Annotated in this window: 56 protein-coding genes and 1 pseudogene (2 of these 57 cut by a window edge); 12 read left to right on the forward strand and 45 right to left on the reverse strand. The window is 73.0% G+C overall.

The features are described from left to right. The 13 genes in view from FBY23_RS18725 to FBY23_RS18785 are tightly spaced (at most 29 nt apart) and all read right to left on the reverse strand, a layout consistent with a single transcriptional unit that may run on beyond the window. Nucleotides 1-1,521, reverse strand: partial view of a class I adenylate-forming enzyme family protein gene (locus FBY23_RS18725; RefSeq protein WP_141799522.1) — the 5' portion only. Its footprint begins 108 nt before the window's first position; only the first 1,521 of its 1,629 coding nucleotides appear in the window; the start codon lies at nt 1,519-1,521; the stop codon falls past the left edge of the window. 29 nt (nt 1,522-1,550) lie between these two features. After that, nucleotides 1,551-2,375 (reverse strand): SDR family NAD(P)-dependent oxidoreductase, encoded by an 825-nt coding sequence (locus FBY23_RS18730; RefSeq protein ID WP_141799523.1) that lies wholly within the window; start codon nt 2,373-2,375, stop codon nt 1,551-1,553. Continuing rightward, nucleotides 2,360-2,980, reverse strand: coding sequence for a PaaI family thioesterase (locus FBY23_RS18735; protein ID WP_141799524.1), 621 nt, complete (start codon nt 2,978-2,980; stop codon nt 2,360-2,362). The genes FBY23_RS18730 and FBY23_RS18735 overlap by 16 nt, the downstream gene beginning before the upstream one ends. A gap of 1 nt (nt 2,981) precedes the next feature. Beyond that, nucleotides 2,982-4,118 carry a steroid 3-ketoacyl-CoA thiolase gene (locus FBY23_RS18740; RefSeq protein WP_141799525.1) on the reverse strand — a complete coding sequence of 379 codons (1,137 nt, stop codon included), beginning with the start codon at nt 4,116-4,118 and terminating at the stop codon, nt 2,982-2,984. Nucleotides 4,119-4,132: 14 nt separating this feature from the next. Beyond that, a complete protein-coding gene (locus FBY23_RS18745) occupies nt 4,133-5,263 on the reverse strand; it encodes an acyl-CoA dehydrogenase family protein (RefSeq protein WP_141799526.1) in 1,131 nt (376 codons plus the stop codon). A 1-nt stretch (nt 5,264) separates the two neighbouring features. Beyond that, entirely contained in the window at nt 5,265-6,485 is a 1,221-nt protein-coding gene (locus tag FBY23_RS18750) for an acyl-CoA dehydrogenase family protein (protein WP_141799527.1), read from the reverse strand. Nucleotides 6,486-6,511: 26 nt separating this feature from the next. Then, nucleotides 6,512-8,755, reverse strand: a complete 2,244-nt coding sequence (locus tag FBY23_RS18755; protein WP_141799528.1) for an acyl-CoA dehydrogenase — start codon at nt 8,753-8,755, stop codon at nt 6,512-6,514. A 1-nt stretch (nt 8,756) separates the two neighbouring features. Further along, nucleotides 8,757-9,884 (reverse strand): steroid 3-ketoacyl-CoA thiolase, encoded by a 1,128-nt coding sequence (locus tag FBY23_RS18760; protein WP_141799529.1) that lies wholly within the window; start codon nt 9,882-9,884, stop codon nt 8,757-8,759. Next, nucleotides 9,881-10,702: an SDR family NAD(P)-dependent oxidoreductase gene (locus FBY23_RS18765; RefSeq protein WP_141799530.1), complete on the reverse strand. Its 822-nt coding sequence runs from the start codon at nt 10,700-10,702 to the stop codon at nt 9,881-9,883. The genes FBY23_RS18760 and FBY23_RS18765 overlap by 4 nt, the downstream gene beginning before the upstream one ends. Continuing rightward, nucleotides 10,699-11,880, reverse strand: coding sequence for a lipid-transfer protein (locus FBY23_RS18770; RefSeq protein WP_141799531.1), 1,182 nt, complete (start codon nt 11,878-11,880; stop codon nt 10,699-10,701). The genes FBY23_RS18765 and FBY23_RS18770 overlap by 4 nt, the downstream gene beginning before the upstream one ends. After that, on the reverse strand, nt 11,877-12,281 hold the full coding sequence (locus FBY23_RS18775; RefSeq protein ID WP_141799532.1) for a MaoC/PaaZ C-terminal domain-containing protein: 405 nt from the start codon (nt 12,279-12,281) through the stop codon (nt 11,877-11,879). Before FBY23_RS18775 ends, FBY23_RS18770 begins: the two co-directional genes overlap by 4 nt. Then, entirely contained in the window at nt 12,278-12,718 is a 441-nt protein-coding gene (locus tag FBY23_RS18780) for a Zn-ribbon domain-containing OB-fold protein (protein WP_141799533.1), read from the reverse strand. Before FBY23_RS18780 ends, FBY23_RS18775 begins: the two co-directional genes overlap by 4 nt. Continuing rightward, nucleotides 12,715-13,281, reverse strand: a complete 567-nt coding sequence (locus FBY23_RS18785; protein WP_141799534.1) for a MaoC family dehydratase N-terminal domain-containing protein — start codon at nt 13,279-13,281, stop codon at nt 12,715-12,717. Before FBY23_RS18785 ends, FBY23_RS18780 begins: the two co-directional genes overlap by 4 nt. Before the next feature lie 192 nt (nt 13,282-13,473). On the opposite strand from FBY23_RS18785, the gene FBY23_RS18790 reads away from it, so the two are divergent. Further along, nucleotides 13,474-14,058 carry a TetR/AcrR family transcriptional regulator gene (locus tag FBY23_RS18790; protein ID WP_141799535.1) on the forward strand — a complete coding sequence of 195 codons (585 nt, stop codon included), beginning with the start codon at nt 13,474-13,476 and terminating at the stop codon, nt 14,056-14,058. Here the strand turns inward: FBY23_RS18790 and FBY23_RS18795 are convergent. Together FBY23_RS18795 and FBY23_RS18800 are read right to left on the reverse strand one after the other, a co-directional pair. Further along, a complete protein-coding gene (locus tag FBY23_RS18795) occupies nt 14,055-14,861 on the reverse strand; it encodes an SDR family NAD(P)-dependent oxidoreductase (protein WP_141799536.1) in 807 nt (268 codons plus the stop codon). The genes FBY23_RS18790 and FBY23_RS18795 overlap by 4 nt on opposite strands. After that, nucleotides 14,858-15,358, reverse strand: coding sequence for a nuclear transport factor 2 family protein (locus tag FBY23_RS18800; protein ID WP_141799537.1), 501 nt, complete (start codon nt 15,356-15,358; stop codon nt 14,858-14,860). Before FBY23_RS18800 ends, FBY23_RS18795 begins: the two co-directional genes overlap by 4 nt. A gap of 100 nt (nt 15,359-15,458) precedes the next feature. Between FBY23_RS18800 and hsaA the strand changes: the two genes are divergently transcribed. Beyond that, nucleotides 15,459-16,625 carry a 3-hydroxy-9,10-secoandrosta-1,3,5(10)-triene-9,17-dione monooxygenase oxygenase subunit gene (gene hsaA / locus FBY23_RS18805; RefSeq protein ID WP_141799538.1) on the forward strand — a complete coding sequence of 389 codons (1,167 nt, stop codon included), beginning with the start codon at nt 15,459-15,461 and terminating at the stop codon, nt 16,623-16,625. Nucleotides 16,626-16,635: 10 nt separating this feature from the next. Here the strand turns inward: hsaA and FBY23_RS18810 are convergent, their stop codons facing one another. Together FBY23_RS18810 and FBY23_RS18815 are read right to left on the reverse strand one after the other, a co-directional pair. Further along, on the reverse strand, nt 16,636-18,162 hold the full coding sequence (locus FBY23_RS18810) for an FAD-dependent oxidoreductase (protein WP_141799539.1): 1,527 nt from the start codon (nt 18,160-18,162) through the stop codon (nt 16,636-16,638). 73 nt (nt 18,163-18,235) lie between these two features. Further along, nucleotides 18,236-19,024 (reverse strand): IclR family transcriptional regulator, encoded by a 789-nt coding sequence (locus FBY23_RS18815; RefSeq protein WP_141799540.1) that lies wholly within the window; start codon nt 19,022-19,024, stop codon nt 18,236-18,238. 153 nt (nt 19,025-19,177) lie between these two features. On the opposite strand from FBY23_RS18815, the gene FBY23_RS18820 reads away from it, so the two are divergent. Continuing rightward, a complete protein-coding gene (locus FBY23_RS18820) occupies nt 19,178-21,295 on the forward strand; it encodes an FAD-dependent oxidoreductase (protein ID WP_141799541.1) in 2,118 nt (705 codons plus the stop codon). A gap of 140 nt (nt 21,296-21,435) precedes the next feature. Here FBY23_RS18820 and FBY23_RS18825 read toward each other — a convergent pair whose 3' ends face one another. Beyond that, entirely contained in the window at nt 21,436-22,197 is a 762-nt protein-coding gene (locus tag FBY23_RS18825; protein ID WP_141799542.1) for an SDR family NAD(P)-dependent oxidoreductase, read from the reverse strand. Between the two features lie 95 nt (nt 22,198-22,292). Beyond that, a complete protein-coding gene (locus tag FBY23_RS18830) occupies nt 22,293-23,102 on the reverse strand; it encodes a MaoC/PaaZ C-terminal domain-containing protein (RefSeq protein ID WP_141799543.1) in 810 nt (269 codons plus the stop codon). A 134-nt stretch (nt 23,103-23,236) separates the two neighbouring features. Between FBY23_RS18830 and FBY23_RS18835 the strand changes: the two genes are divergently transcribed. Then, on the forward strand, nt 23,237-24,160 hold the full coding sequence (locus FBY23_RS18835) for a 3-oxoacyl-ACP reductase (protein WP_141799544.1): 924 nt from the start codon (nt 23,237-23,239) through the stop codon (nt 24,158-24,160). A gap of 21 nt (nt 24,161-24,181) precedes the next feature. On the opposite strand, the gene FBY23_RS18840 is transcribed toward FBY23_RS18835, so the two are convergent. From FBY23_RS18840 to FBY23_RS18890, 12 genes and pseudogenes are all read right to left on the reverse strand, one after another. Further along, nucleotides 24,182-24,898, reverse strand: a complete 717-nt coding sequence (locus FBY23_RS18840) for a sulfite exporter TauE/SafE family protein (RefSeq protein WP_141799545.1) — start codon at nt 24,896-24,898, stop codon at nt 24,182-24,184. Between the two features lie 23 nt (nt 24,899-24,921). Next, the gene (locus FBY23_RS18845) at nt 24,922-26,337 is read right to left on the reverse strand and encodes an amidase (protein WP_141799546.1); all 1,416 of its coding nucleotides are present in this window, start codon (nt 26,335-26,337) and stop codon (nt 24,922-24,924) included. Nucleotides 26,338-26,341: 4 nt separating this feature from the next. Then, nucleotides 26,342-27,337 carry an ABC transporter ATP-binding protein gene (locus tag FBY23_RS18850; protein WP_141799547.1) on the reverse strand — a complete coding sequence of 332 codons (996 nt, stop codon included), beginning with the start codon at nt 27,335-27,337 and terminating at the stop codon, nt 26,342-26,344. Then, complete coding sequence (locus FBY23_RS18855; RefSeq protein ID WP_141799548.1) at nt 27,337-28,383, reverse strand: ABC transporter ATP-binding protein; 1,047 nt, start codon at nt 28,381-28,383, stop codon at nt 27,337-27,339. The genes FBY23_RS18850 and FBY23_RS18855 overlap by 1 nt, the downstream gene beginning before the upstream one ends. Then, on the reverse strand, nt 28,380-29,414 hold the full coding sequence (locus FBY23_RS18860) for an ABC transporter permease (protein WP_260806592.1): 1,035 nt from the start codon (nt 29,412-29,414) through the stop codon (nt 28,380-28,382). Before FBY23_RS18860 ends, FBY23_RS18855 begins: the two co-directional genes overlap by 4 nt. Continuing rightward, nucleotides 29,407-30,360 carry an ABC transporter permease gene (locus FBY23_RS18865; RefSeq protein ID WP_222117872.1) on the reverse strand — a complete coding sequence of 318 codons (954 nt, stop codon included), beginning with the start codon at nt 30,358-30,360 and terminating at the stop codon, nt 29,407-29,409. The genes FBY23_RS18860 and FBY23_RS18865 overlap by 8 nt, the downstream gene beginning before the upstream one ends. 148 nt (nt 30,361-30,508) lie before the next feature. Next, entirely contained in the window at nt 30,509-31,147 is a 639-nt protein-coding gene (locus tag FBY23_RS18870) for a PaaI family thioesterase (protein WP_141799551.1), read from the reverse strand. After that, on the reverse strand, nt 31,144-32,031 hold the full coding sequence (locus FBY23_RS18875) for a MaoC/PaaZ C-terminal domain-containing protein (protein ID WP_141799552.1): 888 nt from the start codon (nt 32,029-32,031) through the stop codon (nt 31,144-31,146). The genes FBY23_RS18870 and FBY23_RS18875 overlap by 4 nt, the downstream gene beginning before the upstream one ends. A gap of 11 nt (nt 32,032-32,042) precedes the next feature. Continuing rightward, a complete protein-coding gene (locus FBY23_RS18880) occupies nt 32,043-32,819 on the reverse strand; it encodes an SDR family oxidoreductase (protein WP_141799553.1) in 777 nt (258 codons plus the stop codon). A gap of 49 nt (nt 32,820-32,868) precedes the next feature. Further along, nucleotides 32,869-33,384, reverse strand: coding sequence for an SDR family NAD(P)-dependent oxidoreductase (locus FBY23_RS18885; RefSeq protein ID WP_222117873.1), 516 nt, complete (start codon nt 33,382-33,384; stop codon nt 32,869-32,871). Between the two features lie 13 nt (nt 33,385-33,397). After that, nucleotides 33,398-33,616: pseudogene (locus tag FBY23_RS26950) on the reverse strand (SDR family NAD(P)-dependent oxidoreductase); the annotation flags it as partial. A gap of 69 nt (nt 33,617-33,685) precedes the next feature. After that, the gene (locus FBY23_RS18890; RefSeq protein WP_160158289.1) at nt 33,686-34,288 is read right to left on the reverse strand and encodes a TetR family transcriptional regulator; all 603 of its coding nucleotides are present in this window, start codon (nt 34,286-34,288) and stop codon (nt 33,686-33,688) included. A 251-nt stretch (nt 34,289-34,539) separates the two neighbouring features. Between FBY23_RS18890 and FBY23_RS18895 the strand changes: the two genes are divergently transcribed. The 4 genes from FBY23_RS18895 to FBY23_RS18910 all read left to right on the forward strand — a co-directional run bounded on the left by FBY23_RS18895 (nt 34,540) and on the right by FBY23_RS18910 (nt 38,046). Then, complete coding sequence (locus FBY23_RS18895; RefSeq protein ID WP_141799555.1) at nt 34,540-35,697, forward strand: Rieske 2Fe-2S domain-containing protein; 1,158 nt, start codon at nt 34,540-34,542, stop codon at nt 35,695-35,697. Continuing rightward, the gene (locus tag FBY23_RS18900; RefSeq protein WP_222117874.1) at nt 35,697-36,041 is read left to right on the forward strand and encodes a hypothetical protein; all 345 of its coding nucleotides are present in this window, start codon (nt 35,697-35,699) and stop codon (nt 36,039-36,041) included. Before FBY23_RS18895 ends, FBY23_RS18900 begins: the two co-directional genes overlap by 1 nt. Next, nucleotides 36,041-36,841 carry an SDR family oxidoreductase gene (locus FBY23_RS18905; protein WP_141799556.1) on the forward strand — a complete coding sequence of 267 codons (801 nt, stop codon included), beginning with the start codon at nt 36,041-36,043 and terminating at the stop codon, nt 36,839-36,841. Before FBY23_RS18900 ends, FBY23_RS18905 begins: the two co-directional genes overlap by 1 nt. Nucleotides 36,842-37,077: 236 nt before the next feature. Next, nucleotides 37,078-38,046 carry a hypothetical protein gene (locus FBY23_RS18910; RefSeq protein WP_141799557.1) on the forward strand — a complete coding sequence of 323 codons (969 nt, stop codon included), beginning with the start codon at nt 37,078-37,080 and terminating at the stop codon, nt 38,044-38,046. A gap of 86 nt (nt 38,047-38,132) precedes the next feature. On the opposite strand, the gene FBY23_RS18915 is transcribed toward FBY23_RS18910, so the two are convergent. The 5 genes from FBY23_RS18915 to FBY23_RS18935 are packed head-to-tail and all read right to left on the reverse strand — an operon-like array spanning nt 38,133 to nt 44,325. Next, complete coding sequence (locus FBY23_RS18915) at nt 38,133-39,587, reverse strand: FAD-dependent oxidoreductase (protein WP_141799558.1); 1,455 nt, start codon at nt 39,585-39,587, stop codon at nt 38,133-38,135. Next, the gene (locus FBY23_RS18920) at nt 39,584-40,495 is read right to left on the reverse strand and encodes a VOC family protein (protein WP_141799559.1); all 912 of its coding nucleotides are present in this window, start codon (nt 40,493-40,495) and stop codon (nt 39,584-39,586) included. The genes FBY23_RS18915 and FBY23_RS18920 overlap by 4 nt, the downstream gene beginning before the upstream one ends. 37 nt (nt 40,496-40,532) lie before the next feature. Further along, on the reverse strand, nt 40,533-41,714 hold the full coding sequence (locus FBY23_RS18925) for an acyl-CoA dehydrogenase family protein (RefSeq protein WP_141799560.1): 1,182 nt from the start codon (nt 41,712-41,714) through the stop codon (nt 40,533-40,535). After that, nucleotides 41,714-43,450 carry an FAD-binding protein gene (locus FBY23_RS18930; protein WP_141799561.1) on the reverse strand — a complete coding sequence of 579 codons (1,737 nt, stop codon included), beginning with the start codon at nt 43,448-43,450 and terminating at the stop codon, nt 41,714-41,716. Before FBY23_RS18930 ends, FBY23_RS18925 begins: the two co-directional genes overlap by 1 nt. Next, complete coding sequence (locus FBY23_RS18935; RefSeq protein WP_141799562.1) at nt 43,447-44,325, reverse strand: alpha/beta fold hydrolase; 879 nt, start codon at nt 44,323-44,325, stop codon at nt 43,447-43,449. Before FBY23_RS18935 ends, FBY23_RS18930 begins: the two co-directional genes overlap by 4 nt. 150 nt (nt 44,326-44,475) lie before the next feature. On the opposite strand from FBY23_RS18935, the gene FBY23_RS18940 reads away from it, so the two are divergent. Next, nucleotides 44,476-45,012 (forward strand): flavin reductase family protein, encoded by a 537-nt coding sequence (locus tag FBY23_RS18940; RefSeq protein ID WP_222117875.1) that lies wholly within the window; start codon nt 44,476-44,478, stop codon nt 45,010-45,012. 111 nt (nt 45,013-45,123) lie between these two features. On the opposite strand, the gene FBY23_RS18945 is transcribed toward FBY23_RS18940, so the two are convergent. Next, a complete protein-coding gene (locus tag FBY23_RS18945; protein ID WP_222117876.1) occupies nt 45,124-46,038 on the reverse strand; it encodes an IclR family transcriptional regulator in 915 nt (304 codons plus the stop codon). A 193-nt stretch (nt 46,039-46,231) separates the two neighbouring features. Between FBY23_RS18945 and FBY23_RS18950 the strand changes: the two genes are divergently transcribed. After that, nucleotides 46,232-47,089, forward strand: a complete 858-nt coding sequence (locus FBY23_RS18950) for an LLM class F420-dependent oxidoreductase (RefSeq protein WP_141799563.1) — start codon at nt 46,232-46,234, stop codon at nt 47,087-47,089. After that, nucleotides 47,086-47,580 carry a nuclear transport factor 2 family protein gene (locus tag FBY23_RS18955; protein WP_141799564.1) on the forward strand — a complete coding sequence of 165 codons (495 nt, stop codon included), beginning with the start codon at nt 47,086-47,088 and terminating at the stop codon, nt 47,578-47,580. The genes FBY23_RS18950 and FBY23_RS18955 overlap by 4 nt, the downstream gene beginning before the upstream one ends. On the opposite strand, the gene FBY23_RS18960 is transcribed toward FBY23_RS18955, so the two are convergent. From FBY23_RS18960 to FBY23_RS18980, 6 genes are all read right to left on the reverse strand, one after another. Continuing rightward, nucleotides 47,559-48,299 carry an EI24 domain-containing protein gene (locus tag FBY23_RS18960; RefSeq protein WP_141799565.1) on the reverse strand — a complete coding sequence of 247 codons (741 nt, stop codon included), beginning with the start codon at nt 48,297-48,299 and terminating at the stop codon, nt 47,559-47,561. The genes FBY23_RS18955 and FBY23_RS18960 overlap by 22 nt on opposite strands. 13 nt (nt 48,300-48,312) lie before the next feature. After that, nucleotides 48,313-49,281, reverse strand: coding sequence for a co-chaperone YbbN (locus FBY23_RS18965; RefSeq protein WP_141799566.1), 969 nt, complete (start codon nt 49,279-49,281; stop codon nt 48,313-48,315). A gap of 133 nt (nt 49,282-49,414) precedes the next feature. Continuing rightward, entirely contained in the window at nt 49,415-49,957 is a 543-nt protein-coding gene (locus FBY23_RS18970) for a PH domain-containing protein (protein ID WP_141799567.1), read from the reverse strand. Between the two features lie 15 nt (nt 49,958-49,972). Next, a complete protein-coding gene (locus FBY23_RS26030) occupies nt 49,973-50,143 on the reverse strand; it encodes a hypothetical protein (protein WP_160158290.1) in 171 nt (56 codons plus the stop codon). A 99-nt stretch (nt 50,144-50,242) separates the two neighbouring features. Continuing rightward, complete coding sequence (locus FBY23_RS18975) at nt 50,243-51,703, reverse strand: M1 family metallopeptidase (protein ID WP_141799568.1); 1,461 nt, start codon at nt 51,701-51,703, stop codon at nt 50,243-50,245. Nucleotides 51,704-51,712: 9 nt separating this feature from the next. Next, entirely contained in the window at nt 51,713-52,591 is an 879-nt protein-coding gene (locus tag FBY23_RS18980; RefSeq protein WP_141799569.1) for an SDR family oxidoreductase, read from the reverse strand. A 217-nt stretch (nt 52,592-52,808) separates the two neighbouring features. Here FBY23_RS18980 and FBY23_RS18985 point away from each other — a divergent pair, with 217 nt between their 5' ends. Next, nucleotides 52,809-53,678 (forward strand): serine protein kinase RIO, encoded by an 870-nt coding sequence (locus FBY23_RS18985; protein WP_141799570.1) that lies wholly within the window; start codon nt 52,809-52,811, stop codon nt 53,676-53,678. A gap of 158 nt (nt 53,679-53,836) precedes the next feature. Here the strand turns inward: FBY23_RS18985 and FBY23_RS18990 are convergent, their stop codons facing one another. Further along, the gene (locus FBY23_RS18990; RefSeq protein WP_222117877.1) at nt 53,837-54,883 is read right to left on the reverse strand and encodes a maleylacetate reductase; all 1,047 of its coding nucleotides are present in this window, start codon (nt 54,881-54,883) and stop codon (nt 53,837-53,839) included. Then, nucleotides 54,880-55,497 carry the 3' portion of a dioxygenase gene (locus FBY23_RS26480; RefSeq protein WP_222117878.1) on the reverse strand. The gene runs 1,302 nt beyond the window's last position, so the window shows 618 of its 1,920 coding nt (coding positions 1,303-1,920); the start codon falls outside the window, past its right edge; it ends in the stop codon at nt 54,880-54,882. The genes FBY23_RS18990 and FBY23_RS26480 overlap by 4 nt, the downstream gene beginning before the upstream one ends.

Genomic DNA, 55,497 nt, shown 5'->3' on the forward strand with positions numbered 1-55,497 from the left:
CGCGGTGTGGGCGCACAGCTCCTCCTGGGAGACCTGCGCCCCCGGGTGCAGCACGACGACGGCGGCGACGCCCTGGCCGTAGTCGGGGTCGGGGACGCCCATGACGATGCACTCGCGCACGGCGGGGTGGGCGACGATCCGGTCCTCCACCTCGGCCGGGTAGATGTTCTCTCCCCCGCGCAGGATCAGGTCGGAGCGCCGGCTCGAGATGTGCAGCTGGCCGTCGGTGAGATGACCGAGGTCGCCGGTGCGGAACCAGCCGTGGGGCGCGGTGGAGGCCGCTGTCGCCTCGGGGTTGTCCCAGTAGCCGAGCATCAGCTGGGCGCCCCGCAGGTGGATCTCCCCCTCGACCCCGTCGGGCACGGGAAGGCCCGCGGTGTCGCGGACCTCGACCTGCACGGTCGGCACGGGGCGTCCCACCGTCGTCGGGTCGGCGGCGAGCTCGGCGGCCAGCGCGAGAGTCGCGGCGGTGCTCGACTCGGTGAGGCCGTACGTCGTGCCGAGGGAGCGCCCGGCGGCGGGCAGGGCCTGCCGCAGCGCCTCCTTGAGCTCGGGCGAGGAGGGCGCGCTGCCGACCGAGATGCTGCGCAGCGACGACAGGTCGAATTCGGCGAGCCGGTCGCCGAGCTCGACGATCCGGCTGAGCATGGTCGGCATCGCGCCCCAGTTGGTGACCCGCTCGGACTCGATCAGCCGCAGCACCTGCTCGATGTCGAACTTCCCGAGGTGCAGCACGGCGGTGTCGCCGACGACCAGCCGGACCACCGCGAGGTTGTGCAGCGCGGCGATGTGGAACAGCGGCGTGACGAGCAGGAACCGGCGATCCACCTGCGGGAAGCCCATCTCCGCGGCGATCGCGTCGTTGAGCAGGTGGAACCACACGGCGGCGATCACGTTGCGGTGCGAGTGGGTGGCGCCCTTGGCGCGACCGGTGGTACCGCTCGTGAACAGGATGACGGCCGGGTCGTCCTCTGCGATCTCCCCGTCCGGCTGCGGGAGCGCGACACCGCGGTGCGCGGCGGTGATCCGCGGCAGGTCCTCCTCGACGGTGAGCACGCGGACGCCCATCCCATCGGCCATCCGGGCCCGCGGCGCGTCGGCGATGAGCACCTTCGGGGTGGTCAGCTCCAGGCCGTGGACGAGCTCGGGCTGCGCCCACATCGAGTTCATGCCGACGGCGACGGCGCCGATCGAGACCGCCGCCCAGAAGCCGACGATCCACTCGGGGCAGTTGGCCGCGCACAGCGCGACCCGGTCGCCCCTGCCGACGCCGTGCTCGGTGCGCAGCACGTGGGCCAGCGCGGCCACCTCGTCGTAGTGGTCGGCGAAGCTGATCCGCCGGTCGCGGGTCACCAGGTACTCCGCGTCCCCGAAGTCCCGCGAGGCCTCGAGCAGCTCACGCAGCGAGTGCTGCCGGTGGGCGTAGACCTCGAGGTCCTCGCCGCGCACGTCCTCCACCCGGATCTCGTACGGCGCGCCGGGCGCGGTCAGTCGCGCGACGGCCTCCTCACGCGTGGTCATCCTCTTGCTCTCCTCGTCCACTACTGCGCTCACCGGATGGTCAGCTGCCCGCCGTCGATGTTCCACGCCTGCCCCGTGACCCAGGCGGCCTGGTCGCTGGCGAGGAACACCGCGGCCGCGGCGACCTCGGCCGGCTCGCCGGTCCTGCCGAGCGGGAGGTTGGCGCGCACGTAGGCCTGCCACGACTCGGGGTCCCGGTCACCGATCCGGCCGGTCTCGGTCACCCCGGGACACAGCGCGTTGACCCGGATGGCGTGCCTGCCGAGCTCCTTGGCGGCCGACGAGGTCAGCGACTGCACGCCCGCCTTGGAGGCGGAGTAGGCGCCGGTGCCCGCGCCGCTGAGCTTCCCGCCGATCGAGGAGATGTTGACGATGCTGCCGCCCTCGCCCTGCGCGACCAGCTGCCGGCCGAAGACCTGGGTCATCAGGAAGGTGCCGCGCAGGTTGACCGCGATCACCCGGTCGAACGCCTCGACGGACAGCTCGGTCAGCGGGACCCGGTCCTCGCCCCGCGACGCGGCGGCGTTGTTGACCACGACGTCCACGCGTCCGAGCTCGGCGAGCGTGACCTCAAGCAGCCGTCGTACGGCGTCGGGGTCGGCGACGTCGCACACGACCGGGAGCGCCCGGCGGCCCAGCGCGCGCACCTCCTCGGCCACCGACTCGATGTCGTTCCAGCCGGCGGCGATCTCGTCGGCGGGCCGGTCCTCGGGACGCCGGCCGGAGCCGGTGACCACGACGTCACAGCCGGCCCGGGCGAGCTCGACGGCCAGCGACCGGCCGATGGAGCGCATCCGCCCGGCGCCGGTGACGACGGCGACCTTGCCGGCCAGGCCGGTCAGCTCGTAGCCCATGGGACCTCCTGCAGCTCGATGAACAGTCCGCGTGCCTCGACCGTGCGCGCACCGTCGACCTCGACCCACGCCTCGGCGGTGGTCTTGCGACCGGTGGTCGCCACGATCCGGGCACCCAGCTCGAGGGGGACGTCCAGTGGGGTGCGTGCGTGGTAGCGCAGGTCGAGGGTGCCGGTGACCGAGCGGCGCCCGGTCGCCTGGACCAGCGTGCCGAGCATGCAGTCCATCAGGTGCGCGAGGTAGCCACCGTGCACCGACTCGGGCGGCCCCTCGTAGAGCGCGTTCGGCACCGTGGTGGCGTACGCCGCGTCGCCGTCGAACCGGATCGCGAGCGGCAGCGCCTGCGGGTTGAACCGGAACACCGGCCAGGCCAGGTCCGGACCGACCTCGCGGGCCCGGGCGGGGTCGGCGAAGGAGGCACGCAGCGCCCGCGGGCGGGTACGCCGCCCGAGCGTCTCGGCGAGCTCGTCCATCCGGGTGCGGGCGGCGCGCAGCTCCTCGAGGTCGACGTCCGTGGTCGCCGCGGCCAGCATGAGCCGCCGAGTGGCGGCCGCCAGCGCGGCGACCTCCTCGGCGACCGGCTCCGCGACCTTGTCCGCCAGCACGTCAGACCCGCTCGACGATCGCGCCGGTGACCTGGGCACCGCCGGCGCAGATCGCGACCATCGCGAGCTGCTGGTCGCGGCGCTCGAGCTCGTCGAGCACGGAGGCGATCAGGCGGACGCCGGTCGAGCCGACCGGGTGGCCCAGCGCGATCGCGCCGCCGTTGACGTTGAGCCGGTCCTCGTCGACGTCGTGGACCCGGGCGAAGGACATCGGCACCGAGGCGAAGGCCTCGTTGACCTCGAACAGGTCGATGTCGCCGATCGTCATGCCGGTGCGCTCCAGGAGCCGCTCCCCCGCCCGGACCGGTCCGTCGAGCAGGTACTGCGGCTCGGCGCCCAGCAGGGTCTGGGCGACGATCCGCCCGCGTGGGCGCAGGCCCTCGGCGCGCGCCCGGTCCTCCGACATGACCAGCGCCGCGGTGGCGCCGTCGGAGATCTGCGAGGCGGTACCCGCGGTGTGCAGCCCGCCCTCCCGGATCGGCTTGAGCCCGGCGAGCGCCTCCAGGCTGGTGTCCCGCAGGCCCTCGTCGCGGGCGACGACGGTGCCGTCGGGCAGCTTCACCTCGATCACCTGACGGTCGAACCGTCCTTCGTCCCACGCGGTGCGGGCCCGCTGCTGCGACCGGAGGCCGAAGGCGTCGAGGTCGGCACGGGTCAGGCCGCGGCGCTCGGCGATGCGGTCGGCGGCCTCGTACTGTGCCGGCAGGTCGACGCTCCAGTCGTCCGGGCGCGGCCGGCCGACGGTGCCGTCGCCGAGGTTCGCCAGCAGGGGCACCCGCGACATGGCCTCGACACCGCAGGCGATGCCGGCGTCGACGTACCCGGCCGCGACCTGGGCGGCGACCAGGTGGACGGCCTGCTGGGCCGAGCCGCACTGGGCGTCGATGGTGGTCGAGCCGATGTCGTCGGGGAAGCCCTGGTGCAGCCAGGCGAAGCGCACGACGTTGCCGGACTGCTCGCCGGCCTGGGTGACGCAGCCGCCGACGACCTCGCCGATGCTGGCGGGGTCGACGCCGGTGCGCTCGAGGATCCCGCGCTGGGCGCGGCCGAGCAGGTCGACGGCGTGCAGGCCGGAGAGCGCGCCGCCGCGGCGGCCGTAGGGCGTGCGGATCGCGTCGACGATGACGGGTCGGGCCATGGTTCTTCTCCTCGTCAGGCCGGCGCGCCGATGCGCGGGGCGGTGGGCAGGGCGTCGCCGAGCTCGGCGGCGACGGCGTCACCGCTGCCGAGCGAGAAGGCGACCTGGCGGCCCCACAGGAAGTAGCGGTGGACCGGGTAGTCGATGTCGGCGCCGATGCCGCCGTGCAGGTGCTGCCCGGCGTGGACGACGCGCAGCCCGCCGACCGAGGCCCACCACTTGGCGACCAGGCTGGCCGACTCGGCGGCCTCCTCGTCACCGTTGTCCAGCAACCAGGCGGCCTTCTGCGTGGTCAGCCGGATCGCCTCGGTGTCGAGGTAGGCGTCGGTCGCCCGGACGGCGACGGCCTGGTTGGTCGACAGCGGCCGGCCGAACTGCACGCGCTCGGAGGTGTAGGCGGCGGTGATCCGCAGGTCCTCCTCGCACACGCCGAGCGCGACCGCGGCGAGCGCGATGCGCAGCCGGCGCCGGGTCCAGGCCACGACGCGCGCGCCGTCGGCGGGCAGCAGGTCGTCCTCGGTGAGGACGACGTCCTCGAAGGCGACCGCGCCCGCGCTCTCGTTGCTGGTGGCCGCGACCGGGACCACGGTGACGCCGCGCCGGTCGACGGGGACGACCGCGACCCGCAGGCCGCCGTCCTCCAGGGCCACCGGTACGACGACCGCCGCCGCCACCGGCGCGGCCGGCACCTGCGGCAGCTCGCCGGTGACCCGCAGCCCGCCGTCGACCCGGAGCCCGGTGAGCCGGGCGACCTGGCCGGGTGCGGCGTCGAAGGCGCCGGTCACGATCAGGGTGCCCTCGACGACCGGTCCGAGCCATCTCTCGACCTGCGCGGCCGAGCCGAACTCCGCGAGCGGCAGCGCCGCGCCGGCGACGACCGACCACAGCGGCACGGGTGCGACGTGGCGGCCCTGCTGCTCGAGGAGGGCGACCAGGCCGCCCACGCCGAGCCCGGCGCCGCCCTTGTCCTCGGGGACGGCGATGCCGATCAGGCCGGAGGAGGCGAGGGTCTCCCACAGCCTCGCGTCGAAGCCGCCGTGGTTGCGCTCGACGTCGACGACGCGCTCGACCTGGGCGAGGTCGCCCAGGATCTGCGCGGCGAGGTCGCGGACCTCGGCGTGGTCCTCGGTCAGGGCGAAGTCCATCTCAGTTCCCGTCCTTCTTCTCGGTCTGGTTCTCCTTGCGGCGGGCCCCGAGCGTCATGCCGAGCGTCTTGGCCGCGACGATCTCGCGCATCACCTCGTTGGTGCCGCCGCCGAAGGTGTTGTTCTGGGCGCGCCGCCCGAGTGACTCGACCCGGCCCTCGATGGCCGCGCCGGGCGAGCCGGGGCGGAGCAGGCCGGCGGCGCCGAGCACCTGCTGGAGCCGGCCGTAGGCGGTCACGACGGCCTCGGTGCCGAAGATCTTGGCGGCCGCGGAGTCGCCGCCACCGAGGGTGTTGGCGGCGACGTCGGAGACCAGGCGCAGGTTCATCAGGTCGGCGGCGCTGAGCAGGGCGTAGGTCTCGGCGAGGGCGCTGCGCACCCACGGGACGTCGTACAGCGTCGTCGCACTGTCCGGGCCGAGCTTCTCGGCCTGCGCCCAGGCGAGCACCTCGTCGTACATCTGGTTGGCGATGCCGCCGCGGGCGGCCAGGGCGACCCGCTCGTGGTTGAGCTGGCTGGTCATCAGCTTCCAGCCCTGGTTGAGCTCGCCGACGACGTTGCTGAGCGGGACGCGGACGTCCTCGTAGTAGGTGGCCGAGGTGCTGATCCCGCCGACGGTGTGGATCTCGGTGACCGAGAACCCGGCGCTGCTGGTCGGGACGAGCACGACCGAGATGCCCTGGTGGCGAGGAGCGTCGGGGTCGGTGCGGACCGCGAGCCAGACCCAGTCGGCGAAGACGCCGGCGCTGGTGAAGATCTTGTTGCCGTTGATGACCAGCTCGTCACCGTCGATCCGGGCCCGGGTCTGCAGGCTGGCGAGATCGGTGCCGGCGCCGGGCTCGGTGTAGCCGATCGCGAACATCAGCTCGCCGCGCAGGATCTTCGGGAGGAAGAAGTCCTTCTGCTCCTTGCTGCCGTGCTTCATCAGCGTCGGTGCGACGGTGTTGAGGGTGACCAGCGACAGCGGGGCGCCGGCGCGCAGCGCCTCGTCGTAGAAGACGTAGAGCGCCTCGGGGTCCTCGCCGCGGCCGCCGTACTCGATCGGGAAGCCGAGGCCGAGCCAGCCGTCCTTGCCCATCTGGCGCAGGATCCGGTCGAACACCGGCCCGCCCTCGGTCTGGTCGGCCAGCGCGGCGCGGTCCTCGTCGTCGATGGTGGCGGCGAAGTAGGCGCGCAGCTCGGTGCGCAGTGCCTTGGAGCTGTCGGAGAGCTCTGGGTACATGGCGTGCTTCCTTGGTGGGTGGGGTGTCAGCGCGGGAGCCGGAGCACCCGGCGCGCGATCACGTTGAGCTGGATCTCGATGGTTCCGCCGCCGACGAGCACGGCGGGCAGGCCGAGGTGGTCGATGACGGGGTCGGTGGTGTGCTTGCCGGTCGGGGGTACGGCGACCAGCGCGTCGCGTCCCAGGACGCGGAGCAGGTCGCGGGAGTTGTCGCGCTGTGCGATCGCGTTGCAGACCTTCTGCACGCTGACCTCGGCGCCCCCGCCGACGCCGCCGAGCCCGTCGATCCGGGCCAGGACGGAGCGGAGGTTCAGCGCGGAGAGGGCCATCTCGCGGCCCACGCAGCGCCCGAGGACCTCGACGACGGCATCGCGCGAGGCCTCGTGGGCGCCGGAGGCGAGCACCGCCCGGACCAGGTCGCTGGAGCCGTGGCTGAGCCGGGCGCCCATGCTGAGGCGCTCGTTGGCGAGGGTGGTGACGGCGAGCCGCCAGCCCGCGCCGGGCTCGGCGACGAGGCACTCGTCGGGCACGAAGACGTCGTCGAGGAAGACCTCGTTGAACTCCGAGAGCCCGGTCGCCTGGCGCAACGGACGGACATCGACGCCCTCGCTGCGCATGTCGACGAGGAAGTAGGAGATCCCTGCGTGCTTGGGGGCGTCGGGATCGGTGCGGGCCAGGCACACGCCCCAGTCGGCCTCGGCGGCCATGGAGTTCCACACCTTCTGGCCGGTGAGGACCCAGCCGCCGTCGACCTTGCGGGCGCGGGTGGACAGGCCGGCGAGGTCGGAGCCGGCGCCGGGTTCGGAGAACAGCTGGCACCAGAAGATCTCGCCGCGCAGGGTCGGGTCGACGAACCGCTGCTGCTGGGCGGGCGTCCCGTGCAGCAGCAAGGTCGGCAACACCCACTCGCCGATCACGGTCGAGGGCTGGGCGAGCGCGCGGCGGGCGAACTCCTGGGCGATGACGGCCTGCTCCTCCGGGCCGGCCGCTCGGCCCCAGGGCTCGGGATAATGCGGTGCGACGAGGCGCGCGTCGGCGAGGTGCTCCTGGCGACGGCCGCCGCGCGAGGGCGCCCAGCCCGTGGCGGGAACGCCGTCCTCGGGGAGCGCGAGCGCGGCGTCGAGGACCGCGGCCAGCTCGGCACGCAGCTCGGGCAGGGCGTCGTCGGCGACGAAGCCGAAGTCCCGCTCTCCCTCGAGGGCGGCAGCGCCCAGGCGGGCGGCCCACGTCGCCTCCGGGCCGTTGGCGGCGGACAGGCTGATCGCGCGGCGCCAGTAGAGGTGGGCGTCGTGCTCCCAGGTGAAGCCGATGCCGCCGAAGAGCAGCACCGCCTCGGCCGCGACGTCGACGGCCGCGGGCAGCGCGGTGAGGCCGACCTGGGCGGCGGCGAGGCGCTGCTGGGCCGGGTCGTCGTGCTCGTCGTCGCCGGCGCGGGCCGCGTCCCACGCGGCGGCTCCGATCATCTCGGCCTTCACCAGCAGGAGGGCCGCCTTGTGCTGCACCGCCTGGAAGCTGCCGACCGGGACGCCGAACTGCTCGCGGGTGGAGACGTGGGCGACGGCCGCGTCGACGCACCACCGGGCGACGCCCGCGGCGTCGGCGGCGAGCAGGGCAGCGGCGGCCAGCTCGGCCCGCTCGGCGGCGGGTGCGGGCAGCACCTCGGCCGCGCCCACGAGCCTGCCGTCGAGGACGAGCCGGCCGACCGATCGGGAGAGGTCGGTGGCCGGCTCGCCGATCACCTCGCCGGCGGCGGGCGTCAGCACGCACCACACCGGCTGGCCCGTGGCACTGGTCGCGCGGACCACGACCAGGTCGGCGCCCGGCAGGCCCAGGACGGGTCGGGTCTCGCCCTGCAGGAGCCAGCCGCCGTCGTACGGCGTCGCGGTGAGGCCGGGCCCGTCGGACAGGGCACCGGTGGCGCCCTCGGCGAAGCCCTCCAGCGCTGCGCTGCGCACCGGGCTCTCCGGTGCTGCCGAGACGACGGCGCTGGCGAGGACGGTGCTCAGGAACGGGCCGGGGTGCAGGGCGCGGCCGAGCTGCTCGGTGACGACGGCGAGCTCGACCAGACCGGCGCCCGCGCCGCCGTCCTCCTCGGGCAGGTGGATGGCGTGCAGGCCCTGCTGGACGAGGGCGTCCCAGGCCTCGGGCCGCTTGCCGGCGGCGAGGTCGTCGAGCTGGGCGCGGGTCGCCTCGACCGGGGCGGCCCGGCGGGTCCAGGCGGCGACGGAGTCGGCCAGGTCGCGGTGGTCGTCGGTGAGGGCGAGTGCCATGTCAGAGCCGTTCGATCAGGAGGCAGGTGGTGGCGGCGGACGCGCAGATCGCGACCATGGCGACCTGGCCGTCGCGGCGCTCGAGCTCGGCGAGGGCGGTCGCGATCAGCCGGATGCCGGTGGCGCCCGCGGGGTGGCCGAGGGCGATGGCCCCGCCGTTGGGGTTGAGGCGGTCCTCGTCGACGCCGTGGACCCGCGCGAAGGACATCGGCACCGACGCGAACGCCTCGTTGACCTCGAACACGTCGACGTCGCCGATGCTCATGCCCGCGCGGGCGAGCACCTTCGTGGCGGCCTCGACCGGGGCGTCGAGCATGTACTCGAGGTCGCCGCCCATCACGCACTGGTTGAGCAGCCGCGCCCGCGGCCTCAGGCCGAGCTCCGCGGCCCTGCCGGCCGACATGAGGAGTGCCGCGCTGGCGCCGTCGGAGACCTGCGAGGACGAGCCGGCGGTGTGCAGGCCGCCGTCCTTGACCGGCTTCAGCCTCGCCAGTGCGTCCGTCGAGGACTCGCGCAGTCCCTGGTCCCGGGTCACCGTGCCGTGGTCGGGCGTGGGGACCGGGATCAGCTGGTCGTCGAAGACGCCGGCGTCCCAGGCCGCCGCGGCGCGCTGCTGGGAGCGCAGGCCGAAGGCGTCCAGGTCCGCGCGGGCGAAGCCGCGGCGTGCGGCGATCCGGTCGGCCGCCGTGTACTGGTCCGGGTTGTCGACCGACCAGCCCTCCGGGCGCGGCGTCCCGAGACCGGTGCCGACCTTGTAGGTCAGCGGGACCCGCGACATCAGCTCGACGCCGCACGCCATGCCGACCTCGAGCGAGCCGATCGCGATCTGGCCGGCGACCAGGTTGACCGCCTGGGCGGCCGTTCCGCACTGGGCGTCGATGGTCGTCGTACCCGTCGCGGTGGGCAGCCCCGCGTGCACCCAGGAGGTGCGGGTGATGTTGCCGAACTGCTCGCCGATCGGGGTCACGCAGCCGCCGATGGCCTGCTCGACGAGCGCCGGGTCGATGCCGGCGCGGTCGAGGACGCCGCGCTGGGCGTGCCCGAGCAGCTCCGCGGCGTGCACGCCTGAGAGCCAGCCGTCGCGCTTGCCGAACGGCGTGCGCGCGGCGTCGACGATCACGGGGCTCATGCGGATGCTCCTTCGAGGGGGTGGACGGTGAGGCCCCAGTCCCGGATCAGGTCCAGGCTCACGGTGGTGCGGCCGGTGACGTCGGCCGGGCAGTCGCACAGGGCGAGGACGGCCTCGGCCATCTCCGCCAGCGACTCGACCTGGTCGGGCCGGAGGGTGTCGCCGACGAGCAGCGACGCGCCCTCGCTGAGGACGGCGGCCCGCGGCTGCACGGTGTTGACCCGGATGCCGGTGCCGTGGAGCTCGGCGCCGAGCCCGTTGGTGATCCGGTTGAGCGCGGCCTTGGACGCGGCGTAGACCGCGAGGTCGGTGCCGGGGGCGACCAGCTCGAACGGCGGCCCGCCGAAGTGCCGGGCGGACGCGCTCGAGAGGTTGACGATCCAGCCCTCCCCCGCCGCGCGCATCCCCGGGAGCACGGCCTGGGCCAGGTCGAGCGGCGCGTGCACGTTGACCTCGAAGCTCAGCCGGCGCCGGCGCAGCGGGAAGTCGGCCAGCGGCTGGTAGATCGCCGCCGCGGCGTTGTTGACCAGGATCTCGACGGTGCCGCCGAGCAGCTCCTCTGCGGCCGGCACGATCCCGGCCCGGCTGTCCTCGTCGGCCAGGTCGGCGACGTACGACGCCACCCGGGTGCCGTACGACGCCAGCCGCGCCGCGGTCTCGGCGAGGCTGCCGTCGAGGCGGCTGCCGCCGGGCTCGGCGGTGCGGGCGACGAGGACGACGTCGGCGCCCTCGGCGGCCAGCCGCTCGGCGACGCCGGCGCCGATGCCCCGGCTGGCGCCGGTCACCAGGGCGCGGCGGCCCGCGAACCGCCTGCTCATCGGTCCGCGGCGAGGACGAGCGCCGAGTGCGGGACGGGCGATCCGCCGGTGACCAGCACGTTGTCGAGCGTCTTGCCGGGCTGGTTGACCGACGTGCCACGGACCAGGCGCACGCCCTCGGCGATGCCGTTGACGCCGTGGATGTAGCCCTCGCCGAGCTGGCCGCCGTTGGTGTTGATCGGCAGGCGGCCGTCGAGCTCGAGGTTGCCGTCGGCGATGAAGTGCCGGGCCTCGCCGCGGCCGCAGAAGCCGTACTCCTCGAGCTGCAGCAGCACCATCGGCGTGAAGGCGTCGTACAGGATCGCGGCGTCGATGTCGTCGGGACCGATCCCGGCCTGGCGCCACAGCTGCTGGGCGACCAGCTCGACCTCGGGCATCGCCTCGATGTCGTCGCGGTAGTAGCTGCTCATCGAGATCTGCTGCGGGCCCACGCCCTGCGCGGCGCCGGTGATCACGGCCGGTGGGTGCGGCAGGTCGCGCGCCCGCTCGGTGCTGACGATCACCAGGGCCTGGCCGCCGTCGCTCTCCTGGCAGCAGTCGAGCAGGCGCAGCGGGTCGGCGATCATCCGCGAGGCCTGGTGCTCCTCGATCGTGATCGGGCGCTCGAAGAACCAGGCCTTCGGGTTGGTGGCCGCGTGCTTGCGCGAGAGCACCGAGATCTGGCCGAAGTCGGCGCTGGTGGCGCCGTACCTCTCCATGTAGAGCCGCGCCAGGAACGCCTCCTGCTGGGCCGGCGTGAGCAGGCCGTAGGGGTTGATCCAGTTGCGGTACTCCTGGTCGGTGTTCTGGTTGTAGGCGAACGGCGGCGGGCCCTGGCCGAAGCGGTGCCCGGAGCGCTCGTTGAACGCGCGGTAGACGACGACCACGTCGGCGACGCCGGACGTCACCGCCAGCGCGGCCTGCTGCACCGGCGCGCAGGCACCGCCGCCGCCGTGCGGGATCCGGCTGAAGAACGTCAGCTCCGGGATGCCGAGCGCGCGGGCGACCGCGATCTCCGGGTTGGTCTCCATGGTGAAGAGCGCGAACCCGTCGACCTCCTCGACGCCGACCTGCGCGTCGTCGAGGGCGGCGAGCACGGCCTCGCAGGCCAGCTGCCACTCGCTGCGCCCGGAGTTCTTGGAGAACTCGGTCGCACCGATGCCGGCGATCGCGGCGCCGCCGGAGAAGGTCGTGCTCACTGGATGCCTCCGATGGGCTGGTCGAGGGTGACGGTGGCGGTGACGTGCGCGCCGCGGGCGTTGCGGCCGGCGACCTTCAGCGTCACGGCGGCCTCGGTGACCTCGGCGACCTCTCCGGAGAACGTCATGGTGTCGCCGGGGAAGTTCGGTACGCCGAGGCGCAGCGCCACCTTGCGGATCCGGGTCGCCGGGCCGAACAGGTCGGTCACGTAGCGGTCGAGGAAGCCGTTGGTGGAGTTGATCGACATGAAGATGTCGGGGGTGCCGCGGTCGTTGGCCTTGGCGGGGTCGTGGTGCACGTCCTCGAAGTCCTGACTGGCGATCGCGGTCGCGACGATGGTCGTCCGGTCGAGCGGGAGCGCGAGCTCGGGCAGGACGTCGCCGGGCTTCGGCGCGGTCACTCGGCACCTCCCGTCGTGGCGGCCGGACGCAGCTGCGGCAGCACCTCGCCGTGCGCGTGCTCGGCGAAGCCGACCTCGAGCTCGAAGCCGCGGCGCAGGTCGGCGTGGTCCACGCCGCTGATGTCGGCAACCAGCCGGGTGCCCTCCTCGAGGTCGACCAGGCCGACCGCGAGCGGGTAGGTGAACGCGGGGTCCTGCGGGTGGTGGACGACCGTCCAGCTGTGCAGCGTGGCTCGCCGGGTCGACTCGACCGTGTCCCACTCGAACGAGCGGCACGAGGGGCAGGCCGGGCCGGGAGGGTGACGCAGCGTCTTGCAGTCGGTGCAGCGCTGGATCTCCAGCCGGCCCTCGCGGGCGGCGGTGAAGAAGAACTCGTTGTCCTGGGTGACCGTCAGGCCGGGGACGGCGGTCCGTCGCTCCGGGGTGGCGTCGCTCATGCCGCGGGCTCCTTGGGTGCGTCCTTGGTGGTGGGGTCGAAGCGGAGGATCACGAACCTCTCGTCGACGAGCAGCTCGCCCGCCTGGTCGACGTACCGCTTGCGCAGCGTGATGAAGCAGCCGTTGCCGAGGCCGGTCCGCTTGATCGGGGAGATGTCCTCGATCGTGAAGTGGCAGGTGACCCGGGTGCCGGGCGTGAGCTCGCGGACGTACTCCTGCTCCTGGGCGGTCGCGACCACCGAGGTGAAGCCGTGCTCGTCGAGCAGCGCCAGCAGCCGCGAGTAGGCGTGGTCCTCCTGGACGCCCTCGGCGCGCAGCGCCTGGACCTGCCGCCAGCGGCGGTAGCCCTGCATCACCCAGGTGGTGACCATGGCCGGCGGGCAGATCACGTCGTCACGGCCGGTGGCGCGTGCCGCCTCGGGGTCGACGTACACCGGGTTGTGGTCGTCGTGGGCCTCGACCCAGTTGCGGATCATCGCCTCGTTGACGGCGTACCGCGCCACGCGGGGCGGCTCGGCCACCTCGCCGACGAACTCCCCGAACCGGGACTCGAGCTCCTCCATCGACCGTCCTTCGCCAGATCGCGCCTTCTTGAGCAAGCGCTTGGTTATTGGCCGTGGCACCGGCCCCTTCGCTCGGTCACCATGTCCGTCCCGGGCCCTCTCGCGCGAACGGCACTCCCGCTGAGCGGGCACGTCTCCCCCGCGCTCCGGCCGACCGGAGAGAATCCGGGACGACCGACCAGGAGGAGCCCCATGCGCACGATCACCGGCCGGCGTACCGAGATCATGGAGGTCGCGGCGGCGATGTTCGCCGAGCGCGGCATCGGCGCGACGACGGTCCGCGAGATCGGCGAGTCGGCCGGCGTGCTGTCGGGCAGCCTGTACCACCACTTCTCGTCGAAGGACGAGATCGTGCGCGAGGTGCTCGCCGACTTCATGGACCAGATCGAACGCGCCTTCTCGGCCGTCGCGGCCGCGTCCACCTCCCCGGAGGAGACCGTGCGCGGGTTGGTCCGCGCGACGCTGGAGTGCATCGACAGCCACCCGCACGCGACCCGGATCTACCAGCGCGACCGCGCCTACCTGCGCAAGCACGGCCTGCTGGACGCGATCGACACCAAGTCCCGCGCCGTACGCCGGCACTGGCGCACGGCGATCGACGCCGGGATCGCCTCCGGCGACTTCCGTGCCGAGGTACCGGGCGACGTGTTCTACCGCTCTCTGCGCGACACCCTGTGGGCCACCATGCACTGGCCGAACCGGGCGTCGTGGTCGACCGAGGAGTTCGCCGACCTGATGGCGTCGATGTTCCTCGGTGGCTTCCGGGCCGGCTCCTAGGTGAGCCCGAACATCACCCGCGGCGAGACCGGCACTCCCCCGTCCGGCTCGGCGATGCCGTACTCCGCGGCGGCCTCGGCGGTGACGACCACCGTTCCGGTCCGCCCGTGGACGGCGGGATCGGCGGCCAGTGCGGCGACCACGCGGCCCTGCAGCTCAGGCGTCTCGGCGTCGGAGACGGGTACGCCGGCGATGGACTCCAGGCCGCTGGCGAGCAGCTGCTCGGTGCGGACCAGGCCGGGCCACAGCGAGAGCACCGTGACGCCGTCGGTGCCGAGCTCGAGCGCGAGGTCCTGGGTCATCTTGTCGAGGCCGGCCTTCCCGACGCCGTACAGCGTGGAGTGGAGGTAGGCGCGGGCGCCGACGGAGGAGACGTTGACGACCAGGCCGCTCCCCTGCGCGACGAGGATCGGCGCGGCGGCGTGGGTCGCGACGAAGTGGGCGCGCAGGCCGATCCCGACCAGGCTGTCCCAGTCCGACAACGGCCGCTCCCAGAACCGCTCGGGGCGCACGTGGTTCATCCGCGGCCCGGCCCAGACGTTGTTGACGAGCAGGTCCAGCCGGCGGTGCTCCTCGGCGACGCCGCGGACCAGCGCGGCGACCTCGGCGTCGTCCTCGTGGTGGCACGTGCGGGCGCTGCCGTGTCCGCCGGCAGCGTCGACCCGGGCCACGGTCGCGGCCAGCCGGGACTCGTCGCGCCCGGACACCACGACCGTCCAGCCGGCCTCGGCGAGGCCGACCGCGATGCCCTGCCCGACCCCCTTGCTGCCACCGGTGACGAGGGCGACCCGCTCGCCGCTCACCGCAGCGACCCGCTCACCGTGAAGCCGTCGGCGAGCGGCTGCTCGAGGGTCCACAGAGTGGTGACGGCGGAGCGGGCGATGCGCCACTCGCCCTCCTCGAGGGCATAACCGTCGTCGTACTCGATGGCGCTGACCCGCTCCACCTGCGCGACCAGGTCGACCTGCCGGAAGCGCAGCGTCCAGCGGCCCGTCGCCTCGGTGGCGCCGAGCACGTCGATGTCGGCGTGCAGGGCGTGGTGCATGTCGAGGACGGCGTAGCGGCCCTCGACCTTGCGCAGCGCGATGCCCTCGAACACCCCGACCAGGGCGTCGGCGCCCTCGAACCGGCCGATCCGCTCGCCGTAGTCGAGCACGGCGCCCTCGGCGACGAACGCGGCGCGGAACCCGGCGGGATCCTTGGCGTCGCAGGCGCGCAGGTAGCGGTGCTTGAGGGCCTTGATCTCCGCGACGGCCTCGAGCCGGGCGACGCGGTCGGCGAGCGTTCCTGGGGCGGTCATGCCAGCACTCTGACGGAGTCGCACCGGTCGCGGGAAGCGGCCTCCTGCTGGCCGGGAGCGACCGGGTCGCGGCGGCCCCGGCCGGCAGTAGCATCCGGACGTGAGCAACGAGGTCCTCATCGCCGTCGAAGAGCTCCTCCCCGGGATCGCCGAGCGGGCGCCCGCCGCTGAGGACGCGCGCCGGATCCCGGACGAGACCATGGCCGAGCTCGTCGGAGCGGGCGTGTTCCGCATGCTCCAGCCGAGCCGGTACGGCGGCCGCGAGGGCGACCCGCTCGAGTTCTACGAGGTCGTGCGGGCGATCGCCGGGGCGTGCGGCTCGACCGGCTGGGTCGCCGGGGTCGTCGGCTGCCACCCGTGGCAGGTCGCGCAGTACCCGGACGCGGCCCAGCAGGAGGTGTGGGGCGCCGATCCCGACACGCTGGTCGCGTCGTCGTACGCCCCCGTCGGGACGATCACCCGGGTCAAGGGCGGGTTCCGGCTGAGCGGACGGTGGAGCTTCTCGTCGGGCTGTGACCACGCGGCGTGGGCCACGCTCGGCGGCCTGCTGGTCGACGCGGAGGGCCGGCCCCAGGACTTCATGACCATGCTTCTGCCGCGCGCGGACTACACGATCATCGACGTGTGGGACGCGATGGGCCTGCGCGGCTCGGGCAGCAACGACATCGTCGTGGACGACACGTTCGTGCCCGAGCACCGGGCGTTGCGCAACTACGAGCAGCACCAACTGCAGGCACCCGGGCGCGCCGTCAACACCGGCCCGCTCTACGCGATGCCGTTCGGCACCGTCTTCCCGATGGCGATCACCGCGCCGGTGATCGGCATCGCCGCCGGCGCCCACGAGCGCTACCTGGGCACGATGCGCGACCGGGTGCGGCTGAGCCTGGGCGGCGGCCGGTTCGCCGAGGACCCGCACGCGCACGTCACCGTCGCGCGCGCCGCCTCGGACATCGACGCCGCGATCCTGCAGACCGAGCGCAGCGTCCGCGACATCTACGCGTGCGCGGTGCGGGGCGAGGAGATCCCGATGGACTGGCGGTTCCGGGCCCGCCGCGACCAGGTCACCTCGACCGAGCGCGCGCTTGCTGCGGTCGACGCACTCTTCAAGACCGCGGGCGGCTCCTCGCTGCGCCGCGGCAACCCGATCGAGCGGGCCTGGCGCGACGCCCACGCCGGCGGGGTCCACGTCGCGAACGACGTGGAGCGCGCGCTCACGATGTACGGACGCCACGCCTTCGGGCTCGACGTGGAGGACACGCTCGTCTGACCCGGCCGGGTCAGCGCATCATGTCCTGCACCGCCCGCCACCCGAAGACCATGGCCGTGCCGATCGGCACGCCCGGCCCCGGGTAGCAGGCGCCCGACAGCGACGCGCTGGCGTTGCCGGTGGCGTAGAGCCCGGGCAGCGGCCGGTCGTCGACGCCGAGCACACGCGCGTCGACGTCGGTACGCAGCCCGCCCTTGGTGCCGAGGTCGGCGAGCACCAGCCTGGCGGCGTAGTACGGCGGCTGGTCGAGCGGGACCAGCGCCGGGTTGGGGCCGTCGCCGACCGCGAAGAACTGGTCGTACTCGTCGGTGCCGCGACCGAAGTCCCCGTCGGTGCCCGCCGCGGCGAAGGCGTTGAACCGGTCGAGCGTCGCCTGCAGGTCCTCGGCCGGAAGGCCGGTGTCGATGGCCAGCTCCGCAACGGTGTCCGCGCGCACCCAGGTGCCGGCGGCGAGGTGCTCCTCGGCGGGCGCGGCCGGCATCGTGATCGCCGGCGCCACCCCGCCGGAGCGGGAGTCGAACACGAACCAGGCGGGGATCCGGCCCGGCTCGGCCGAGAGCCGGCGGCCCATCTGGTCGTAGGGCAGCGACTCGTTCGCGAACCGACGGCCCTGCTGGTCGACCACGACGCCGCCGCGGAACCCGAGCGTGAAGGCCGCCTGGCCGTCCGGGGTGAGCAGGCCCGGGCACCACCAGCCCTCGTCCATCAGCTCGGTGGTCGCGCCGATCGCCACGGCGGCCGCGATCGGCTCCCCGGTGTTGGTCGCCGCCGGCGCCATCGCCCATGCGGCGGCACCGGGGACGCCGTACTTGGTCCGGAGGTCCTGGTTGCGCTCGAAGCCGCCGCTGCCGAGCAGCACGCCGCGGCGCGCGGCGATCCGGCGCGCACCGCCGGCAGTGGCGGCGATGACGCCGACGACGCGGCCCTCGACCACGACGAGCTCGGTCATCTCGGTGCCGGTGCGGACGGTGCCGCCGTGGTCGTGGAAGGCATGGAGCAAGCGCCCGATCAAGGCCCGGCCACCGACGAGCGGCTGGTCCGGGTGGTGCCCCAGGCCCGCGCGGTCGCGGTCGACGGCGGGCCGCACGAGGTCGGCCAGCCCGGCGGGCAGCGCGTCGGCCGGCAGCGGGACCGGGACGATCGAGCGGCCGCCCGGCACCCGGCCGGGCGCGTCGAAGTAGTCGGGGAACGCCTGCGCCACCAGCTCGACCGCCGGCTCGGCCTCGAGCTCGGCGACCACCGCCGGCGCGGCCTCGAGGAAGGCCTCCTGACGCGCCGCCTCGGCCTCGCCGAGCAGCGCGCGGAGGTAGGTCCGGCCGGACTCGGTCGAGTCCGCCGATCCCGCACGACGGGTGACCTCGCTGCCCGGCAGCCAGGCGGCGGCGCCGGAGTACGCCGAGGTCCCGCCCAGCAGCGCGGACTTCTCCAGCACGACGGTGCTCAGTCCGTTGCGGGCGGCGGTGACCGCGGCCGCCATCGCGCCGGCTCCGGAGCCGACCACGACCACGTCGTAGGTCTCGTCGTACTGCGTGGTCATCGGGCCTCCTGCGTCGCGGACGTTCCGGCCCACCTTGGCGGCGTCGTCGCGACGGCGCCGGTCCGGCTCCCGATCAGCGGAAGGACGCCAGCCGGTGGGCGACCGCCCGCGTCGCGCGCACCACCATCGGGGCGAGCTGCTCGAAGTCGATCTGCGGCCCGCCGACCAGCGAGATCCCGCCACACGGCCCGTCGCGGCCGATGATCGGCGCCGCGACGCAGCCGAGTCGCAGGTGGTTGCGCCCCCGGTCGAGTACGACGCCCGCCCGGGCCCGGACCCGCACCAGCTCGCGGTGCAGGGCGACCAGGTCGACCCGCCTCTTGTCCGAGGCCTGTGCGAGCTGGACGGCGACCAGCGCGTCGACCTCCTCGGGAGGCAGGAACGCCAGCTGGGCCTTGCCGATCAGCGCCCACGACGCCGGCAGCCGTCCGCCGACCCGGCTCGGGACACGTGCGGCGAGGGCACCGCCGACCTTGTCCAGGATCCGCACGTCCGCACCCTCCAGCACGCCGAGGTGGACGACCAGCCCGGTCTCCAGGTGCAGGCTGCGCAGGGTCTCGGCCGCCGCGGCACGCAGGTCCATCTCGGGGGCATCGCCGCCACCGAGGCCGAGCGCCCGACTGCCGAGCGCGTAGCCGGCCGGCGTGTGGCGCACCCAGTCGAGCGCGATCAGCTGGTTGAGGATCCGGTGCGCGGTCGACCGGGGCAGCCCGGTCGCGTCCTGCACGTCCTCGAGCGAGAGCCGCGACGACGGCGACCCGAAGGCGACCATGATCGTGGTCATCCGTTCGACCATCGACGGCGGGCGCTCCTCGGCCCGGTCCCGGTCGGCCCTCTCGAGGACTCCGCCCGACGTGCTCATCGCCACCTCCTGCTCGAGTTCGGGCACTTTAGCAAGCACTTGCTTGGTTAATGAAGGGCTTTGCGAATCCGTCTCGGTGGGCAGCCCCGTCGACCTTTCCGGTGTGCGGGAGCACGACGGGCCCGGAACGGCCCGGAACGGCAGGCTGCGCGCGTGCACACCTCGCGAACCGCCACCTACGAGCACCTGCTGGCCCCCGGGACGATCGGACCGATGCGCCTCGCCAACCGTGTCGTCATGCCCGCGATGGACATGAACCTGTGCCACGACGGCGTCATCGACGAGGGCGACATCGCCCACTACGTCGCCCGCGCAACGGGCGGCACCGGCCTGATCATCACCTCCGCCGCCGCCGTCGCCTACCCCGTCGGCGCCACCAGCCGCAAGGAGCCCGGCCTCTCCGACGACCGGTTCGTCCCCGGGCTGGCCGCGCTCGCCGACGCGGTCCACGCCGCCGGCGCGAAGCTCTGCGTCCAGGCCACGCACCACGGCAAGATCGCCAAGGTCGACACCGCAGACGGACGGCCCCTCTTCGTGCCCTCGATGCCCGTCGGCGAGCGGGACCTGTCCGCGTTGCGCGACAACACCCCGACCGAGCTCGGCGCCATGGCCACCGCCGTCTCCGAGGGCAAGACGCCGAGCTTCCACGAGGCGACCGCGGAGGACATCGCCTGGCTGGTGGGGCAGTTCGCTGCCGCGGCCCGGCGCGTGCAGCAGGCCGGCGCCGACGCGATCGAGATCCACTGCGCCCACGGGTACGTGCTCGGCAGCTTCCTCAGCCGGGCCGACAACCGACGTACCGACGACTGGGGCGGCTCCCTCGAGAACCGGGCCCGCCTCGCCTGCGACGTCATCCGGGCCGTGCGCGCCGAGGTCGGCGACGGGCTGGCGATCCTGGTGCGCGTCGCCGGCAAGGAGTACGGCGAGGAGGGCGCCCTCACGACCGAGGAGGCCGTCGCGGCGTCGCGGCTGTTCGAGGCCGCCGGCGCCGACGCCATCCACGTGACCGGGTGGGCCCGCAACCCCTTCCGCGACTTCACCGACGGCCCGCTGCCGAACCAGGTGGGCGCGTACGCCGACCTGGCGCGCGCCGTGAAGGAAGCCGTGTCGATCCCGGTGATCGCCGTCGGCCGCGTGCTGCCGGCGCTCGGTGAGGAGCTGATCGCCAGCGGTGGCGCGGACTTCGTGGCGATGGGGCGCCAGCTGCTGGCCGATCCCGACCTGGTCGGCAAGCTCCGCGACGGGCGCGCGGCGTCGGTGCGTCCCTGCATCAACTGCTACGTGTGCGTCGAGCAGAACTTCTGGGACGGCGTACCCGTGTGCGCGGTGAACCCCGCGCTCGGCAACGAGACGCTGCTCCCCTTCCCCACCGTCACCACGCGGCGCCACGTCGTGGTCGTCGGCGGTGGCCCCGGCGGCCTGGAGGCGGCGCGGGTCGCCGCCGAGCGCGGGCACAGGGTCACCCTCGTCGAGAAGGGCGACCGGCTGGGCGGCTCGGCCTGGTTCTCCCAGCTCACCACGCCCGCCAACGGTCCTCTGCTGGAGTGGCTGCAGCACGAGGTCGAGCGGCTCGGGGTCGACGTGCGCCTCGGCCACTGCGTCGACGCCGACGCGGTCGTCGCCCTCTCCCCCGACGCGGTGGTGCTGGCCACCGGCGCGCACCGCGGCCTGCCACCCGTGGCAGGCGCCGAGCTCCCCCACGTCCACACCGGCGACACGCTGCGCGGTCTGATCACCGGCGAGGGCGGATCCGGGAGCCGCACCCTGCGCCTGCTCGGTGCCGCCGGGCGGATGAGCGGCCTGACCCGCGACCCCGAGCGGATCCGCGACCTCACCCGCAAGGTGCTCCCGATCGGCAGGGATGTCGTCGTGATCGGCGGCTCGCTGGTCGGCCTCGAGCTCGCCGAGTTCCTCGCCGAGCGCCGCAAGAGCGTCACCGTCCTCGAGCACGGTGCCCAGGCCGGCCTGCCGATGGCGATCCCGCGACGCTGGACCGCCGTACGCAGGGCCACCGAGCACGGGGTCACCGTCCACCGCGACGCCGAGGTCGTTGAGATCACCCCGTCCGAGGTGCATTACCGGGTCGGCGACGAGCTGGCCCGCATCCCCGCGGACCTGGTCGTGGTCGCGTCGTACGTCGAGGCCGGCGCCCCGCTCGCCGACGACCTGCGCGCCCGCGGCCTGGACGTGCACGTCGTCGGCGACGCCGGCGAGGTCGGCTACATCCAGGGCGCCATCCACTCGGCCTGGCGCGCGGCCCGGTCCCTCTAGCGACCCGGCAGAAAGTAGCCCGGAAAGGACGCCGACCCGGCTCGAACTGTCTCGCCGAACCTGCCGACCCGGCCGAAGGTGACGCTCTGAGCGCTACTTTCTGCCGGGTCGGCGCGATTTCGGAGCCATTTCGAGCCGGGTCAGCCGAAGAAGGCCTGCCCGCCGTCGAGCGGGATCGTGGCGCCGGTGAGGTAGCGCAGGTCGCTGCTCACGAGGGCGACGACGGCGCGGCCGATGTCGTCCTCGCAGTCGCCGATCCGGCCCGCCGGGATCGCGGCGACGAACTCGGCCGCCTCCTCGGGGTTGTTCTCGGTCCAGCGCTTCAAGCCGGGCGAGAGGGCGTGCGGGGCGATGCTGTTGGCACGGATGCCGTCACGCGCCCACTCGACCGCCGCCGTACGGGTCAGGGAGCGCACGGCCTGCTTGGCGGCGGCGTAGACGCCGTACGTCGTCGGGTCCCAGCGCACCATCGCGGAGGTGACCAGGTTGACGATGTGGCCGCCGCCGCGGGCCACGAAGTGCGGGTGGCAGGCCTTCATGAAGGCCAGGGTGGCGAACGGGCCGGAGGCGAAGCTGCGCTCGACGGCGTCGTCGTCGATGGTGAGCAGCGGGCCGTAGGCGCCGGAGTAGGCGTTGTTGACGAGGATGTCGACGCCGCCCATGGTCGCGACGACCTCGGCCACCGTCGCCGGGATGGTGGCGGTCTCGATGATGTCACAGACGAACGGCTCCGCCTTCACCCCACGCTCGCGCAGCAGCGCGCAGGTCGTCTCGAGCTTGGCGGCGGTCCGGCCGACCACCGCGATGTCAGCGCCCTCGGTGGCGAGCGCCAGCGCGATGCCCTGTCCGACGCCCTGGCCGGCTCCCGTCACCAGTGCGACCTGTCCGGTCAGCGAACCCATTCCAGCCTCCTCGATCACGGACCGCACGGCGCGGTCCCGCGGTCATAGTGGTGGGCTGGGACCGATCCCCCGGCGCACGTTCCTGCTGAGCGGAATCAGCCGAAGACCGCGCGGCCGGCGGTGATCGCCGGGCCACGCTCCGTGGCGACCTCGAGCGCGCCGTCGGACCAGCCGCGTACGACGAGCGGCTCCCCCGGGAACACCGGAGACGCGAAGCGGCCCTCCAGCTGGGTCAGGTCGGCGGGGTGTACGCCGGTCTCCCGCGCGGCGACGAGGGTCGCGGCCGCGAGGGTCGCCAGGCCGTGCAGGATCGGCCGGGGCTGGTCGATCCGGGCCGCGGCGACGGGGTCGACATGGATGTGGTGCCGGTCGCCGAGCAGCCGGTAGAGCAGCGCGGCGTTGTCCGCCGTCGTGGTCCCCGCGGTCCAGGCCGGGTCGCCCTCGGGTGCGGCCGGACGGCCCGCGCCACGCTCGCCGCCGAAGCCGCCACGCCCCGGCGCGAACAGCGACCACGTGGCGATGAAGAAGTCGCTCTCGACCGCGAGGTCGTAGACCGCCGCCGCGCCCTTGTCCCACACCCCGGTGACCCGCGCAGCCATGGTCAGCTCGCCGCTCGCCGGCAGCGGCTCGAGGACGGTGAGCGACTGGGCGCCGTGCAGCGCCGTACCGACCTCCCAGGCGCCGGCCGCGCCCAGCACGTCCGGCGCCCACTGCGCGAGGGTGAGCGCGAAGCCGGGCAGCACTCGCAGCCGGTCCTCGAAGACCAGGTCCAGGTCGTCGGCCCGGGCGCCGACGGCGAGCGCGAACAGGATCGGGTCGCGGTCGGTCCAGGCCACGGTGCGCTCGCCGACGGTCAGGCCGAGCCAGTCGCCGGCGGGTGCGCCGTCGGCAGGAAGGGTGCTCATGGCCGGAACCTACGCAGTGCCGTCGCGGCCGGCTCCCGCCGCGACCGATGAGCGGGAGTGCCGCTCGCGGGCGGGCGGTCCCGCTCCCTATCGTCACGGCGGCCGACAGGGCAGGACCAACCGAAGGAGCAATCGTGGGCAACACCGACCTCACCGGTCGTACCGCCATCGTGACCGGCGCCGGTGCCGGGCTGGGCCGTGCCGAGGCACTGGCACTCGCCGCCCAGGGCGCGAACGTCGTCGTCAACGACATGGGCGACGCCGCCGACCAGGTCGTCGCGGAGATCGAGGTGCTCGGCAGGAAGGCGATCGCCGTCAAGGGCGACGTGGGCACGTGGGCCATGGGCGAGCAGCTCGTCGACGCCGCGGTCGACACCTTCGGCAGCCTCGACGTCGTCGTCAACAACGCCGGCATCACTCGCGACACCATGCTCTTCAACATGACCGAGCAGCAGTGGGACGACGTGATCCGGGTCCATCTCAAGGGCCACGCCGCCGTCTCCCGCGCGGCCGCCGGCTACTTCCGCTCGGCGTCGAAGAGCGCCGGCGGGCCGGTGTTCGGCCGGGTCGTGAACACCGCGTCCGAGGCGTTCCTCTTCGGGGCCCCCGGGCAGTCCAACTACGCCGCCGCCAAGGCCGGCATCGTCGCCCTCACCCTCTCGACCTCGCGCGGCCTGGAGCGGTACGGCGTCACCGCCAACGCGATCTGCCCCCGCGCCCGCACCGAGATGACCGCCCAGGTCTTCGCCGAGGATCCCGACGCCCGGCGGCTCGACATCCTCGCGCCGGAGCGCGTCGCGTCCTTCGTCGGCTACCTCGCCTCCCCCGCTGCTGCTGCGATCAGCGGCCAGGTCTTCGTCGTGTACGGCGACATGGTCGCGCTGATGGCAGCGCCCACCGTCGAGAACAAGTTCGTCGCCGCCGACGGCACGTTCAGCGTCGACGAGCTCGATGCCCGGCTGACGCCGTACTTCGAGGGACGTTCGCGCTCGCGCACCTACGCCGCGTTCGGGGTTGCGAACCTGGACACCACCGGGGTCGAGACCCTCAACGGCTGATGTGGGATCGGCACAGGGGCCTCAGGCGACCGCGGTGACCAGCACCGCGACGGCCGAGGCGACGAGCGTGCCGATGACCAGCGGACGCAGCCGGGCGGGCGGGACCCGGTGGAAGATGCCGTCGCCGAGGCGCCACCCGAGTGGCAGTCCGGCGACGCCACCGAGCGCGAGTGCCAGCACGTCGAGGTCGACGTGGCCGAGGACCACGAAGGCCGCCACGGCGACGACGTCCTGCCCGGCGAAGACGGCCTGCAAGGTGGCCCGGTAGCGCCGCGGCTCCCGGTCGACGAGCGCCATCACCAGGGGCGGCCCGTTCATCCCGGTCGAGGTGAGCAGTCCCCCGCTGATGACACCGACGACCGGCAGGCCGCGGCGGCCGACCCGGAGCCCGGCGGCCAGCAGCGCGACCATCACCAGCATCGCCACGGCGATGCCGGCCGACAGCGGTCCCTCGTCCGCGACGGCGAGCAGCACCAGCCCGACGGGCATGCCGGCGAGGCCGGCGATCGTCAGCACGGCGGCATCACGCCGGTCGACGTACTCCCGCTCCCGCACCGCGACGCCTGCCGTCAACACCAGGCTGACCACGGTCGCGGCGACCACCGCCCGAGCCGGGTCGGTGACCAGAAGCAGGCCGGGTACGGCGGCCAGCGCGGACCCGAAGCCGGTCACCGCCTGGACCAGCGCGGCCACCACGAACACCGCGACCGCCACGGCGGCGAGGACGACCAGCTCCACCGACGCAGGCTATCGACGCGGGCTCAGCCGGCGAGGGGCGCGTGCCGCACCCAGGGGGCAGCGCGCTCGAGCTGGCCGGCGAGCGACAGCAGCAGCGGCTCACCGCCGAGGTCGGTGAAGAAGTGCGCGCCGAGCGGGAGGCCGTCGGGGTCGAGTCCGGCGGGAACCGACATCGCCGAGCCACCGGTGACGTTGACGAGGCTGGTGAAGCCGGCCATGGCGGGCGCGACGGTGTACATGACCTCGGGCTTGGTGGTGTCGAGGACACCGAGCTCGGGCGTGCGCATGCACAGCGTCGGGGTGAGCACGGCGTCCAGGTCCGCGAAGAGCCGCGCGGTCGCGAAGCCCACGTGCTCGAAGCCCTCGAGGGCGCGCAGCAGGTCGGCCAGCGGCATCGCCGAGTAGCGGTCGTACATCATCCGCGTGAAGGGCTCGATGTCGTCGTCGCGGAGCTCGCGGCCGAGGGCGGCGAGCCGGTCGTCGACGTGGGCGACCAGGTTGGCGCCCATCGTCATCCCCGACCAGCGGGCGAAGTCCGGGTAGCCGACAGGCAGGGACACCTCGACGACGTCGTGGCCGAGGTCGGTCAGCAGGTCAGCGGTACGACGCACCGCGGCCACCCCGGCCGGGTCGACGTCGGGACCGTCGGGGACCGCCGTCGCCAGTCCGATCCTGAGTCTTCCGGGCGCGCGGTCGACGCAGGCGAGGTAGCCCCCGGCCGGCGGCGTGGGCCCGTACGACGCCTGACCCGGCACGCGGCCCGCGGAGACGTCGAGCAGCAGCGCGCTGTCGCGGACGGTCGTCGTCAACGCACCGTGGACGCTGGTGGGGCCGGCGAGCGTGGACGGGTACGGCGCCCCGGGGATCAGCCCGCGGCTCGGCTTGAGCCCGAACAGGCCGCACGCCGCGGCGGGGATCCGGATCGATCCGCCGCCGTCGTTGCCGTGCGCCACCGGCACCAGGCCGGCGGCCACGGCGGCAGCGGACCCGCCGCTGGATCCCCCGGTGGAGTGCCCGAGTGACCACGGGTTGTGGCAGGGACCGTGCAGCAGCGGCTCGGTGCTGCCGTTCTTGCCCAGCTCGGGGGTGTTCGTGGTGCCGAGTACGACCATGCCGGCAGCCTTCCAGCGGCGCACCAGCTCACTGTCCTCGGTCTTCACGTCGTCGGCGAAGAGCCGGCTGCCGCCGGTCGTCGGCAATCCGGCGACATCGGCGGCGAGCGACTTGATGACCACCGGCACGCCGGTCAGCGGTCCGTCGGGCAGGCCGGCGTCCACCTCGGTGAGGGCCTCGTCGAACCGGGTGCCGATCATCGCGTTGAGCTGCGGGTCGAGCTTCTCGATGCGACGGATGCTCTCCTCGACCACCTCGCGGGGGCTGGTCTCGCCGCTGCGGATCGCAGCGGCGGTGGCGATGGCGTCGGGAAGGGCGCTGCTCACGGGGTCACTCCTCGACGATCGGGTGATGGCAGGCGACGTACTGCCCGGGACGGACCTCGCGCAGCTCCGGCTCCTCCGCGGCACAGCGCTCGGTGGCGAGTGGGCAGCGGGTGCGGAACCGGCAGCCCGAGGGCGGGCTCAGCGGCGAGGGCAGCTCGGTGGCGGCGGCCGACGCGCTCAGCTCGCGGTCGCCGGCGCCGGGGATCGAGGCGAGCAGCATCTGTGTGTAGGGGTGGGCCGCGTCCTGCTCGATCCGGTCCGACGGGATGACCTCGCAGGTCTTGCCGAGGTAGAGCACCATCACCCGGTCGCTGATGTTCTTGACCACCGACACGTCGTGGGCGATGAAGACCATGCTCAGGTCGTAGCGCTCCTTGGTGCGCTCGAGCAGGTTGAGGATCTGGGCCTGGACCGACACGTCGAGTGCGGAGACCGGCTCGTCGCAGATGAGGACCTCGGGGTTCATCATCAGCGCCCGGGCGATGCAGACCCGCTGGCACTGGCCGCCGGACAGCTCGTGCGGGCGGCGGTCCCAGACCACGTCGGGGTCGAGGCCGACGGCGGAGAGGGTCTCGCGGACGAGGTCCTCCTTCTCCTGCTTGGTGCCCTCGAAGCCCCAGATCGCCAGGCCCTCGGTGACCAGGTCCTTGACCTTGCGGCGCGGGTTCAGCGACGACGTGGGGTCCTGCATGATCATCTGCATCCGTGAGCGCGCCTTGCGCAACGGCCGCGAGGTGAGGCCGGTCAGCTCCCGCTCGCCGAGCCGGACGGTGCCGGACGTCGGCGACGGCAGCTGCATGACCGCGCGGCCGGCCGTCGACTTGCCGCAGCCGGACTCGCCGAGGATGCCGAGGGTCTCCCCCGGCAGCAGGTCGAGGCTCAGGCCCGAGACGGCGTGCACCTTCTGCCCGCGGCCGACCGGGAACTCGACGACCATGTCGTCGACGGTGAGCACCGGCTCCTGCTCCGGGCGCAGGTGGGCGGTTCCGCTTCCGGCCATCAGCTGATCTCCTCTGCGAGGGCGGCCCGGGGCGCGTCTCCGGCGGTCCCGGTGTCGACGTCGGGCAGCGGGAAGTGGCAGGCCGCGACGTGGGAGGTACGACGCATGCCGATCTCCAGCAGCTCCGGCTGCTCGGCGGTGCAACGGTCCTGCACGTAGGGGCAGCGCGGCGCGAACCGGCAGCCCTCCGGCGGGTTCGCCATGTTGGGCGGCGAGCCGACGATCGCGCGCAGCGTGGTGTGCGGCGGGTCGGACAGGCGCGGGATCGAGGCCAGCAGGCCCTCGGTGTAGGGGTGGCGCGGTCCCTCGAAGACCTCGGCGGTGCTGGAGCGCTCGACCACGCGCCCGGCGTACATCACCTGGACCCGGTCGGTGCGGCCGGCGACGGCACCGAGGTCGTGGCTGATCAGGATGGTCGCCATCTGCCGGCTCTCGGCCAGCGAGGTGAGGAGGTCGAGGATCTGCTTCTGCACGGTGACGTCGAGGGCCGTGGTGGGCTCGTCGGCGATGAGCAGCTTCGGGTCGCAGCACAGCGCCATCGCGATGACGACGCGCTGTCGCATGCCGCCCGAGAGCTCGTGGGGGAACTGGCTCATCCGCCGCGCCGGCTCGGGGATCCCGACCTGACGCAGCAGATCGATCGCCCGCTCCGCAGCGGCCTTCTTGTCCAGGCCCAGGTGCAGGCGCAGGGCCTCGGTGATGTGGGTGCCGACCCGCTTGACCGGGTTGAGCGATGTCATCGGGTCCTGGAACACCATCGCGACCTCGGAGCCCCACAGCCTGCGGCGCTCCTTGGCGCTGATCGCGTGGACGTCCTGGCCGGCGATGCGCACGGTGCCGTGGACCTGCGTGGTGTGTCCGGTCGTGATCAGGCCCATGATGGTGCGGCCGAGGACGGACTTGCCCGAGCCGGACTCCCCGACGATGCCCAGCGTCTCGCCGGCGCGCAGGCTGAGCGAGACGCCGTCGACGGCGCGGACCACGCCGCGGGCGGTCTGGAACTCGGTTCGGACGTCCTCGACCTCGAGAACGGTCTGGTCGCTCACAGCTTCGCACTCCTCGGGTCCCAGCGCTTCTGGGCCTTCTCGCCCAGCAGGTTGAACGAGAACACGGTCAGGAACAGGAAGACGCCGGGCACCAGCACGATGTGCGGGTGCTCCTGCATGGTGCTGCCCTCCGCCTCCGAGATCATGTTTCCCCACGTCGGCTCGGGCGCCTGGACGCCGAAGCCGAGGAAGCTGAGCGATGCCTCGGCCACGATGAGCACCGAGATCATCACGACCATCATCGAGAAGATCGGCAGCACGACGTTGGGCACCAGCTCGCGCCACATGATCCGCAGCTTGGTCGCACCCATCGCCCGAGCGGCGAGGACGAACTCGCGCTGCGCGAAGGCGATCGTGTTGGCCCGGGCCAGGCGGATCATGCTCGGGATGGTGAGCAGGGCCAGGGCCAGGGCGACGTTGCGCAGCTTGGGCTCGAGGACCGTGGCCAGCGCGATCAGCAGCACCAGCGGCGGGACCGCCAGCAGGGCGTTGGTGAAGATGCCGATCACGCTGTCGACGCCCGAGCGCAGGAAGCCCGCGACGACACCGATGCTGCCACCGACGACGGTGCCGATCGCGACCGCGGACAGGGCGATGACGAGCGAGGTCCGGGCGCCGTAGATCGAGCGGGACAGCATGTCCAGCCCGTAGTTGTTGGTGCCGAGCGGGTACTCCGAGAGCAGCTCCGGCGACTGGTAGATCGGCGCGTCGAGCGCCTTCACGACGTCGACGTGCTCGCCGAGCGGCAGCACCGGGGCGAGCAGGGCGACCAGCGCCAGCAGCACCAGCCAGCCGCAGCACAGCCACAGCAGGATGTCCGGCCGGCCGCCACGCACCGCCCACACCACCCGGGACAGGCCCTGGGCGAGCACGATGACGCCGGCCAGGAAGAGCACGGCCTTCACGAACAGCAGCAGCGGAGCGCTCCACCCGACGACCAGCAGCGCGAGGCCGGCGAGCACCATCCCGGCGCCGAGGCCACCGAGGCTTCGGGCCGAGAGCTTCGACCCGACGGGGTTCTTCCTAGGCATGAGCACGGCGGGTCCTTGGGTCGAGGTAGCCATAGGAGAGGTCGATCCCGGCGTTGATGACGACGTAGATCGCGGCGATGAGGAGCACCGCCCCCTGCACCATCGGGAAGTCGCCGTTGTTGGCGGACTTGATGACCAGGCTGCCCATCCCGGGCAGTGCGAAGAGGTACTCCACGATCACGGTGCTGCCGATCAGCCGGCCCATGCTGATGCCGAGCAGGGTGACCAGCGAGAACGACGAGGGCCGCAGCGCGTCGCGCAGCAGGATCCGCAACGGCGGCATGCCCTTGGCGCGCGCCGCGAGGATGTAGTCCTCGTGCAGGGTCACCAGCAGGTCGTTGCGCAGCACCCGGGTGAACAGCGCCAGCTCCATCAGCGCGATCGTCAGCGCCGGCAGGAACGCGTGGTAGAGGTTGTCGAGCGGGCTGTCCCCGAACCGCACCCACTGGGCGCGGGGGAACCAGCCCAGGCCGTTGGCGAAGATGGCGATCAGCAGCAGACCGCCCAGGAACGACGGCACCGAGAGGATCGCGAACATCGAGGCGCCGATGGCCCGGTCGACCAGGCCGCCCTCGTGCGAGGCGCTCCACATCGCGAGCGGGATCGCCAGCACCAGCGCCATCAGCAGGCCCAGGCCGGCGAGCTCGACACTGACCGGCAGTGCCGAGAGGACGCGGTGGACGACGTCGCTGTTGGGCGGCACCAGGGAGCGGCCCAGGTCGCCGGTCAGGGCGTTGCCGAGCCAGTCGACGTACCGGGCGAACACATTGCCGTCCAGGCCGAGCTCGGTGCGCTTGGCCGCGTACTCCGCGGGCGTGTGGCCCTCGCCGAGCACGGCGACCGCCGGGTCGCCCGGCATCAGCGACACCATCATGAACACGCCGAAGCTGACCAGCAGCAGGACGGCGACCAGCTCGCCGAGCCGCAGCACCAGGCGGCGGCTCACCGGGTCACCCCCGGGCCGGCCGCCCCGGCCGGCATCGGATCGAAGGACATCCGCTCGCATCCCTTCAGACGGTGTCGGGGAGCGTTCTCCCCCAGGACGTCGGGTAGCGTAGGTCGCCGGCTGTGGCGGGCGACACAGATCCTCCCGCTCACCGGGAGGCCCCCTGGCCGGGCCGCGCCAGGTGCTTGTCGATGAACAGTCCCTCGGCCCGTACGAGCACCTCGTCGCCGGCCGTGATGGTGCCGTGGGTCCAGATCTTGCGGCCCTCCACGCGCTCCTGCCGGCCGCGTACGACGAGGTCGGTGTGCAGCGGGACCGGCCGCTCGTAGCGCAGGGTCAGGGTGCCGGTCATGCCCGAGGTGCCGGCATGCGCGTTGGCCACGCCGAGGGTGTGGTCGAGCAGCAGGGCGCTGATCCCGCCGTGCACGCATCCCGGCGGTCCCTCGTAGGCGATGCCGAGGTTGACCGGGCCGGCGACCGAGCCGCCAGGCTCGGCGGACAGCACGAGGGGTGGCGCGATGGCGTTCTCGGGTCCGGTCACCGGGTCGTGCCGGGTCACGCCCTCCCCCGACCACATGTCGACCATGCGGTCGGCGAGCTCGGGCGCGAGGTCCTCGACCTCACCGGCCATCGCGGTCAGCCGCCGGGCCAGGTCGTCGAGGTCGAGGTCGACCCGGCCGCCGGCGGCGAGGAGCGCGGCGGCGAGACGTCGTACGGCGGCCACCGCGGTGTCGATGCCCGAGTCGTCCGGGCGGGCGGTCAGCTCGGTGAGCCCGGTCGTGGTCATGGGGCGACCTCCGCGACGCCGTGGCTGAGCACCGGCCGGTCGCCGCGCTCGGGGCAGTACGACGCCAGGATGAGCCGGTCGCCGTCACGCCACACCGAGGTGCGGATGGTCTCGCCGGGCACCAGGGTCCCGGCGAAGCGGACCGCGATGCCGCGCAGCCGGGTGGCATCGCCGTCGAGGAGCCCGTCGACGAGCGTCTTCGCGACGATTCCGTACGACGCGAGGCCGTGCAGGATCGGCCGGTCGAAGCCGGCGGACGCGGCGAAGGCCGGGTCGGCGTGCAGCGGGTTGAGGTCGCCGTTGAGGCGGTAGAGCAGCGCCTGTCCCGGCGTCGTGGGGCTGTCGAGCACGTGGTCCGGCGCCCGGTCGGGGGCGCGCCAGGTCGTGTCCGGCCCCGGCTCGCCGCCGAAGCCGCCCTCGCCGCGGGCCCAGACCTGCATCTGCGCGGTCCACAGCGGGCCGTCGGCGTCGCTGACCCGGTGCTCGAGCACGACCACGGCGGCCTTGCCCTTGTCCCGGACGTCGGCGACGCGGGTGCTCAGCTCGGCGGTGCCGGCGGCCGGGATCGGCCGGTGCACGGTGAGCGCCTGGCCGCCGTGCAGGATCCGGCGCAGGTCCACGTCGATGCCCGGCATCCGCATCGCCGGGGCACCCGGCTCGTCGCCGGCCGAGATCGTCCTGCCGGCGACGACCGCGAAGGTCGGCAGCACCTGGAGACCTCGCTCGTCCACCCCGTGCTCGAAGGTCCAGGCCAGCTCGGGGTCGACGTCCGCGTGCTGCCCGGCACCGAGCGAGAGGTGGTAGAGCAGCACGTCGCGCCGGGTCCAGGAGATGGTGCGGACCGCCGGCGGTGCGGCGAGTGCGGTGGCGACGTCGATCGGCATCGGGTCCCCGCTCAGTAGTGCCCGGCCGGGCGAAGCGTCGCCTCGGCCCCACCGTCGACGTAGATCACCTGTCCGGTGACGTGGCTGTTGGCCTCGCTCACCAGCCACGCGAGCAGCTCCGCCGGGGCCTGCGGCTCGGCGTAGCCGTTGAGCGGCATCGGGACCGCCGCGTCCATCACGGCGCGCATCTTCGGGTCGTCCATGAGCCCGGCGCTCATCGGCGTGAGGATGACGCCGGGTGCGATCACGTTGAGCGGTACGCCCGCGTCGGCCCACCCGGGCGCGACGCAGGTGGTGCGGGCCCAGCGCGCGAGGGCCGCCTTGGTGGACGGGTAGATCCGGGTCGGCGCGCCCTCGTCGACCAGGGCCGCTGCGCGGTCGGTGGCGGCCGTCGTACGGCCGGCGAGGAGGTGGTCGACCAGCTCGGGGTCGTTGGGCTGGGTGCCGGAGATCGAGCCGACCACGGCCACCCGGCCGGCCTCGGAGGCAGCCAGCGCCGGCTGCAGCCCGGCCACGAGCTCGACGGTGCCGAAGTAGTTGACCTCGACCATCAGCGGGCTCGGGACCGAGGTGCCGGCGCAGGTCACCAGCGCGTCGAGGACGCCGTCGCAGCGCTCGGTGATGCCGGCGACGGCGGCGGCGCGGCCCTCGGCGGTCGCGAGGTCGACGACGAGGTCCGCGTCGACCCGGTCGACGGTGATGACGCGGTCGCCGCGGGACGCGAGGATCCTCGTGAGCGCGGCGCCGATCCCGGAGGCGGAACCGGTGACGGCGATGGTGCGGGACATGGATTCCTCCGTGCTGGGTCTGGTTCTGGGTCTGGGTCTGTCGGGGTGATCAGATGTGGGAGCCGCCGTCGACCCGCAGGTCGAGGCCGGTGAGGTACGACGCGTCGGGCGAGGCCGCGAACGCGATCGCGGACGCGATCTGCTCGGGGCGCGCCGGGCCGAGGGGCGAGCGGATCCGGTCGAACGCGCTCAGGTCGAGGCCCGGCTCCACGGCGACCGAGCGGGTGAGCGGGGTGTCGACCGTGCCCGGGGAGACCGGGACGACCCGGATCCCGCGGCCGACCAGCTCGGCGGCCAGGCTCAGCGAGAAGCCGAGCACGGCGCCCTTCGACGCGGAGTACGCCGACATGTAGGGGTTGCCGTGGGCCGCGGACGTCGAGGCGACGTTGACGATCACTCCGGCGCCGTCGGGCAGCAGCGGCACGACCTCGCGGCAGAAGACCGCCGTACCGACCAGGTTGATCTCGAACAGGTCGCGCAGGTCGGCGACCGACAGGGACGTGATCGGCGTGGTGCGGTGGGCGCCGGCGACGTTGACGAGGACCTCGACGCTTCGCTCGCGCATGTCGCGCCGCCCGGACCGTGGCGACCACCGCTGCCTCGTCGGTCACGTCGACGACGGCGGTCACGACCCGGCCGGTCCCGACCGACGTCGCGACCGTGTCGGCGAGACCGGCCGCGTCGCGGTCGACGGCGAACACCGCCGCCCCCTCGGCGACCAGGCGCACGACCGTCGACTGGCCGATGCCCGACGCCGCACCGGTGACGATGACGTTGGTGCCGCTGAACCTCTGCATGGCCCGGACCCTAGGGACGATCGCGTCCCGGGGCCCCCGCGATCACCGGTCAGTGGGAGTGCGCGGCGCTCAGTCGTCGAGGGGGCGCAGCAGCAGTGCGCAGGCGGCCCGGATGTCGTCCTCGGCGTCCTCGACCGAGAACCGGCCGTTGAGCAGGGAGACCAGGGTTCCGAACCAGCAGGAGATGATCAGCCGGACCTGGCGTTCGCCCTCCTCGCTCACCTCGCTCATCCCCGCTGCCCGCTGGACGATCCGCGCGAAGCGCACGTCGTCGAAGGCCGACTCCTGCGAGCCCATCGCGTAGGCCTGGCTGTTGGCCTGGATCATCGCCAGCGAGAGCTTCGGCATCCGGACCATCTCGCGGCTGATCCGGATCAGCAGGTCGGCCACCCCGGCGACCGGATCGGCCACCGCGGCTCCGTCGGGCCCCTGGTCGTACTCCCCCACCCGCCAGCGCATGACCGAGCTGAACAGGTCGACCTTCGACGGGAAGTAGCGGTAGAGCGTGGCGATCGCGACGTTCGCCTGCCTGGCGACGTCGTTCATCTGGACGTGGTCGAGGCCGTGCTCGGCGCCGAGCTTGGCCGCGGCCCGCAGGATCCGCTGGTAGCGGTCCTTCTGGACGTTCGAGCTGGGCTTGGCCGCGGGCCGGCCTTCGGCGATCCGTGGCACTGCTGACTCCCTCCGGTGGCTGCGTCCCGATGGTCGGACCAGACGGGGGCGATCGGTTCGCATGCTACCGGTCAGTGGGACCGTGGACCGGTTGATCGGACCTGTCGACCGGGCGCGCTCCTTCCGGTGAGTGGGACCGACGGCACCGGCCGTCGTACGGCGCCGGTCAGACTCGCCAGACCAGACATCCGCGCCCGGCGTCCTCCACCGGCACGCACCGGCGCGACGAATCCTCGAGGGGAGATCCGCACATGACCGCAGTCGGAGACGAGGTCCGCCACATCGAGTCGGGTCCGCCGCCCACCCGCTTCGCCCGCGGCTGGCACTGCCTGGGACTGGTCCGCGACTTCGACGACGGGAAGCCGCACCAGATCAACGCCTTCGGCCAGAAGCTCGTGGTGTTCGCCGGCGAGGACGGCGCGATCAACGTGCTCGACGCCTACTGCCGGCACATGGGCGGTGACCTGTCGCAGGGCGAGGTCAAGGGCAACGAGATCGCCTGCCCGTTCCACGACTGGCGCTGGGGTGGCGACGGCCGCTGCAAGCAGATCCCCTACGCCCGCCGCGTCCCGCTGCGCGCGCGCACCGCCGCGTGGCCGACGATGACCCAGGACGGCATGCTCTTCGTCTGGAACGACCCGGAGGGCAACCCTCCGACCGAGGACGCGGTCATCCCGCGCATCGAGGGCTACGACAACCCCGAATGGACCGACTGGGTCTGGTACACGACGAGGATCGAGGGCTCGAACTGCCGCGAGATCGTCGACAACGTCGTGGACATGGCGCACTTCTTCTACGTGCACTTCACCTTCCCGACGTACTTCAAGAACATCTTCGAGGGCTCGGTCGCCACCCAGCTGATGACGGGCACCGGCCGTGAGGACGTCGCCCGCCCGCAGAACAGCGGCGACGGCCCGAAGAGCACGGGGACGACGTCGACCGCGGCGTACTACGGGCCGTCGTTCATGATCGACGACGTCACCTACCACTACAGCGACGGCAACGACATGCCCACGACGCTGATCAACTGCCACTACCCGATCGACGCGAACTCGTTCGTGCTGCAGTACGGGATCATGACGAAGAAGCCGGCCGGCGTCGAGGACGAGGCGGCCACCGCCACCGCCCGCAGGCTGGGCGACTTCATCCGGATCGGCTTCGAGCAGGACGTCCAGATCTGGCGCAACAAGGCACGCATCGAGAACCCGCTGCTGTGCGAGGAGGACGGGCCGGTCTACCAGCTGCGACGGTGGTACGAGCAGTTCTACGTCGACGCCGACCAGGTCACCCCGGAGATGGTCGAGCGCTTCGAGTTCGAGATCGACACCACCAAGCCCAACGAGGCCTGGCGGGCCGAGGTCGAGGAGAACCTCGCCAAGCGCGCAGCCGCCTCCGGCCAGCCGGTCTGATGGCGGTCCGGCCCGACGTCCGGCTCGACGACGCCCCCATGCAGCCCGTCACCTGCGGGACCTGCGGGGCGCTCGTCGCGGCCCGGAAGAGCTCGTGGGACCAGACCAGCATCCAGTGGAACGACGCGGCGCTCGCCGCGTGCATGGAGCGCCGGGCCTCGTCCCCGCGCCCCGGTCCCAACGGCGCCACCTTCACCGGCTGCGCCGCGCTGCGTGACGCGATCCGGGAGGCCGCCGTACGCGGCGACCTGGACGTCGTGGACGCCGCACCGCTCAGGACCAATCCTTCCCACCACGACCAGCACGACCACCACGACCACCACGACACGGAGGTGCACGCCTGATGGGCGTCGACCTGGAACGCCACGGCCCCTGGGCCGTCATCGCCGGCGGCTCGGAGGGCGTCGGCGCGTCCTTCGCCCGCCAGCTCGCCGAGACGGGCCTCAACCTCGTCCTGCTGGCCCGCAAGCCCGGCCCGCTGGAGGAGACCGCGACCGCGTGCCGTGAGCTCGGCGTCGACGTACGGACCCTCGCGGTGGACCTCACCGACCCCGACGCGATCAAGCAGGTCGCCGAGGTGACCGACGACCTCGAGGTCGGGCTGCTGGTCTTCAACGCCGGCGCCAACACCTACGGCCACGAGTTCGTCACCGGCGACCTCGACCGCTTCCAGGGCGTGATCGACCTCAACGTCACCGCCCAGCTCGCCCTCGTCCAGCACTTCGGCGCCCCGATGCGCGAGCGGCGCCGCGGCGGCATCCTGCTGATCGGCTCCCTGGCCGGCTACATGGGCTCGGCCCAGATCAGCATCTACGCCGCGGTGAAGTCCTTCTGCCGGGTCTTCGCCGAGGGCCTGTGGCTGGAGATGCAGGAGTACGACGTCGACGTGCTCGAGTTCGTCCTCGGCGTCACCCGCACCCCCGCCATGGAGCGCGCCGGCCTGAACTTCGACATCCCCGGCATGCACGTCTCCGAGCCCGACGACGTCGCCCGCCAGGCCCTCTCCCTGCTCCAGGACGGCCCGGTCCAGGTCGCCGAGGGCAACGAGAGGGTCGCCGAGATCCGCAGCGGCCACGACCGCTCCGCCCTCGTCCGCGACGCCCTCGCGAAGTCCAGGAAGCTGCTGCCTGCCGCCTCTGACTAGCGCGACCCGGCTCGAACTTGCTCCTGATTCGCGCCGACCCGGCGAAAAGTGGGTCGGGTTGTCGGCCGACCCGGCACAAAGTGGGTCGGGTTGTCGGCCGACCCGGCACAAAGTGGGTCGGGTTGTCGGCCGACCCGGCTCCTCGATGTCGCAAGCAACACGCGATCCACGCTCCTGTCCACAGGTCGCGAGGCCCCGTGATTGGCCGCTATTCACGGTGGGGCACGCGGTCGGGCATGAGACGAACCGACCTCGAAGGCCTGCCCTTCCTCCCCACCGGCTTCCCGCTCCCCCTCGACGCTCCATTCACCAGGGCCACCGCGCACCGTGAGGGCGGCCTCACTCCCCACCAGCTGGCCTGGTTGGTGGAGCAAGGGTTCCTGCGCCGCCTCCTCCGCAATGTGTACGTCGCCACCCCGGTCGCCGACAGCCTCGACCTGCGCTGCGCGGCCCTGCGCCTCGTCGTACCGCAGGATGCGGTCGTGTGCGACCGTCATGCCGGCTGGTTGCATGGCGCAGAGATGGTGCTCGCTCCCAACGAGCACCTCAACCTCGCACCGATCCGCGTCTTCCTGCCCGCACCGGGCCGCCGCCTGCGCAACGTCCTGGCTGACAGCGGTGAGCGGACCTTCGCCCGTGACGACGTCGTGGAGCTGAACGGACTTCGTGTCACCTCGCCGTTGCGTACGACGTGGGACCTCGGCCGCCAGCGGTACGCCGAACCGTCGCTGGCCGCGATGGACCAGATGCTCCGGCTGGGCTTGTTCTCCGCGGCCGAGCTCGCGGCCGGCGTACCGCGCTTCAAGGGGATGCGCTGGGTGACCGTCCTGCGCACGATGGTCGCCTACGTCGACGGCCGCGCCGAGTCGCCGCCGGAGTCGATCCTCCGGCTCCGCTGGATCCAGGCGCACCTGCCGACGCCCGTCCCCCAGCTCGAGGTGTTCGACGCCGTGGGAACCTTCCTCGCCAGGCTGGATCTCGGGAACGAGGCGCTGGCGTTCGCTGCCGAGTACGACGGCGACGAGTGGCACTCGAGTCCCGACCAGCTGCGGCACGACCGGGAGCGTCGCGCGCTGGTGGAGGCCGAGACCCCGTTCCGGATCGCCGCCGTGCGCAAGGAGAACCTCTTCGGGCCGCGTGCGGATGTCGAGGCCGTTCTTCGTCGCGGAGTCGCGGAGGCCCGGCGCGGTCGTGGCCCGCTCTGACGAGAAGCCACCTTCTGCCGGGTCGACGCGATCTGCGCACCACCTTCTGCCGGGTCGACGGACTGCAGGAGCCACTTCGCGCCGGGTCAGCGGGACTGAGCAGCCGCCCGCCCGGCGCGCCGGCCGAAGAACGTGCCGTCCCCGAGCGAGGTGCCGGAGATGTATCCCTGCCCGTGCATGCCGGAGCTGGCCCGGCCGGCGGCGTACAGCCCGGGGATCGGGGCACCCCCGAGCGACAGGACCGACCCGTCCACCGTCGTGTGCAGCCCGCCGAGGGTGAAGCCGGCGAACCCGGTGGCGCCGGGGGCGGCGCGGTGGGTGGGGTTGTGGAAGCCGATCCGCGGGTCGATCGCGGCGAACGGACCCGTCAGGACCCGCGTCCAGCGCGGGCTCTTGTGGAACACGGGATCCCCGCCATCGGCGGCGCCGGCGTTGTAGCCCGCGAGGGTGTGCGCGAGCGCCCCCCGCGGCATGCCGAGGTCGGCCTCCAGCTCCTCGATCGTCTCGGCGGCGTACGACGGCACCGTCCCCCACAGGTCGGCCTCGCCGACCTCCTCGAGCGCCTGCGCGTCGACGACCACCCAACAGGGTCCCGGCTCGTGCAGTGCGGCGTGGCTGTACAGCCCCGGGTAGACGTCCTCGTTGATGAACCGCTCGCCGCGGGCGTTGACCAGCATCCCGCGGCACGCCAGCGCCGGCAGGGCGGTGTAGGCGACCTCGACCACCGACATGCGGCGTACGGCGGCCCCGACGGCCTGCGCCATCACGATGCCGCTGCCGTCGTCTCCCCCGTCGCTGACCACACCGTGGCCGAGCAGGTCGGGTGCGTGCGCGGCGAGCATCTCCGGGTTGTCGGCGAAGCCGCCGGTGGTGACGACGACGCCGCGGCGGGCGCGGTAGGTGACGTCCTCACCGAACCGCCGGGCCCGTACGCCGACCACGCGCCCGGACTCCACCACCAGTGACACCGCCCGGGTGTCCGTCGCGGTCACCACGCCGGCCGACGCGCAAGCGGCGACCAACCGGTCCATCACCAGCCAGCCGCCGAAGCCGCCGGTGGCGGGGCGGTGCCCGCGCGGGACAGGGCGGGCCAGCTCGTCGTACGGCCAGGCGTTCTCGCCCAGCCACATCAGCCCGTCAGTGGTGGGCGGCATCCACGACGGCGCGTCGTAGAGCGACTTCTCGAACTCGATCCCCAGCCCGCGGAACCAGTCGAAGTGCTCGACGCTGCCGTCACAGTAGAGCCGCAGCTTCTCCTCGTCGGGGTGCGGACCGAGCGCGGCCCGCAGGAAGGCGAGCATGTTGGCGGCGTCGTCCTCGAACCCCAACGCCTCCTGTACGGCGGTCCCGCCGCCGAGGTACAGCTCGCCGCCGGACTGCGCCGACGACCCGCCCGCACCGCTGGCACGCTCGAGGACCACGACGGACGCGCCGGCGGCCCGGGCCTCGAGGGCCGCGGCGCCACCGGCGCACCCGAAGCCGACGACCACCACATCGGTGAGGACGTCGACCTCGGTGCAGCCCGGAACAGACTCGCTCACGCCGGCGGGAGGAAGGCGGCGAGCGGCTCGGAGCCGGACCAGTCGTGGCCCCAGTAGCTGTCGGCGGTGATCTCCTCGGCGGTGTAGAACGCCTCGTCGACGAGCATGCCCTCGCAGCCGTACTCCAGGTCCCAGCCGCCGGGCGCGCGCACGTAGAACGACACCATCTTGTCGTTGGTGTGCCGGCCCAGCGTCGAGGACAGCGAGAAGCCGGCCCGGTTGACCTTGTCGAGCGCGCGGCCGACGGCGTCGAGACTGTCGACCTCCATCATGAGGTGCACCAGACCGGGCGCCTCGCCGTGCGGCGCGGGGCAGACGGCGAGGCTGTGGTGACGCGGGTTGACGCCCATGAACCGCACCCGGCGCGGCGGCAGCGCCGTACCCATCCGGATCGCGCCGCGCGGCAGGAAGCCCAGCACCTCGGTGTAGAACGCGACCGTCTCCTCGGCGGCCGTCGTCGGCAGGACGACGTGGCCCATCCCCTGGTCGCCGGTGACGAACGACTGGCCGTGGCCGGTCAGGACCGGGGCGTGGTCGAGCACCGGGCCGAAGAACACCTCGACCGGCGTGCCGGCGGGGTCGTCGAAGCGGATCGCCGCCTCGACCCGCCGCTCGTCGCACTCCTCCTGGCTGAGCTCCTTGAAGGGCACGCCCGCGGCCTCGACCGCGGCGGCGACCTCGGCGAGGCCGAACTGGTCGCGCACCTCCCAGCCGACGGCGACCACGCGGTCGACAGCGCCGGGCAGCACGACCAGCCGCGCGAATCGCTCGTCCATGCGCAGGTACAGGCCGTCGTCGACCGGCCCGGTGGTCTCCTGCATCGCCAGGCAGTCCACCGTCAGCTCGCGCCAGCGGGGCAGGTCCTGGCTCTGCACGATCAGGTAGCCGAGGCCACGGATCGCGGTCATGTTGTTCTCCTCAGTCGGTCGGGGGTCGGGGCGGGGATCAGATCATCGAGAGCATCGGTCCGGGCGGCGGCGTCACGTCCATCGCGGTCAGCGACTGCACGTGGAACACCGAGCCGGGCACGTGGATGGCGTGCGCGAGGCCCATGTGCCCGTCGCGCCAGAACCGCTGGATCGGGTTGTCCATCCGCATCCCGTTGCCACCCGAGCGGGCGACGACCTCGTCCATGGCCCGGACCGCGCGCCACGCCGCGGACACCTGGGTACGACGCGACTCGGCGCGCTCGGCGAAGGACACCTCCTCGCCCCGCACCGCCTTGTCGTGGAAGCGGCGGGCGTTGTCGAGCATGCTCACCCGCGAGGCCTGGATCTCCGCCGCGGCCTGGCTGATCGCGAAGAGGACGTAGGGATCGTCCTTCACCTTGGTACCGGTGATCTGGACGCGCGTGCGCTGGTAGGCCAGGTGCGCGGCGAGCGCGCCCTCGGCGATGCCGATGACGGCGGAGGTGATGCCGAGCGGGAAGGCCGTGGTGAACGGGATGTGGTACGTCGGGTTGGTCAGTCCGGCCTCGCGCGGCTGGCTGCCGTCGGTGAACCGGGAGAACTCGACGACGCGGTAGTCGGGGATGAAGGCGTCCTTGACGATGATGTCCTTGGAGCCGGTGCCGCGCAGGCCGACGACGTCCCAGGAGTCCTCGACGATCGTGTAGTCCGAGCGCGGCAGGATCACGTGGTGCACCCGCGGCGGCATGATCGCCTCGCCGTTCTCGTCGCCGAGGTAGGCGCCGAGGAAGATCCAGTCGCAGTGGTCGGTGCCAGACGAGAACTGCCAGCGGCCGTTGAAGACGTAGCCGCCGTCGACGGGGCGGATGACACCCATCGGTGCGTACGGCGACGCGATCCAGGTGTCGTGGTCCTCGCCCCACACCTCCTCCTGCACGCGCGGGTCGCACATCGCCATCTCCCACGGGTGCACGCCGACGATGCCGGCGACCCAGCCGGTGGAGCCGTCCAGGCTCGCCAGCCGCATCACGGCCTCGGCGAAGTCGGCAGGGTGCGCCTCGGCGCCGCCGTACTTCGCGGGCTGCAGCATCCGGATCACTCCGGTCTCGCGCAGCAGCTCGGCCGCGCGGTCGTCGAGCCGGCCCAGCTTCTCGTTGCTGGGGCCCAGCGCGGCGATCTCCTCGGCGCGGGCCTCGATCCTCTCGAGCACCTCACTCATCACGAACTCACTTCCTCAGCGTGGGTCTGCACGGTGGCACCCGGCGCGGCTGCGGCGGGCGGGGTCTTCCGGTCATCGGAAAGACCGGCGGCGTGGCGCGCGGCCAGGTAGCCGAAGACGATCGAAGGGCCGATGGTGGCGCCCGGGCCGGCGTAGTCGTTGCCCATCACCGACGCGGCGCAGTTGCCGGTCGCGTAGAGCCCGGCCACGACCGAGCCGTCCTCGCGCAGCACCTGCGCGCGGTCGTCGGTGACCAGGCCGCCCTTGGTGCCGAGGTCGCCGAGCTCGATGCGTACGGCGTAGTACGGCGCCCGGTCGATGACGTCCAGGTTGGGGTTGGCCAGCGTCGGGTCGCCGTAGTAGCGGTCGTGGGCGCTCTCGCCGCGGCCGAACTCCTCGTCCTTCCCAGCGCGGACGAAGCCGTTGAACCGCTCGACTGTGGCCGAGAGCGTGTCCGTCGGCACGCCGATCGCGGCCGCCAGCTCGGCCACGGTGTCGGCGCGGTGCACGATCCCCTGGTCGTAGAACCCTTGCGGGAAGGGGGCTCCCGGCAGGATCTGCGCGAACGGGTAGCGCGAGCGGGCCCGCGAGTCCATCACCAGCCAGGCCCTCTCGTTGCCGCTGGCGAGCTGGTCGTGGACGAAGTTGACGTACGGCGAGGCCTCGTTCGTGAACCTCCTGCCGTCGACGCCGACGATCACCTGGCCCGGAATCGCTCGCTCGGAGACGAGCGGGATGGTCGCGCCGGCAGGGTGCGTGACCGAGGGCATCCACCAGGCGTCGTCCATCAGGTCGACCGCGCCGCCGACCGCCTGCCCGGCGGTGATGGCGTCGCCGGTGTTCTCGACGGCACCGAGGCTGTGGTCGGGGCGGGCACCGGCGGGGAGGTAGCGCTCGCGCATCGCCGGGTTGTGGTCGAAGCCGCCGGCCGCGAGCAGGACGCCCTTCCTGCCGTGGATCCGGACCTCCGCGCCGCCGCGGGTCGCGACGATGCCCGTGACGCGGTCCCCCGTCGGTCCCGGCTCGACGACCAGCGAGGTCATCGAGGTCTCCAGCCACAGCGGGATGCCGGCGTCCTTGAGCGCCATCCGCATCCGCGCGACCAGCGCGCGGCCCCCGGTCGCCATGTGGCGGCGGCGTACGGCGTTCGAGCCTACCCGCCAGGCCGCGCGCAGCGAGGCGCGGCGGCCCTGCCAGGTCCGCTTGACCATGGCCAGGTCGTGGTAGTCCTTCGCGGTCACCCAGAGCCCGAGCGGCCCCTTCATGTTGTTGGGGCGCTGGTAGGCCTCGTCCTCCCCCAGCTTGCGGGTGTCGAACGGCTTGGCCTCGATCGAACGGCCCGCGGGCCGGCCGCCGGACAGCTCGGGGTGGTAGTCGGCGTACCCCTTGGTCCAGGCGAACCTCACCCACTTCGACCGCTCGAGGAGGGCCATCGCGGCCGGGCCATGGTCGACGTACGCCGCCAGCCGGGTCGCGGGGACCGTGCCACCGGTGATGGTGGTGAGGTACTCCAGCACCGACGTGCGGGAGTCGTCGTGGCCGGCCCTGCGCAGGGTCGGGTTGTTGGGCACCCAGATGCCGCCGCCGGAGATGCCGGTGCTGCCGCCGAACTTCGCGCCCTTCTCGATCACGACGACGGACAGGCCGGCGTCGACGGCTGCCAGCGCGGCGGTCATGCCGCCACCGCCGCTGCCGACGACGACGAGGTCGAACTCGTCGGTCCAGGTCGCGCTCATGCGGCGTGCTCCTCGTCCGGCTCGGTGAGGAAGGCGAGCACGGTCCGCTCCCAGGCGCGCTTCTGCTCGATCATCGCCCAGTGGCCGCAGTTGGCGAACACGTGCACCTCGACGTCGGGGATGGTCCGCATCGGGATGAGCATCATGTCGAGCGGGCTGACCCGGTCGTCGCGGCCCCAGGTGAGCAGGGTGCGGGCCCTGATCTGATCGAACTGCGCCCAGCCGGGCGTCGCCTGTGCCGAGCTGCCGGCGCCGGCGAAGGCGGCGGTGATCGCGGCCCGGCCGTACATCCGGCGCGCGACCTCGAGGGTGTCCGGCTCGGTGGCCAGCGCCCAGCGCTGCTCGATCAGCTCCTCGGTGACCATGGACTGGTCGAAGACCATCGAGCGCAGCCAGGACACCAGGTTCTCGCGGGTCGGGTTCTCGACGAACTCGACGAGCAGGTTGATCCCCTCGCCCGGGGCGGGGCTGAAGATGTTGCGACCGACGCCGCCGACGGTGACCAGTCGTCGTACCCGGTCGGGCTGGCTGATCGCGAGCCTGGTCGCGACCCCGCCGCCCATCGAGTTGCCGATGACGTCGACCCGGTCGAGGCCGAGGCCGTCGAGGAAGCGCTGCACGGCGGGCAGCGCGGCCATCATCGGGTGCTGGTCGGTGGTGTCGCTGACGCCGAAGCCCGGCAGCTCCAGCACCAGGCACCGGAAGTGCGGCGCGAAGGCCGGGAGGTTGTCGCCGAAGTTGCGCCACCCGGTGACGCCCGGGCCCGACCCGTGCAGCATGAGCAGCGGCGGGCCGTCGCCGGCCTCGTGGTAGCGCAGCACGCCGGCGTCCGTGGCCAGCTCGCGTCGCGTGGAATCGTGGGTCAGGTCGGTCACGCTCCGCACGCTAGGTGGCCGTGCGCGAACGGGCTCGCGTGCTTTCCGGTGACTGGAAAGCCCAGTCCCGACGGGCGATTCCGCGCTGTCGTGCGTCACTCAGCGGGATGTCTCCGAACACGTCGCGGGGCCGTCGTTAGCGTCGTCGACATGAGCACCGCTATCGAGCCGTCCCCGCTGGAGATGCGGGCCGCGATGGGCAACTTCGCGACCGGCGTCACGATCGTGACCGGCCTGGACGACGGCGAGCCGGTCGGCTTCGCCTGCCAATCCTTCGCCTCGGTGTCGCTCGACCCGCCACTCGTCCTGTTCTGCGCCGACCACAGCGGCCGCGCCTGGCCGCGGATCCGGCGCTCGGGGCAGTTCACCGTGAACGTCCTCGGCGAGGACCAGGCCGACCTGTGCCAGCGGTTCGGCTCGAGCCGCGGGCGCAAGTTCGAGGACCTCGCCTGGGAGCAATCCCCCGAGGGCACCCCGAGCCTGTCCGGCACCCTGATGCGGGTGCACGCGAAGGTCGAGGACGTGCACGTCGCCGGTGACCACGACGTCGTCATCGGCCGGGTCACCCGGCTCGAGACGCCGCACCGCGCCACCCCGATGCTGTTCTTCCGCGGCAGGTTCGGCGTCGAGGACCAGCACGAGCAGATCGCTCCGGACCTGTGGGGCTGGGGCGACCACTGGGGCTGACCCGGCTCGAAGTAGCTCCTCAAGCCCGCCGACCCGGCAGAAAGTGTCTCGCCGCACGAGACACTTTCTGCCGGGTCGGCGGGATTTGGGAGCCCTTTCGAGCCGGGTCGGCTAGGACCAGGCGCCGGAGGCTGCGTCGGCGACGAGCCGCTCCATGGTCGCGGCCGACCACGTGGGCTGGGCGGGCGCGGGCGTGGCGGCGCGCGAGGGGCGGACGGGCGCCGGAGCGGGCTCGGGCTGCGGGAACAGGTCGGCGGCGGTCTGCCGGGCGGCGCGCAGCACGAGGGGTGCGACCCGCTCGACGGGCGCGCGCAGGTCGCCGACGAGGGAGACCGCGCCGACCGCGCCCTCGGGGCTGCGGATGGCGGCGGCGACGCAGGCGATGTCGGGGTGTGCCTCGCCGCGCTCGTACGCGACGCCGTGGCGACCGCGGATCCGGTGCAGCTCCTGGTGGAGCAGGACGAGGTCGGTGATGGTGGACCGGGTCAGCCGGGCCGGGCGGGCCTCGACGATCTCGTCGACGCGCTCGGCCGGCAGCCAGGCGAGGATCGCCTTGCCGAGCGCGGTCGCGTGGGCCGCGGCGTGGCCACCGACCCGCGACGGCACGCGTACGGCGAACCGGCCGCCGATCTTGTCGAGGTAGCGCACGTCGGGCCCGTCGAGCACGGCGAGGTGGGCGACCAGGCCGGTGCGGACCTGCAGCTCGTGGAGGTACGGCGCCGCCGCCTCGCGCAGCTCGGTGTCGGCCCGGCCGCCACCGCCCAGGCCGAGTGAGCGCGGCCCGAGGGAGAAGCCGAACGAGGTGTGGGCCAGCCACTCCAGGCGGACCAGCTGGTCGAGGATCCGGTGGGCGGTCGAGCGCGGGAGGTGCGTGGCCCGCGAGACCTGCTCGAGGGTGAGCCGCGCGGCCGGCGACTCGAACGCGTCCAGGATCAGCGACATCCGCTCGACCATGGACGGCGGCAGGTCGCGACCCGCAGCAGTGGTGGCACCCTCGGGGACCGACTCGACGACCTGAGCGCTCATGACTGCTCCCCTCGATCAAAACTGAAATACATTCTAGTTTCTGCTGGTCCGAAGATAGCAAGAGGAGACGGACACCACAAGACCCTCCCGGCCGGCGCGTCGTCCACGCCGCGCCCCACTCACCGGGAGTGGGCGACCCGGTGCCGCGGGAGCAACTGCTTGACTCCGGCCGTCCCCACCGGAAGGAAGCACCGTGCAGCTCGGCATCGTCAGCCCGATCGTGACCGCCAATCCCGGCGCCCACGCGCCTTGGGAGGAGAAGGCCGGCATCGCCGAGCTGGTGCGGGTCGCGCAGGCCGCCGACCGGCTCGGCTTCCACCACCTGACCTGCAGCGAGCACGTCGCCGTACCCACCGAGGCCGCCGACCAGCGCGGCGGCACCTACTGGGACCCGCTGGCGACCTTCGGCCACCTCGCCGCCGTCACCGAGCGGGTGCGGCTGATGACCCAGGTGCTGGTCATCGGCTACCACCACCCGCTGGCGATCGCGAAGCGGTACGGCACCCTCGACCTGGTCAGCGGCGGCCGGCTGATGCTCGGCATCGGTGTCGGCTCGCTCGAGGAGGAGTTCGCCCTCCTCGGCGCCCCGTTCGCGGGCCGCGGCGAGCGCGCCGACGACGCACTGCGTGCACTGCGCGTGAGCCTGGGGCGGCGCGAGCCGTCGTACCACGGCAGTCACTACGACTTCGACGGTCTCGTCGTCGAGCCGCATGCCGTCCAGGAGCGGGTCCCGCTCCTCATCGGCGGGCGTACGGCGCGCAGCCTGCGCCGCGCGGTCGAGCTCGGCGACGGCTGGGTGCCCTTCGGCCTCGGCCTCGACGAGCTGCGCACCCTGCTGGCCGCACGCGACCTCCCCGCCGGCTTCGAGGTGATCCTGTCCCCCGGCCGGATGGTCGACCCGATCGGCGACCCCAGCGGTACGACGACCCGCCTGGCCCGCGTCCGCGCCGCCGGCGCCACCCTGGTCACCACGGCGGTTGAGGCCACGTCCGCCGACCACTACTGCGACCAGCTCGAGGCGCTGGCCGTCCTCGCGAAGGAGATCTCATGACCGACGACCGCCTGGCCGCGCTCGAGCGCCGGCTCCAGCGCCTGGAGGACGAGCGCGAGATCGTGCAGCTCCTCACGACCTACGGACCGCTGGTCGACTCCGGCTGCGCGGACGAGGTCGCCGCGATCTGGACCGAGGACGGCGTCTACGACAACGACGTCATCGTGATGACCGGCCGCGACGAGATCCGCGCGATGGTGCGCTCGGCGTCCCACCAGGGCTTCATCGCCGGCGGCTGCGCACACTTCAACGGACCGGTCTCGGTGCAGGTCGACGGCGACACGGCGATCGCGGTCACGCACTCGCTGATGGTGTTGCACGAGGACGGCGCGTTCCGGGTCAACCGCGCGACCGCCAACCACTGGCAGCTGCGGCGCACCGACGAGGGCTGGCGCGCGACCGTGCGCACCGGCCGGCTCCTGGACGGAGCCGAGCTGGCGCACGGCCTGCTGCGCACGGGCGCCCTGGGTCAGCTGCCGCCGACCGGCTGACCCGCCAGCGCCTCGCGGGCGAGGTACGTCGCGCCGGCCACCGCAGCGGGCATCACCAGGATGCCGCCGAACGGCACGAGGAAGCAGGCCTGCACGCAGACCCCGAAGCCGAGCATCGCCCCGCGATGGTCGCGCATCAGCGCCGCGCGGGCGGCGCGGTCCATGCCGCGCGCTTCGAGCGGGCGCGAGACGAGCTCGCCGGCGAGCAGCCGGCCGGCGACGACCAGGCCGAGCACGGCGCCGACGACGGTGCCGATGACGGGCAGCAGCCCGATCAGGAAGACCACGATCGCGGTGCCGATGCCGAGCGCCACGAGGACGAGTCCGTCGATCGCACCGCGGATCCAGCCGACCCCCCGGTCCGGCACGTCGCCGCCGAGCGAGAGCTCGACCTCCTTCCAGATCTTCTCGTAGAAGGGGTCACCGACCGCGAGCGTGAGCCCGGTGAAGGTGACGATCGCCAGCATCACGGCGCCGACCAGCACCACCAGATAGAGCGCACCGCGGAACACTCCGCGCACCGCGTCGCCCCAGTCGTCGGCGAACGGCGTCGCCCAGCCGACCACGTCGTCGGCGTACAACACGAGCACGACGAGCAGCGTGAACACCAGCGCCGCCACGATCAGCGCCGGCACGATGCCGAGCAGCATCAGCGAGGGGCGCTCCCGCCACAGCCGGAGCCCACGCAGGAGGTACCCGGCGCCGCGCCCGAAGCCCATGCCAGGAACCCGGTCAGAACAGGGCGGAGGCCAGCGCCTGGCGGCCCTTGAGCACCCGCGGGTCGTCGTTGCCGACCGCCCCGAAGAGCCCGACGAGGTGCTCGCGGGCCAGGTCGCGCTCCTTGCCCGACGTACGACGAACCAGCTCGACGAGCCGCGCGAAGGCGTCCTCGACATGGCCACCGAGCATGTCCATGTCCGCGACCATGGTCTGCGCGTCGACGTCGTCGGGGTTGGCGGCGGCCGCGGCGCGGGCCGCGTTGAGGTCGACGCCCTGGGTGCGCTGCAGCACCTTGGCCATCGCCAGTCCGGCCGCGGCCTCGTGGTCGGCCGGGTTGGCGTCGACGAGCTTCTGGTACTCCGCCACGGCGGCGTCGATGTCGCCCGCCTCGAGCGCGTCCTGCGCCGGCACGTAGCGCGGGTCGATCGCGGGCTCCTCACCCTCGGCGACCTCGCCACCGGCCGCGCCGAAGGCATTGGGCTGGTGGCGCCCGGAGATGCCCTGCGCGGTGAGCTGCTGGGCGAGCTGGTTGAACAGGGCGCGGATGTCGTCGATCGGCGCGGCCCCGGGGATCGGCTGCGTCGCCGGGCGCCCGTCGAGCAGCACCAGCATCAGCGGGACCTGCGGGACCTGCATCGCCTGCGCGATCTGCGGCACCACGTCCACGTCGATCGTCGCCGCGAGGAACCGGCCGTCGTACTCGTCGGCCACGGTCGCCACGTCGAGCGCGAGCTGCGCGCTCTCCGGAGACTGCGACGGCGAGGAGAAGACCAGCACCACCGGCGCGGTCATCGACGCCTCGAGCACCGCCTGGAAGTTGGTCTCGTCCACGGCAACGGAGTACGCCGACGTCGAGCCTCCGGCGCCGCCTCCACCCGTGGGCGCGCCGGCGGCACCGCCGGCACCGGCACCGGCCGGCGGGGTGCGCTTCAGCGCGGACAGGTCGATCGCACCGGGACGGGAGAACGGCTGCTGCGTCATGGACGCAATCCTACGGACGGCGTTGCGGGGCGAGTGAGCGTGGTCCGTGTGTGCCGCACCCCCTACGAATTGGTCGCCTTCCGGGCCGATCCGCGACCAAACCGTAGGGGGTGCCCGCGCTCAGCCGGTTGGGTCAGTTCGGGACGCGGGGTCCCCGCAGTCCCGCCCGCTGGACCACGCGCTGGATGGCGAGGTCGCGGTCGTCGGGGCGGCCGACGTACCGGATGTCGCGCAGGCCCTGCTCCTGGGCCGCCGACTCGAAGCAGAAGTGGCCGAAGCCGAGCAGCCGTCCGTGCAGCGGCTTCTGCACCGAGATGTCGAGGATCCGGCTCAGCGGCATCGTGGCCAGGCTCTGGGAGAGCACCCCGTGGACCCGGAAGACGCGCATGTTGGTGATCACGAACCGGTCGCGGACCACGCCGAGCGCCACCCAGCCGGCGCGGACCAGCAGCACCGCCGCGACCACGATGAGGACCCAGGCGACGTGGACGTTCACGAACCAGCTGCCGACCAGCAGCACCAGCGCCACCCCGGTCTCCACGGCGGGGCGGACGTAGGCGAACCAGTGGTGGGTCACCTCGTCGACGACGACCTCGCCCTCCTCACGCAGCAGGTGCTTGCCGATCCTCGGGTCACCCAACCGGCGGACGACGCCGGAGACGAAGGTCAGGGCCATCGGTCGTGCCGCGGGTCAGTCCATCGCGCCGACGAAGTCGATGACCCCGTTGAACGCCTGGGTCGTCAGGTCCCACCCGCCGCTGGCCGCGGACTTCGAGGTGTCCGCGAGGCCGGAGGGGTCGGTGAACATCCAGAACCCGAGGAACACGATCACCACGAGCGCGATCAGCTTCTTGGTGTCCATGTGCGGGCTTCTCCATCCGTGTGCAGGTGCGCCCCCGAGGGCACAGATCCCCACATTGGTACCAAAGGCACCACGGGTCCCACGGGAGGCGCGCGGAGGTCAGCCGCAGGAGACCCCGGCCAGCCCGTTCTCCTCGCTCGCCTGCGGCACCGTGCCGCTGCGCAGCCAGTTGTGGAAGAAGCCGTCCAGGTCGGTGTCGCCCGAGACGCTCTCGGCGAGCGCCTGGAACTGCTCGACCGTGGCGTTCCCGTCGTGGTGGGCGGCGACCCACTCCTTGAGCAGGGCATCGAACTTCGGCGCCGTGATCCGGTTGCGGAGCGCCGCCAGCACCATCGCACCGCGGTCGTAGACAGCCTCGTCGAAGATGTGGTCCGCACCGGGGTTGGCGATGTCGAGGCGCCAGAAGTCGGAGTTCGGGCTGGTGCAGTTGCGGTCATACATCTTGTCGAGGTACGCCGGCACCGACGGCCCGCCGGTCGCGGCGGCGTACGCGGCCTCCATGTAGGTCGCGAAGCCCTCGTTGAGCCAGATGTCGCGCCAGCGCTGCACGGCGACGCTGTCGCCGAACCACTGGTGGGCCAGCTCGTGGACGATGACGCCCGGGTAGATCCAGCTGCCGTACGTCGGCCGCGACTGGTTCTCCAGCGCGAAGCCGACGTCGAGGCCGGTGACCAGGCCGCCGGTGGTGGCGAACGGGTAGGGGCCGAGCTGGGTCTGCAGCCAGTCGGTGATCGCGCCGGTGCGGCCCAGGACGCCCCGGACGTAGGAGCGCAGCTTCGGCTCGAGGCCGCGCGAGACCGCGTTGTAGTAGGGGATGCCGGCGGCGGTCGTGCCCTGGTCGACGACATAGCGACCGGCGGCGAAGAAGGCGAGGTAGGTCGCCATCGGGTCGCTCATCCGCCAGTGCGTGGTGGCCTTGCCGTGCTTGACCGTGCGGCCGATCCGCACGCCGTTGCCGACGACCTTCTTGCCCTTGGGCACGGTGACCCGGACGTCGAAGGTCGCCTTGTCGCTGGGGTGGTCGTTGGACGGGAACCACCACGGCGCCATGTGCGGCTGGTTCATCGCGACCACCTCGTTGCGGCTGGCGAGCCAGTTGCGTTCGCCGGCGTAGCGGTAGGAACCGGGCTTGCCGGCGTACCGCACGACGACGCGGAAGGTCGCTCCCGCGGCGATCGGCGTCAACGGCTTGACCCGCAGCTCGTGCTTGCCCACCTTGCGGAAGCGGGCCTTGCGTCCGTCGACCTTCACCGCCGTGGTCGGCAGCAGCAGGTCGAGGGAGAAGCTGCGCAGGTCGGCGGTCGCGGTCATCGTGATCGCGGTGCGACCGCGCAGCCGGCCCGTCCCGAAGTCGTAGCGCACCCGGACGTCGTAGTGCTGGGCGTCGGTGCCGCCATTGCCGTCGAGCGGCCAGTACGGGTCGGTGCCCTGTGCGGATCCGTTGCCGTAGTCGCTCGCCTCGACGCCGGGGAGGGCGGAGGCAGGCGCCGAGCCGGCCAGGCCTGGCAGGCAGAGGACGAGGGCGAGCAGGAGTCCCAGCGGGGCAGCGAGTCGGCGCACGCGGTCAATCTACGCCAGCCGGCCCGCCAGCCGGCCCGCCAGTCGGCCCGCCAGCCGGGGTGCCGCGATCACGGTGCCGAGCAGGGCGTTCACCTCGGCGTCGTCGGGGTCGGAGGCCGCGAGCCAGGCGATCACCCGGCCGGACGCGTCGATGCTGGAGCCGGCGACGGCCCTGGCCTCGATCTCCTCGGTGCCGCCGCGGGCGCGCCCGGACTCGGTGACGACGAAGCCCGGCTCCAGGTTGAAGGCGCGGATCCCGGCCTCGCGGAACTCCGCGTTCACCGCACCGGCGATCCGGCCGAACGCCGCCTTCGCGGCGGCGTAGGCCAGACCCCACCCGCCTTCCCCCGGCGGGGCCGGCGGGTCGAGGGTGGCCGATCCCGAGCACATGTTGGCGATGACGCCGCCGCCCGCGTCGACCATCGCCGGCAGCAGGGCCTGGACGAGCGCCACCTGGTGCACGAGGTTCGCGTCCAGGCTCTCGCGGAGGGCGCCGAGGTCCAGCTCCAGGAAGCGGGCGTGCGGCACGTGGTGCACGGCGTTGCTGACCAGCACGTGCGGCGCACCCCAGGTCTCGAGGAGCTGGCCGGCGACCCTCGCCGGCGCCGCGGCGTCGGTGAGGTCCATCCGCAGCGGCAATGCCCGCACTCCCCTGGCCTCGATCTCCGCCGCGGTCGTGGCGAGGCTCCCGGCGACCTGATGGCTCACGCCGACCTCACGAGACGTCCGGGCCGCGACCGTGCCCTCGCCCTCGTGTGCGGTGCGGGCGGTGAAGGCGACGTCGTACCCGACCTCGGCCAGGGCCAGGGCCGTGGCCCGTCCGATGCCCCGGCTGGCACCGGTGACCAGCGCCGTCTCGCGTCCCGTCTCGCGTCCCGTCGTGGCCATGTCCGCACCGTAGGCGCGATCGGCCCGCGCCACCCCGGTCGTTCCCTGTCACCGGGAGTGCGGCAGCGGTAAATCGGTTGCGCACCGGCCCGAGGGACCGGCAGGGTGGGGCCGTTCGTCCGCGCTGCCCGCGGACCCTGTCGAGAGGAGCGTGACATGTCGATCGTTGTCGTCGGCCTGCCCTCAGTCCGCACCCTCTCGACCCCGAGGAATCACCTTGTTCCAGGAGAACCCCTCCACCCCTGATGTCACCGACATCGACCCGCGCTTCGTCTTCGACTTCGAGGCGTACGACGACCTGGGCCCCGGCCAGCGCTGGTCCACCTGGCTCGACGTCGAGCCGCTGTCCCGCGGTCCCGAGCCGCGTCCCGACTGGATCGTCACGTCCCAGGGCGCAGTCGACACCGACCTCGGCATCCTGAAGACCGGCAAGGAGGCCGACGTCTTCCTGCTCGAGCGCTCCGACCCGCACGACCCGGCGCAGAGCGTCGTGATGGCGGCCAAGCGGTACCGCTCGACCGACCACCGCACCTTCCACCGCTCGGCGGCCTACACCGAGGGCCGCAGCATGAAGCGTTCGCGCGACGAGCGGGCGATCAAGCGCAAGAGCACGTTCGGCCGCGAGGTCGCCGCAGGCGAGTGGGCGATCTCGGAGTGGTCGGCACTCAACCGCTGCTGGTCGCTCGGGCTGCCGGTCCCCTACCCGGTGCAGATCGACGGCACCGAGATCCTGATGGAGTGGATCCGCGTGGAGGGACCCGACGGCACCGACAGCGCTCCGCGGCTGGCGCAGACCCGGCCCGAGCCGGCGCTGCTGGCGTCGTACTTCGACCAGCTGCGCGAGGCCATGACGACGCTCGTGCAGTCGGGCCTGGTGCACGGCGACCTGTCGCCGTACAACATCCTGGCGGCCGGTGAGCGGCTCGTGATCATCGACCTGCCCCAGCTGGTCGACCTGGTCGGCAACGTCCAGGGCTTCGACTTCCTGCTGCGCGACTGCACCAACGTGTGCACGTGGTTCCAGCGCCGTGGGCTCGACGTCGACCCGCAGGACCTGTTCGGTGAGCTGATGGCGCAGGCGTTCTAGGTCGTGTCTCCCAAGTCAGCGCCGTCGCGAGCGGCGTTTCCGGCCGATCTGGCAAGGCGGCGGAGCGACGGCGTGCCGGATGGCACGTCGAGCGACGCCAACGCAGCCAGATCGAGTCGGAAACGCCGCGTAGCAGGCGGGGACTTGGGAGACACGGCCTAGCCGCGCCAGGCGGCGTCGAGGATCGCCTCGAGGTCGGCCCGGGTCGGCGCGACCGGGTTGCTGTACGGCGCCGCGAGGACCTCGTCCGCGACCCGGGCGAGGTCCTCCTGCGCGACCCCCAGCGCCCGCAGTCCGTCGGGCACCCCCACCGCGCCGGCCAGCGCGCGCAGCGCGCCGGGGACGTCGTCGGTGTCGAGCGCGCGACGCAGCACGGCATCGGCCTCCGGAGCGGCGGGCAGGTTGTACGCCGCGACGTGCGACAGGACGATCGCGTGCGTCTCGGCGTGCGGGAGGTCCAGCATGCCGCCGAGGACGTGGCACAGCTTGTGGTGCAGGCCCATCGTGGTCGCGCCGAGGCAGGCGCCGCACAGCCAGGCACCCTCGAGGGCCAGGCTCCGTGCGGGAGCATCCGCGCCGTCGGCGACCACCACGGGGAGCGCAGCCGCCAGGTCGCGCACCCCGCGCTCGGCCATCGCGCTGACCACCGGCGTGCCGTCGGGAGCGTAGAGCGCCTCGACGGCGTGCGCGATCGCGTTCAGCCCGCTCGGCCCGGACACGGCGGCCGGCAGCGCGTGGGTGAGGTCGGGGTCGTAGAGCACCGCGCTCGGCAGCACGACGGGGTCGCGGCCGGTCGTCTTCCGGCCGTCCTCGGTCAGGCCCCAGACCGGCGTCATCTCCGAGCCGGCGTACGTCGTCGGCACGGCCAGCGACGGCAGGCCTAGCCGCAGCGACAGCGCCTTGGCCAGGCCGATCGTCGAGCCGCCGCCGATCGCGAGGCAGCCGTCGGCGCCGACCTCGGCGACCACCGACTCCGCGGCAGCGACCGTCGCCGCCGGCACGTGCATCCGGGCACCGTCGAAGGTCCCCGCGGCCCGCTCCCCCAGCAGGTCGGTGACCCGCGCGGCGAGCGCACCCTGCCGGGGCGTGGAGAGCACGAGCACCCGGCGCAGGCCGAGCCGGTCGACCTCCTCGGCGACCTGGTCGACGGCTCCGGAGCCGAAGACCACCCGCATCGGCAGGGACTCGTGGACGAACCCGGTCACGCTGTCTCCTCACGTCGCTCGCCAGCCAGCTGCACCTCGAAGTGTGCCCGACGGAAGGGCGCGCGCACGCCGTACCTCTCCGCCTCGTCGGGGTCATCGACCACCGCGAACTCGCGGACCAGGCTCTGCTTGACCGCGAAGACCGCGTCGCTGTCGAGGTACGGGCTGTCGGCGACGAACAGGTGCGTGGTCAGAGGTTCGAAGCCGGCGGCGTCGACGATCAGGTGCACGTGCGCCGGCCGGTACGGGTGCCGTTCGCTGGCCTCCAGCAGCCCGCCGACCGGGCCGTCGGTCGGGATCGGGTAGTGCGAGGGCACCACCGTGCGGAACCAGAACGCACCGTCGGCGTCGGCCGTGAACATCCCGCGCCCGTTGCCCGCCGGCTGTACGTCGGGCCGCTGGACGTCGTAGAAGCCGTCCTCGTCGCACTGCCACACGTCCACGCTCGCCCCGGGGACCGGCCGGCCGTCGAGGTCGACGACCATCCCCGTCACCACGGCGGGCCGCTCGAGACCGACCTCGCTGATCGAGTCACCGAGCGCACGACGCGGTGACGCGGTCATGTGGAACGGGCCGAGCACGGTGCTCTCCGTGCCGTGGTCGCCACCGTTGAG

The sequence above is a fragment of the Nocardioides sp. SLBN-35 genome, from assembly GCF_006715725.1.
Classification (GTDB): Bacteria; Actinomycetota; Actinomycetes; order Propionibacteriales; family Nocardioidaceae; genus Nocardioides.

Coding starts and splice junctions, on each gene's coding strand:
- FBY23_RS18730 (WP_141799523.1), bottom strand. CDS start 2,375: ATGGGCTACGAGCTGACCGGCCTGGCCGGCAAGGTCGCCGTCGTCACC.
- FBY23_RS18740 (WP_141799525.1), bottom strand. CDS start 4,118: ATGGCCCGACCCGTCATCGTCGACGCGATCCGCACGCCCTACGGCCGC.
- FBY23_RS18745 (WP_141799526.1), bottom strand. CDS start 5,263: ATGGACTTCGCCCTGACCGAGGACCACGCCGAGGTCCGCGACCTCGCC.
- FBY23_RS18750 (WP_141799527.1), bottom strand. CDS start 6,485: ATGTACCCAGAGCTCTCCGACAGCTCCAAGGCACTGCGCACCGAGCTG.
- FBY23_RS18755 (WP_141799528.1), bottom strand. CDS start 8,755: ATGGCACTCGCCCTCACCGACGACCACCGCGACCTGGCCGACTCCGTC.
- FBY23_RS18760 (WP_141799529.1), bottom strand. CDS start 9,884: ATGAGCCCCGTGATCGTCGACGCCGCGCGCACGCCGTTCGGCAAGCGC.
- FBY23_RS18765 (WP_141799530.1), bottom strand. CDS start 10,702: ATGAGCAGGCGGTTCGCGGGCCGCCGCGCCCTGGTGACCGGCGCCAGC.
- FBY23_RS18780 (WP_141799533.1), bottom strand. CDS start 12,718: ATGAGCGACGCCACCCCGGAGCGACGGACCGCCGTCCCCGGCCTGACG.
- FBY23_RS18785 (WP_141799534.1), bottom strand. CDS start 13,281: ATGGAGGAGCTCGAGTCCCGGTTCGGGGAGTTCGTCGGCGAGGTGGCC.
- FBY23_RS18790 (WP_141799535.1), top strand. CDS start 13,474: ATGCGCACGATCACCGGCCGGCGTACCGAGATCATGGAGGTCGCGGCG.
- FBY23_RS18800 (WP_141799537.1), bottom strand. CDS start 15,358: ATGACCGCCCCAGGAACGCTCGCCGACCGCGTCGCCCGGCTCGAGGCC.
- FBY23_RS18810 (WP_141799539.1), bottom strand. CDS start 18,162: ATGACCACGCAGTACGACGAGACCTACGACGTGGTCGTGGTCGGCTCC.
- FBY23_RS18815 (WP_141799540.1), bottom strand. CDS start 19,024: ATGAGCACGTCGGGCGGAGTCCTCGAGAGGGCCGACCGGGACCGGGCC.
- FBY23_RS18825 (WP_141799542.1), bottom strand. CDS start 22,197: ATGGGTTCGCTGACCGGACAGGTCGCACTGGTGACGGGAGCCGGCCAG.
- FBY23_RS18830 (WP_141799543.1), bottom strand. CDS start 23,102: ATGAGCACCCTTCCTGCCGACGGCGCACCCGCCGGCGACTGGCTCGGC.
- FBY23_RS18850 (WP_141799547.1), bottom strand. CDS start 27,337: ATGGCCGGAAGCGGAACCGCCCACCTGCGCCCGGAGCAGGAGCCGGTG.
- FBY23_RS18860 (WP_260806592.1), bottom strand. CDS start 29,414: ATGCCTAGGAAGAACCCCGTCGGGTCGAAGCTCTCGGCCCGAAGCCTC.
- FBY23_RS18870 (WP_141799551.1), bottom strand. CDS start 31,147: ATGACCACGACCGGGCTCACCGAGCTGACCGCCCGCCCGGACGACTCG.
- FBY23_RS18875 (WP_141799552.1), bottom strand. CDS start 32,031: ATGCCGATCGACGTCGCCACCGCACTCGCCGCACCGCCGGCGGTCCGC.
- FBY23_RS18880 (WP_141799553.1), bottom strand. CDS start 32,819: ATGTCCCGCACCATCGCCGTCACCGGTTCCGCCTCCGGGATCGGCGCC.
- FBY23_RS18885 (WP_222117873.1), bottom strand. CDS start 33,384: ATGCGCGAGCGAAGCGTCGAGGTCCTCGTCAACGTCGCCGGCGCCCAC.
- FBY23_RS18895 (WP_141799555.1), top strand. CDS start 34,540: ATGACCGCAGTCGGAGACGAGGTCCGCCACATCGAGTCGGGTCCGCCG.
- FBY23_RS18900 (WP_222117874.1), top strand. CDS start 35,697: ATGGCGGTCCGGCCCGACGTCCGGCTCGACGACGCCCCCATGCAGCCC.
- FBY23_RS18905 (WP_141799556.1), top strand. CDS start 36,041: ATGGGCGTCGACCTGGAACGCCACGGCCCCTGGGCCGTCATCGCCGGC.
- FBY23_RS18910 (WP_141799557.1), top strand. CDS start 37,078: ATGAGACGAACCGACCTCGAAGGCCTGCCCTTCCTCCCCACCGGCTTC.
- FBY23_RS18920 (WP_141799559.1), bottom strand. CDS start 40,495: ATGACCGCGATCCGTGGCCTCGGCTACCTGATCGTGCAGAGCCAGGAC.
- FBY23_RS18925 (WP_141799560.1), bottom strand. CDS start 41,714: ATGAGTGAGGTGCTCGAGAGGATCGAGGCCCGCGCCGAGGAGATCGCC.
- FBY23_RS18930 (WP_141799561.1), bottom strand. CDS start 43,450: ATGAGCGCGACCTGGACCGACGAGTTCGACCTCGTCGTCGTCGGCAGC.
- FBY23_RS18940 (WP_222117875.1), top strand. CDS start 44,476: ATGAGCACCGCTATCGAGCCGTCCCCGCTGGAGATGCGGGCCGCGATG.
- FBY23_RS18945 (WP_222117876.1), bottom strand. CDS start 46,038: ATGAGCGCTCAGGTCGTCGAGTCGGTCCCCGAGGGTGCCACCACTGCT.
- FBY23_RS18955 (WP_141799564.1), top strand. CDS start 47,086: ATGACCGACGACCGCCTGGCCGCGCTCGAGCGCCGGCTCCAGCGCCTG.
- FBY23_RS18960 (WP_141799565.1), bottom strand. CDS start 48,299: ATGGGCTTCGGGCGCGGCGCCGGGTACCTCCTGCGTGGGCTCCGGCTG.
- FBY23_RS18965 (WP_141799566.1), bottom strand. CDS start 49,281: ATGACGCAGCAGCCGTTCTCCCGTCCCGGTGCGATCGACCTGTCCGCG.
- FBY23_RS18970 (WP_141799567.1), bottom strand. CDS start 49,957: ATGGCCCTGACCTTCGTCTCCGGCGTCGTCCGCCGGTTGGGTGACCCG.
- FBY23_RS26030 (WP_160158290.1), bottom strand. CDS start 50,143: ATGGACACCAAGAAGCTGATCGCGCTCGTGGTGATCGTGTTCCTCGGG.
- FBY23_RS18980 (WP_141799569.1), bottom strand. CDS start 52,591: ATGGCCACGACGGGACGCGAGACGGGACGCGAGACGGCGCTGGTCACC.